Origin of the sequence: Corynebacterium sp. ACRPF (assembly GCF_022347395.1) — a bacterium.
Classification (GTDB): domain Bacteria; phylum Actinomycetota; class Actinomycetes; order Mycobacteriales; family Mycobacteriaceae; genus Corynebacterium; species Corynebacterium tuberculostearicum_D.
The window spans coordinates 1-56,130 of sequence record NZ_JAKRNB010000009.1 but is presented as its reverse complement, the minus strand read 5'-3'; the positions used below and the strand labels follow the sequence as shown (position 1 = coordinate 56,130).

54 protein-coding genes and 2 pseudogenes (1 of these 56 only partly in view) are annotated in these 56,130 nt (G+C 60.7%); 31 read left to right on the top strand and 25 right to left on the bottom strand.

Annotation, left to right across the window (positions count from 1 at the left end; genetic code table 11):
* Positions 1-909, bottom strand: partial view of an MFS transporter gene (locus MHX61_RS05670; RefSeq protein WP_239193495.1) — the 5' portion only. Its footprint begins 459 nt before the window's first position; 909 of the gene's 1,368 nt are visible here — the first part of the coding sequence; it begins with the start codon at positions 907-909; its stop codon lies off the left edge, out of view.
* A 1,965-nt stretch (positions 910-2,874) separates the two neighbouring features.
* Between MHX61_RS05670 and MHX61_RS05665 the strand changes: the two genes are divergently transcribed.
* From MHX61_RS05665 to MHX61_RS11375, 4 genes are all read left to right on the top strand, one after another.
* A complete protein-coding gene (locus tag MHX61_RS05665; RefSeq protein ID WP_239193442.1) occupies positions 2,875-4,425 on the top strand; it encodes an alkaline phosphatase in 1,551 nt (516 codons plus the stop codon).
* A gap of 21 nt (positions 4,426-4,446) precedes the next feature.
* The gene (locus tag MHX61_RS05660) at positions 4,447-5,352 is read left to right on the top strand and encodes a polysaccharide lyase family protein (protein WP_239193441.1); all 906 of its coding nucleotides are present in this window, start codon (positions 4,447-4,449) and stop codon (positions 5,350-5,352) included.
* Positions 5,353-5,487: 135 nt separating this feature from the next.
* Positions 5,488-6,603, top strand: coding sequence for an amidase family protein (locus MHX61_RS11380; RefSeq protein ID WP_370658406.1), 1,116 nt, complete (start codon positions 5,488-5,490; stop codon positions 6,601-6,603).
* Complete coding sequence (locus MHX61_RS11375; RefSeq protein WP_370658405.1) at positions 6,542-6,682, top strand: hypothetical protein; 141 nt, start codon at positions 6,542-6,544, stop codon at positions 6,680-6,682. Before MHX61_RS11380 ends, MHX61_RS11375 begins: the two co-directional genes overlap by 62 nt.
* Here the strand turns inward: MHX61_RS11375 and MHX61_RS05645 are convergent.
* The gene (locus tag MHX61_RS05645) at positions 6,674-7,189 is read right to left on the bottom strand and encodes a 2'-5' RNA ligase family protein (RefSeq protein WP_239193439.1); all 516 of its coding nucleotides are present in this window, start codon (positions 7,187-7,189) and stop codon (positions 6,674-6,676) included. The genes MHX61_RS11375 and MHX61_RS05645 overlap by 9 nt on opposite strands.
* Positions 7,190-7,315: 126 nt before the next feature.
* Here MHX61_RS05645 and MHX61_RS05640 point away from each other — a divergent pair, with 126 nt between their 5' ends.
* The 7 genes from MHX61_RS05640 to MHX61_RS05610 all read left to right on the top strand — a co-directional run bounded on the left by MHX61_RS05640 (position 7,316) and on the right by MHX61_RS05610 (position 16,926).
* On the top strand, positions 7,316-8,845 hold the full coding sequence (locus MHX61_RS05640; protein ID WP_239193437.1) for an ATP-binding protein: 1,530 nt from the start codon (positions 7,316-7,318) through the stop codon (positions 8,843-8,845).
* A 120-nt stretch (positions 8,846-8,965) separates the two neighbouring features.
* Positions 8,966-10,792, top strand: coding sequence for a fructose-specific PTS transporter subunit EIIC (locus tag MHX61_RS05635; RefSeq protein WP_239193493.1), 1,827 nt, complete (start codon positions 8,966-8,968; stop codon positions 10,790-10,792).
* 563 nt (positions 10,793-11,355) lie between these two features.
* The gene (locus tag MHX61_RS05630; protein WP_239193435.1) at positions 11,356-11,919 is read left to right on the top strand and encodes a CAP domain-containing protein; all 564 of its coding nucleotides are present in this window, start codon (positions 11,356-11,358) and stop codon (positions 11,917-11,919) included.
* A gap of 212 nt (positions 11,920-12,131) precedes the next feature.
* A complete protein-coding gene (locus MHX61_RS05625) occupies positions 12,132-12,893 on the top strand; it encodes a LamB/YcsF family protein (protein ID WP_239193433.1) in 762 nt (253 codons plus the stop codon).
* Positions 12,893-14,467: a 5-oxoprolinase/urea amidolyase family protein gene (locus MHX61_RS05620; RefSeq protein WP_239193431.1), complete on the top strand. Its 1,575-nt coding sequence runs from the start codon at positions 12,893-12,895 to the stop codon at positions 14,465-14,467. Before MHX61_RS05625 ends, MHX61_RS05620 begins: the two co-directional genes overlap by 1 nt.
* Entirely contained in the window at positions 14,457-16,238 is a 1,782-nt protein-coding gene (locus MHX61_RS05615) for a biotin carboxylase N-terminal domain-containing protein (RefSeq protein WP_239193429.1), read from the top strand. The genes MHX61_RS05620 and MHX61_RS05615 overlap by 11 nt, the downstream gene beginning before the upstream one ends.
* A 67-nt stretch (positions 16,239-16,305) precedes the next feature.
* Positions 16,306-16,926, top strand: a complete 621-nt coding sequence (locus tag MHX61_RS05610) for a GntR family transcriptional regulator (protein WP_239193427.1) — start codon at positions 16,306-16,308, stop codon at positions 16,924-16,926.
* On the opposite strand, the pseudogene MHX61_RS05605 reads toward MHX61_RS05610, so the two are convergent.
* The 3 genes and pseudogenes from MHX61_RS05605 to MHX61_RS05595 form a co-directional block, all read right to left on the bottom strand.
* Positions 16,923-17,692, bottom strand: a pseudogene (locus MHX61_RS05605) (putative hydro-lyase). The gene MHX61_RS05610 and the pseudogene MHX61_RS05605 overlap by 4 nt on opposite strands.
* Positions 17,692-18,855: an NRAMP family divalent metal transporter gene (locus tag MHX61_RS05600; protein WP_239193492.1), complete on the bottom strand. Its 1,164-nt coding sequence runs from the start codon at positions 18,853-18,855 to the stop codon at positions 17,692-17,694. Before MHX61_RS05600 ends, MHX61_RS05605 begins: the two are co-directional and overlap by 1 nt.
* A gap of 187 nt (positions 18,856-19,042) precedes the next feature.
* On the bottom strand, positions 19,043-19,411 hold the full coding sequence (locus MHX61_RS05595) for an endonuclease domain-containing protein (protein ID WP_239193425.1): 369 nt from the start codon (positions 19,409-19,411) through the stop codon (positions 19,043-19,045).
* A gap of 784 nt (positions 19,412-20,195) precedes the next feature.
* On the opposite strand from MHX61_RS05595, the gene MHX61_RS05590 reads away from it, so the two are divergent.
* Positions 20,196-21,239: an RNase H family protein gene (locus tag MHX61_RS05590; protein WP_239193417.1), complete on the top strand. Its 1,044-nt coding sequence runs from the start codon at positions 20,196-20,198 to the stop codon at positions 21,237-21,239.
* Positions 21,240-21,378: 139 nt separating this feature from the next.
* Here the strand turns inward: MHX61_RS05590 and galK are convergent, their stop codons facing one another.
* From galK to MHX61_RS05560, 6 genes are all read right to left on the bottom strand, one after another.
* Positions 21,379-22,578: a galactokinase gene (galK, locus tag MHX61_RS05585; protein ID WP_239193415.1), complete on the bottom strand. Its 1,200-nt coding sequence runs from the start codon at positions 22,576-22,578 to the stop codon at positions 21,379-21,381.
* The gene (gene galT / locus MHX61_RS05580) at positions 22,571-23,665 is read right to left on the bottom strand and encodes a galactose-1-phosphate uridylyltransferase (protein WP_239193413.1); all 1,095 of its coding nucleotides are present in this window, start codon (positions 23,663-23,665) and stop codon (positions 22,571-22,573) included. Before galT ends, galK begins: the two co-directional genes overlap by 8 nt.
* A complete protein-coding gene (locus MHX61_RS05575; protein WP_005322508.1) occupies positions 23,665-23,907 on the bottom strand; it encodes a hypothetical protein in 243 nt (80 codons plus the stop codon). The genes galT and MHX61_RS05575 overlap by 1 nt, the downstream gene beginning before the upstream one ends.
* A gap of 10 nt (positions 23,908-23,917) precedes the next feature.
* Positions 23,918-25,567, bottom strand: coding sequence for a sodium:solute symporter family protein (locus MHX61_RS05570; RefSeq protein ID WP_239193411.1), 1,650 nt, complete (start codon positions 25,565-25,567; stop codon positions 23,918-23,920).
* 15 nt (positions 25,568-25,582) lie between these two features.
* Positions 25,583-26,479 carry an aldose epimerase gene (locus tag MHX61_RS05565; RefSeq protein WP_239193409.1) on the bottom strand — a complete coding sequence of 299 codons (897 nt, stop codon included), beginning with the start codon at positions 26,477-26,479 and terminating at the stop codon, positions 25,583-25,585.
* A 196-nt stretch (positions 26,480-26,675) separates the two neighbouring features.
* The gene (locus MHX61_RS05560) at positions 26,676-27,119 is read right to left on the bottom strand and encodes a YdcF family protein (RefSeq protein ID WP_239193407.1); all 444 of its coding nucleotides are present in this window, start codon (positions 27,117-27,119) and stop codon (positions 26,676-26,678) included.
* 130 nt (positions 27,120-27,249) lie between these two features.
* Between MHX61_RS05560 and MHX61_RS05555 the strand changes: the two genes are divergently transcribed.
* Genes MHX61_RS05555 through rbsD form a run of 6 tightly spaced genes read left to right on the top strand, consistent with a single transcriptional unit; the run spans position 27,250 to position 32,917 of the window.
* Complete coding sequence (locus tag MHX61_RS05555) at positions 27,250-28,239, top strand: LacI family DNA-binding transcriptional regulator (RefSeq protein ID WP_239193405.1); 990 nt, start codon at positions 27,250-27,252, stop codon at positions 28,237-28,239.
* Positions 28,236-29,780 carry a sugar ABC transporter ATP-binding protein gene (locus MHX61_RS05550; protein ID WP_239193403.1) on the top strand — a complete coding sequence of 515 codons (1,545 nt, stop codon included), beginning with the start codon at positions 28,236-28,238 and terminating at the stop codon, positions 29,778-29,780. Before MHX61_RS05555 ends, MHX61_RS05550 begins: the two co-directional genes overlap by 4 nt.
* Positions 29,777-30,718: an ABC transporter permease gene (locus MHX61_RS05545; RefSeq protein WP_150851164.1), complete on the top strand. Its 942-nt coding sequence runs from the start codon at positions 29,777-29,779 to the stop codon at positions 30,716-30,718. The genes MHX61_RS05550 and MHX61_RS05545 overlap by 4 nt, the downstream gene beginning before the upstream one ends.
* Before the next feature lie 12 nt (positions 30,719-30,730).
* Entirely contained in the window at positions 30,731-31,645 is a 915-nt protein-coding gene (locus MHX61_RS05540; RefSeq protein WP_239193401.1) for a substrate-binding domain-containing protein, read from the top strand.
* The gene (locus tag MHX61_RS05535) at positions 31,642-32,550 is read left to right on the top strand and encodes a ribokinase (protein ID WP_239193399.1); all 909 of its coding nucleotides are present in this window, start codon (positions 31,642-31,644) and stop codon (positions 32,548-32,550) included. Before MHX61_RS05540 ends, MHX61_RS05535 begins: the two co-directional genes overlap by 4 nt.
* Positions 32,543-32,917, top strand: coding sequence for a D-ribose pyranase (gene rbsD / locus MHX61_RS05530; RefSeq protein ID WP_204610011.1), 375 nt, complete (start codon positions 32,543-32,545; stop codon positions 32,915-32,917). Before MHX61_RS05535 ends, rbsD begins: the two co-directional genes overlap by 8 nt.
* Here rbsD and MHX61_RS05525 read toward each other — a convergent pair.
* Positions 32,914-33,180, bottom strand: a complete 267-nt coding sequence (locus MHX61_RS05525; protein ID WP_239193397.1) for a type II toxin-antitoxin system RelE/ParE family toxin — start codon at positions 33,178-33,180, stop codon at positions 32,914-32,916. The two genes, rbsD and MHX61_RS05525, sit on opposite strands and share 4 nt — an antisense overlap.
* A gap of 69 nt (positions 33,181-33,249) precedes the next feature.
* On the opposite strand from MHX61_RS05525, the gene MHX61_RS05520 reads away from it, so the two are divergent.
* Positions 33,250-33,501, top strand: a complete 252-nt coding sequence (locus MHX61_RS05520) for a type II toxin-antitoxin system Phd/YefM family antitoxin (RefSeq protein WP_239193395.1) — start codon at positions 33,250-33,252, stop codon at positions 33,499-33,501.
* Here MHX61_RS05520 and MHX61_RS05515 read toward each other — a convergent pair.
* The 3 genes from MHX61_RS05515 to MHX61_RS05505 form a co-directional block, all read right to left on the bottom strand.
* A complete protein-coding gene (locus tag MHX61_RS05515; RefSeq protein ID WP_239193393.1) occupies positions 33,498-33,779 on the bottom strand; it encodes a type IV toxin-antitoxin system AbiEi family antitoxin domain-containing protein in 282 nt (93 codons plus the stop codon). The two genes, MHX61_RS05520 and MHX61_RS05515, sit on opposite strands and share 4 nt — an antisense overlap.
* Positions 33,780-34,037: 258 nt before the next feature.
* On the bottom strand, positions 34,038-34,538 hold the full coding sequence (gene purE / locus MHX61_RS05510; protein WP_005322524.1) for a 5-(carboxyamino)imidazole ribonucleotide mutase: 501 nt from the start codon (positions 34,536-34,538) through the stop codon (positions 34,038-34,040).
* A gap of 24 nt (positions 34,539-34,562) precedes the next feature.
* The gene (locus MHX61_RS05505) at positions 34,563-35,678 is read right to left on the bottom strand and encodes a 5-(carboxyamino)imidazole ribonucleotide synthase (RefSeq protein ID WP_239193490.1); all 1,116 of its coding nucleotides are present in this window, start codon (positions 35,676-35,678) and stop codon (positions 34,563-34,565) included.
* A gap of 79 nt (positions 35,679-35,757) precedes the next feature.
* On the opposite strand from MHX61_RS05505, the gene budA reads away from it, so the two are divergent.
* Positions 35,758-36,489 carry an acetolactate decarboxylase gene (gene budA, locus MHX61_RS05500; protein ID WP_239193391.1) on the top strand — a complete coding sequence of 244 codons (732 nt, stop codon included), beginning with the start codon at positions 35,758-35,760 and terminating at the stop codon, positions 36,487-36,489.
* On the opposite strand, the gene MHX61_RS05495 is transcribed toward budA, so the two are convergent.
* Both MHX61_RS05495 and MHX61_RS05490 read right to left on the bottom strand, forming a co-directional pair.
* Entirely contained in the window at positions 36,467-36,907 is a 441-nt protein-coding gene (locus tag MHX61_RS05495) for a hypothetical protein (RefSeq protein ID WP_239193389.1), read from the bottom strand. The genes budA and MHX61_RS05495 overlap by 23 nt on opposite strands.
* A gap of 37 nt (positions 36,908-36,944) precedes the next feature.
* On the bottom strand, positions 36,945-37,814 hold the full coding sequence (locus tag MHX61_RS05490; RefSeq protein WP_239193387.1) for a biotin--[acetyl-CoA-carboxylase] ligase: 870 nt from the start codon (positions 37,812-37,814) through the stop codon (positions 36,945-36,947).
* A gap of 44 nt (positions 37,815-37,858) precedes the next feature.
* Between MHX61_RS05490 and MHX61_RS05485 the strand changes: the two genes are divergently transcribed.
* Entirely contained in the window at positions 37,859-38,851 is a 993-nt protein-coding gene (locus tag MHX61_RS05485; RefSeq protein WP_239193385.1) for an ABC transporter ATP-binding protein, read from the top strand.
* A gap of 5 nt (positions 38,852-38,856) precedes the next feature.
* On the opposite strand, the pseudogene MHX61_RS05480 reads toward MHX61_RS05485, so the two are convergent.
* The 3 genes and pseudogenes from MHX61_RS05480 to MHX61_RS05470 all read right to left on the bottom strand — a co-directional run bounded on the left by MHX61_RS05480 (position 38,857) and on the right by MHX61_RS05470 (position 42,216).
* Positions 38,857-39,323: pseudogene (locus MHX61_RS05480) on the bottom strand (integrase core domain-containing protein).
* Positions 39,323-40,567, bottom strand: coding sequence for an MFS transporter (locus MHX61_RS05475; protein WP_239193383.1), 1,245 nt, complete (start codon positions 40,565-40,567; stop codon positions 39,323-39,325). Before MHX61_RS05475 ends, MHX61_RS05480 begins: the two are co-directional and overlap by 1 nt.
* On the bottom strand, positions 40,564-42,216 hold the full coding sequence (locus tag MHX61_RS05470) for an ATP-binding cassette domain-containing protein (RefSeq protein ID WP_239193382.1): 1,653 nt from the start codon (positions 42,214-42,216) through the stop codon (positions 40,564-40,566). The genes MHX61_RS05475 and MHX61_RS05470 overlap by 4 nt, the downstream gene beginning before the upstream one ends.
* A 401-nt stretch (positions 42,217-42,617) precedes the next feature.
* On the opposite strand from MHX61_RS05470, the gene MHX61_RS05465 reads away from it, so the two are divergent.
* The 5 genes from MHX61_RS05465 (at position 42,618) to MHX61_RS05445 (ending at position 47,491) form a co-directional block, all read left to right on the top strand.
* A complete protein-coding gene (locus MHX61_RS05465; protein ID WP_239193380.1) occupies positions 42,618-43,871 on the top strand; it encodes an ABC transporter substrate-binding protein in 1,254 nt (417 codons plus the stop codon).
* A gap of 122 nt (positions 43,872-43,993) precedes the next feature.
* Positions 43,994-44,998, top strand: coding sequence for a carbohydrate ABC transporter permease (locus tag MHX61_RS05460; RefSeq protein WP_370658404.1), 1,005 nt, complete (start codon positions 43,994-43,996; stop codon positions 44,996-44,998).
* The gene (locus MHX61_RS05455; RefSeq protein ID WP_239193378.1) at positions 44,998-45,819 is read left to right on the top strand and encodes a carbohydrate ABC transporter permease; all 822 of its coding nucleotides are present in this window, start codon (positions 44,998-45,000) and stop codon (positions 45,817-45,819) included. Before MHX61_RS05460 ends, MHX61_RS05455 begins: the two co-directional genes overlap by 1 nt.
* Positions 45,819-46,004, top strand: a complete 186-nt coding sequence (locus MHX61_RS05450) for a hypothetical protein (protein WP_236587053.1) — start codon at positions 45,819-45,821, stop codon at positions 46,002-46,004. The genes MHX61_RS05455 and MHX61_RS05450 overlap by 1 nt, the downstream gene beginning before the upstream one ends.
* Positions 46,001-47,491: an alpha-amylase family protein gene (locus MHX61_RS05445; protein WP_239193376.1), complete on the top strand. Its 1,491-nt coding sequence runs from the start codon at positions 46,001-46,003 to the stop codon at positions 47,489-47,491. Before MHX61_RS05450 ends, MHX61_RS05445 begins: the two co-directional genes overlap by 4 nt.
* A 112-nt stretch (positions 47,492-47,603) precedes the next feature.
* Here MHX61_RS05445 and MHX61_RS05440 read toward each other — a convergent pair whose 3' ends face one another.
* From MHX61_RS05440 to MHX61_RS05430, 3 genes are read right to left on the bottom strand one after another with little or no spacing between them, the layout of a single operon-like run.
* A complete protein-coding gene (locus tag MHX61_RS05440) occupies positions 47,604-48,182 on the bottom strand; it encodes a hypothetical protein (RefSeq protein WP_005326721.1) in 579 nt (192 codons plus the stop codon).
* Between the two features lie 2 nt (positions 48,183-48,184).
* A complete protein-coding gene (locus MHX61_RS05435) occupies positions 48,185-48,757 on the bottom strand; it encodes a hypothetical protein (RefSeq protein ID WP_198492602.1) in 573 nt (190 codons plus the stop codon).
* 33 nt (positions 48,758-48,790) lie between these two features.
* Positions 48,791-50,059: a hypothetical protein gene (locus MHX61_RS05430; RefSeq protein WP_239193374.1), complete on the bottom strand. Its 1,269-nt coding sequence runs from the start codon at positions 50,057-50,059 to the stop codon at positions 48,791-48,793.
* Between the two features lie 350 nt (positions 50,060-50,409).
* Here MHX61_RS05430 and MHX61_RS05425 point away from each other — a divergent pair, with 350 nt between their 5' ends.
* Genes MHX61_RS05425 through MHX61_RS05405 form a run of 5 tightly spaced genes read left to right on the top strand, consistent with a single transcriptional unit; the run spans position 50,410 to position 53,879 of the window.
* Positions 50,410-51,870, top strand: coding sequence for an acyl-CoA carboxylase subunit beta (locus MHX61_RS05425; RefSeq protein ID WP_239193372.1), 1,461 nt, complete (start codon positions 50,410-50,412; stop codon positions 51,868-51,870).
* Between the two features lie 8 nt (positions 51,871-51,878).
* Positions 51,879-52,088, top strand: coding sequence for an acyl-CoA carboxylase subunit epsilon (locus MHX61_RS05420; protein ID WP_239193361.1), 210 nt, complete (start codon positions 51,879-51,881; stop codon positions 52,086-52,088).
* A complete protein-coding gene (locus MHX61_RS05415; protein WP_239193359.1) occupies positions 52,088-52,675 on the top strand; it encodes a nucleoside triphosphate pyrophosphatase in 588 nt (195 codons plus the stop codon). Before MHX61_RS05420 ends, MHX61_RS05415 begins: the two co-directional genes overlap by 1 nt.
* Positions 52,676-52,706: 31 nt before the next feature.
* On the top strand, positions 52,707-53,123 hold the full coding sequence (locus MHX61_RS05410) for a DUF3151 domain-containing protein (RefSeq protein ID WP_239193357.1): 417 nt from the start codon (positions 52,707-52,709) through the stop codon (positions 53,121-53,123).
* A gap of 15 nt (positions 53,124-53,138) precedes the next feature.
* On the top strand, positions 53,139-53,879 hold the full coding sequence (locus MHX61_RS05405) for a hypothetical protein (protein ID WP_239193355.1): 741 nt from the start codon (positions 53,139-53,141) through the stop codon (positions 53,877-53,879).
* Positions 53,880-53,990: 111 nt separating this feature from the next.
* Here the strand turns inward: MHX61_RS05405 and MHX61_RS05400 are convergent, their stop codons facing one another.
* The gene (locus MHX61_RS05400; RefSeq protein ID WP_239193353.1) at positions 53,991-54,884 is read right to left on the bottom strand and encodes a DUF4282 domain-containing protein; all 894 of its coding nucleotides are present in this window, start codon (positions 54,882-54,884) and stop codon (positions 53,991-53,993) included.
* An 88-nt stretch (positions 54,885-54,972) separates the two neighbouring features.
* On the bottom strand, positions 54,973-56,034 hold the full coding sequence (locus MHX61_RS05395; protein ID WP_239193351.1) for a Cj0069 family protein: 1,062 nt from the start codon (positions 56,032-56,034) through the stop codon (positions 54,973-54,975).
* Positions 56,035-56,130: the final 96 nt, after the last annotated feature.

The window sequence follows — 56,130 nt, the reverse complement described above, 5'->3', positions numbered from 1 at the left end:
GGCGTACGGGGTAAGGGTGACCCAGGAAATGGTGCTGGCGGAAATGCCGGCACCGGCATCCGTGTCCTGGCCGAGGTTCGGAATAAGGCCATTCATTACGGCAAAGACGCCGGTCATGGTGAGCAGCGTGGTAGAAAGCAGTGCCCACGTGCGGCGCTGCTTGAGGTAAGCCACCGGCACGAGCGGGTCGGCGACCTTCTTCTCCACATTCCAGAAGGCCCAAAAGCCGGCGGCACCGATGAGAAGAAGGATAATGACGAGGAACCAATTGGCCTCGGCAAGTTTGCCGGCCTCGTTGAATGCGGTGAGAACGCAACCCAGCGCCACGGCCAGGGGCAGCACGCCCGCCCAGTCCATGCGCGGAGTCTCGGTGGCCGTGGATTCCTTGGTAAATGCCTGGACTGCTACTACCGCGATGGCACAGAGTACTGCCATGGTCCAAAAGACCGAGCGGTAGCCAAAGTTGCCCGCCAGCCAGCCGCCGGCCAGGGCATCCACGCCCGCAATACCACCATTTACCGAGGTCACAATGCCCAGCAGCAGTGCGTATTGCTTCTCATTGAGCACCTGCTGGCGCAGCATAATGAGACATAGAGGGACGGTCGGCCCGGCCACGCCCTGGATGATGCGGCCGATGAGCAATACAGCGACGTTCGGTGCGACGGCCGAGGCCACGCAGCCCAGCGCAGCAACCGCCATCATGCCAACGAGAACCTTCCTGCGACCGATAAGGTCGCCCCAGCGCGGTAGGAAGAGCGAGAACAATGCCGCGGCCGTAAAGAACGCAGTCTGTGTTAGGCCAATCTGTGCGGTGGTGGCACTCAGATCATCTTCCATCGTCGCCAAGGCAGGCGAGAGCATCGACACATTGAGCTGGAAGGCAAACACTGCCGTCAGCAGTGCGAACATCAATGGAATATAGGAGCTGGGCTGGAGCTTTGGCGGCTCGGAGGTGGTGGTGGAAAAATTTGAACGTCTAGAAGAGCTCTTCATGCAACGGAATTTTACAAGGAACGCAAATTTTTAAAATCAAACATACGACCCGATTCTTGGCTCAGGCAAAAGATCCTTCCCGATGCTGAAATTCTCGATCTAAATCGGTAAAAATGATCGTAACTTGATAGTGACTCAGGACTTTCTTTGATACTGAACACACTGTTTTCGACAGAACCTCCACCCCTGGAACTTCATGACAACATCAGCCGATTGCAAGCCCCAACCCCAAACCTTGTGGAACCAAACAATTGTCTGGGGCCCACGAACCCCAATCAAGAAAGTTTTCCCACTCGCCGAGCCCAAATTGGAACTATACTGGCGCTTAGGAGTATCGGGCCTATCGGTAGTACTAGTGGGCTATATTTTTGCCCACCTCCTGTCACTTTCCCCCTCGAAAATCGATTCTTCTTCCGAAAACCCACTCAGCCTGTCTACGGTCATAACTTCTACCACAGTTTTAGCCGGTATTTACCTCTATTTGGAAAGACCGGAGGCAGAAAAGCACTATCGTCGTAGGCACCGCGAATTAGTAGGAGTAGGCTCGTTCCTTTTACTGTTCATCATGTTCGCCTTAAGCGCTGCCTATACACTACTCCCAGCGATTAATGGCAGTCATTGTACAGAAGAGACCACCTTCCTCTTTCACTGCTTTATAGTAGGAGAATTTTGGATAGAGCTAACTTCCGCAACGACACTCATCCATCTAATCGTGTTGTCCGTTTTATTTTTCGGCGGCGTTCTTCTACAACTACTTCGAATCCCAAGAGGTTTGGCAAGGAGGGACCGGATAACGGAAAACGCTCACCTCATACAAGAATCACTTGTAAGAATCGCGGCACTGCAATCTTCAAACGCAATCGACGCTCTAGATGAAGCATCCCTCTGGTCTGCGCCCAATCCTCGCAAACAAAAGTTGAAGCTGTACGGATTCGAAGCATTAATATGCCTTCTGCACTGGATAATACTAACCACAACAAAAGTAATCCCCATTTGCATACTGCGCTTCTTTAACCAACTGCCATCTTGGCCACCAGAGTTAACTTGGTGCCATTTTTTAATCGTGACTTCGTTTTCAAGCTTCATGACGATATGCGCGTTTTACTCTTTCCACTCGGTCAGGGCGGAATACCAAAAGCTGAGTGCAAAGGTTCCCTCCTACCTCTTTTTCATCGTGTCTGCCTATTTTTCGTTGTCCATTGATTTGATTTTAACTATTAAGCTCACTTCACCCTGGCCCCTGATCACTTCCCTAGCCTTCAGCGGAACCTATGCATGCTTCTGGCACCGTGCGACGAAAGAGGTTCTTCCAACCCCAGACAAAAAAGCTAGGAACAACCCCAGTAGATTCTGCGACGATAGTCACCCACTAAGCACTACTGAGATTCAAAAGAATCTGGACCATCAAAAAAAGGGGCTACTTTAAAAAATTTTTGACGTCATTTTCAATAGCAAGCAAATTTGATCGCCGCCTACACTTTTCCGAAGCTACTTGTTATCTTCTGCCCGAATCGCCGGAAGGCTCATCATCCTGGACGATCCAGCCGTCGAAGAGTGAAGGACTCAGAAGATACAGCTGCAGAGCGATAATTTCTACACATTTAACCATAAATTCTTTTAACGCACGAATGGGTCTACTTCAGCTTATCGAGTATGGCCTTGAGTTACGCTCCAACCAGGAAGATTATAATGCAGCCATCCAAGGGGAAATTGTAGCTATTGATAAGACAATAGTCCCTTCCGCTAATACCAGATCGTATTCAACATCCAAGACTCTATTCAATTTCAACGACCACTGGAGTTAAGTCTGATTTAACCAGCGATTCACTGCGGCTATTTAGGCTGGAAAAGTTCCTTATAGGCCTTTTAACGGAGCTTTGTATGTCTGATTCAAATAGTCGTCCTTCTTTTAATCGTCGTAATTTCCTGCAGATTGCTGGTGTTTCGGCCGCGGCGGTGGCTGCTGGAATTAATGCACCGGCCAAGGCGGGTGCACAGTCGAGTCTGAGTTCATGGGGTTCTTCGCAAGGCGGTGAACTGCCGCAGGATTCGGAGCTTTTTGGCCTAGGTGTAGCGGCGGGCACGCCGCGGCACGATTCGATGATCTTGTGGACGCGCCTGGCCCCTGAACCGCTGGCCGAGGATGGCCATGGCGGCATGACCGGCGGCGATGTTCGCGTGGGTTGGGAAGTTGCGAAGGATGAGGGGTTTGGGGACGTCGTCAAGCAAGGCGAAGCACTAGCCCAACGCGAGCTGGCGCACTCGGTGCACCCGCAGGTGACTGGGCTGGAGCCTGCAACTGAGTATTTTTATCGCTTCCGTGTGGATGGCAAGGTGAGCCCAGTAGGTCGGTTTAAGACTCTGCCCGCGCCCGACGCAAAGGTGGATAATCTCACCTTCACCGTAGCTTCCTGCCAGGCGTGGTACCACGGCTATTTCACCCCATGGAAGCACATTGCGCAGGAACCGGACCTGGATATGACGATTTTCGTGGGCGACTACATCTACGAGTACGGCATTGTGGAAGGCGATAATCTCTGGCGCCAAGGCGCAAGCGTGCCTGATGTTTTCAAGGCCAAGGTGGAGACTCTGGAGCAGTACCGCCTGCGCTACTCGCTCTTTAAGTCCGATGAGAACCTGCAGGCCGCTCACGCGCGCGCCGCGATGGCGATTGTGTGGGATGACCACGAAGTAGAAAATAACTACGCCGGTAATTGGTCCGAGATTGGCACCAAAGCCGAGCACTTCCTCTACCAGCGTGCGGCTGCTTACCGTGCCTTTTACGAGAATCTGCCGGTTGCCCCGCCTGCGCTTCCCGAGGGCCCCAATAACCGCATCTATGATTCCTTCGACGTGGGCACGCTTATGCGTTTCAATCTGGTCGATACCCGCCAATACCGCGAAGAATCTGCAGAAGATGCCAGCATCTTGGGCGCGGAACAGGAACAGTGGCTCAACGATAAGCTCGCCACCTCCCCGGCACAGTGGAACGTGGTGGTCAACAGCGTGGTCGTCGTGCCGATCGCCGATAGCACCGATCAATGGGACGGCTTCCCCGCAGCGCGTCGCCGGCTTATCGAATCCCTTTCCAAGGTCAGTGACCCTATTGTCTTCACCGGCGATATTCATCAGCACTGCGCTGCCGAAATCCAATCTGAATCCGGCCAACCTGTAGGAGTGGAATTGGTTGCTACTTCCATTGCTTCCGATGGCGATGGCTTCGCCGGCTCCAAGAGCACCGAGTGGCTGGAAAAGCCATATGTGAAGGCCATGGATAAACGCCGCGGCTACATCAAGGTGCGCGCTACCCATGAGCACCTCGACTCCGAATTCGTCGTGGTGCCTTGGATTGAGCGCGATGATACTGCCCCGCGTGAGACTGCTTTCTCCTTCCGCACCAATGCCGGCGAGCACACGCTGCGCTCCCTCTAAACCCCGAAAGGACAATTCATCATGGGACTTTTTAGCTCGCTTTCCTCTTCTTCCTCTCGCCGCGGTTCTTCCCGCAAGAACTCTTCTGACCAGGATTCCTCTACCCCAGCTCCTGGTACGGTTGCTGCTCCGCCAGCCGCAACCGGTGTTCAGGCGGAACCGCAGCTCATGGAAAATTACGTCACCTGGGAGCCTGCCTCCTGGGACGTCGTTTTGGATCACTACCGCGTCATCGGCACTGATCCCAATGGTGTAGACGTGCTGCTGGGCAAGACCATCTTTCCCTTCTTCCGCCACTCCCGGCGCGATGTTGCCGGTGAAAAGTGGACTTATTATGTCAAGGTGGTGGATGCTGCCGGTGCTGAGTCCACTCCTTCTGGCAAGGCGACGTCTACCTCCCTACCTTCGGTCACTGCTGGCACAGCGCTAGCTACGATTGGTTCCTTTGACCGAAAGGGCACGGAGTTTCAGTATTCCCCAAAGGATTACAAGAAGATCGTCACCGCGCACCCAGACCAGACAATCACTGTTGGACCGGATGCTAAGCCTGCCGACGTCCCCTATCTCCTCCCCGGCCCCGGCGATAAGTGGGCTGGCAGCAAGGCCTATACGCTGAAGTGGACGGTGAAATTGGATAAGCCCACCGCGAAGGCGGCACTGGCGCTATGGCTCATTGACACTACCAAGCTCGGCGGCATTCTCGACGTCACTGTTAATGACTTTCATAAACAAGTAGAGCTCCCACAGGGCGCAACGCAAGGTTCGCGCCAGGGCGATGCCAGCGGGGAGCCGACCTCGCTTCGCCCCGCAGCAATCGAATTTGCGCTCCCAGAGAACACCTTGCAAGAAGGTGAAAACGAGCTGGTCTTCACCCTCCGAGAAGGCGGCTGGCTAGCTTGGGATGCGCTGGGGATTTTTGCTAGATAACACTTTAAAATCAGCGCTTTGCCCAGAAACGGGAAATTGTTCACCAAATCCTGATGTACGGTGGTGCTATCTGCCCCCTTCTATTACATCGTCGGCATCAAACGACGCCGACGTTGAAAGGACTTAGCTCCCGATATGCCTACTGTTTCTGATCGCCTGCACCGCGCGCAGCAGGACTTTAATGCGGTGATTGCCGTCATCCCGTTTGATGAGCACGCGGTGGATGAATCGCCCACGCTTAAGGGGCAGCCGGTGGCATTCAAGGACATCGTGGATGCCGCTGGGGTGTCTACCACCTGCGGCACCGAGGTGAATGTGGGCCGCACTCCGGTCAAGGATGCACCAGTGGTGCAGCGCTTGACGGCGAAGGGTGCCCTGCCGGTGGCGAAGGCGAACCTGCAGGAGTTTTCCTATGGCATTTTGGGCGATGCCTCGGCTTATGGTCGCGTGATCAATCCACGTGATCCGGAGGTGTGCGGCGGCGGATCGAGCTCCGGTTCGGCGGCGTTGGTAGCTTGCGGGGCGCTGCAGCTTACGGTGGGCTCCGATAGCGCCGGCTCGGTGCGCGTGCCGGCCGCATGCCAAGGCGTGCTGGGGTTCAAGCCCACCTTTGGGGTGATTCCGGTCGAAGGTGTCTTCCCCTTTGCCCCGAGCTTTGATTGCATTGGTTTCTTTGCCAGCTCGATTGACCTGATTGAGCAGGCTTTTATTGCCACTGCGGAGGAGGAGCCGGCCGCGGCGCAGGACGTTTCTGCTGTTGATGTCACGGCCCTTAAGGCCAAGGGCGAGCGCTTCGCTAATCTTCTGGCCACGCTGGAGCGATCGGACTTTGAGCTCACCGAGGGCGCGGACTTGGAAGACACCATCGCCGCTACGGCCAAGCTCTATGAGCCGATGCGCCTGAAGGAAGTCTATGACGTCCACCGGCCGTTGCTGGATCAGCGCGATAAGTACCAAGACGTTATCTTGCAGCGCGTTCTGGGTGGAGAAGATATCAGCCAGGAAGACTACGACGCGGCCGCACGGGGCGTAGAGAAGCTGCGCGAAGACGCCCTTGCCCTGCTTGCCGACGCCCCCCATTATCCTCACCCCCACCCTCGATTCCGGCCCCCTCAAGTGGTCCGATATCACCCCGGACAATACCGCGGAGTCGGCCGCGAGCCTGCGGCGGTGGACCGAGCCATTCAATGTGCTCGGCTGGCCGGCCATTACGGTGCCGCTGCGCGGCGAAGAGGAAGAAGGAGTGGGTGATGCGGTGCAGGTCGTCGGCAAGCCGGGCGAAGACCTGACCGTCCTGCGCGTTGCCCGCGCCCTGCAGGCCCTACTCTAAGCCCCCTGCTAGAAGGGTCTTTTCCTGTGTGCGCGGCCGCCAATAGGCGGCCTCGACGGCGGTAAGTTCCTTGAAGTGCGCTGAGGTGAGCTCGTCCATCGCTTGGATATAGCCGGGGACCTCTTCGCGCGGCAGGCGCAAGCCCATGGTCAGGTGCGGGGTCCAGCGCGGCCCGCGCCCGTCCGGGTTTGCGGCGCTGATTTTTCGCGCGGCGATTTCTAACTCGTCGGCAGTCTCCAGCAGCCAGGCCACCGTCTGTTTACGCTTGGTGCCAAAAATAACGTTTCCTACCCGCCGGAAATCCGCGGGGATAACGGCCGGCAGCAGCTGGGCCGCCAAATCCACCACTTCCGGCTGCATGTGCGGCGAAAAGGTGACCGTAATGTGCGGGCGTTGATGCTGGACGGGAAAGCCGCGCTCAGCTAGGCCGGCAAAGATGTCGCGCACCTGATCTTCCTGCTTTTGCGGCAGGTAGAGCAAGATATTGTCCGGCGATGCTTTACTCACGGGCGAGCGTTCCCCTTTCTGTTGCGAAGTGCCTCCAGCGTACCGACCATCACAATAAGTGAGAACCCCCTTCCCCTTCATTAAAAAATCATTGCCATTTTACAATGAGGGTTTTATAATGACGCCATGGGTTGGGATGCAGTTAATCTCCGTGAGGCACTTGAGCAGCTGCGGCTCTTTGGCGATGACCGCACGATGCTGGAATGCAAGCGCTCCTTCCTTCGCGCACCGCATGATTTGGCTCGCACCATATGTGCTTTTGCAAACATGCCAATGGGCGGTGACATCCTTTTGGGCGTCGATCAGAGCCTCAACTTTGCCGCCACCGGCGTCGCGCACCCTGCACAGGTAGAAAAGGCGGTGGCGGACCAAGCAAGAACGCTTATAGAACCTGCGCCCCAGCTCTCTTTTACCCACATCAGCATCGATGAAGCGGTAGTAATCGCAGTGACGGTAGCGCCCCTTTCACCCATACTTAAACCGGCCCGCATCAAAGGAGAGGCCTACCTACGGCAAGCGGATGGCAATTATGTGATGGGCCCGAACGATTTGCGCATCCTCGAGGTGGCGGCACTCCACGAATCTGAGCAAGAATTTTATGACCAGCAGACAGTGCCTGGCAGCGGCCTGCGGGACATGGATGAAAACATTACGGCAGAGGCGCTACGCACGGCCCGCTCACGCAGTAGGCGCCTATCCACCATTACAGACGACAAGCGCCTCCTCGAGGTACTTGGCGCAACCGTAAACGGGCAACTGACCGTAGCCGGAAATTATGCTCTCGGCTTCTTACCGCAGGGAAAAATACCTGCCCTCGGGGTAACCGCGGCGGTGCAGCTTCCGCGGGAGCACGCCGCGCGCACGCGAAATCTCACCCATTTCGACGGACCTCTACCCGCTCTCCTCGATGATGTGGTGGATTGGCTGCGTGCCAATCTGCAGGCCGACCTGCGCTATGCGGAAAGCGGTCATGTGGAAGAGATCCCGGAAATTCCGCCGGCCGCCCTTCGGGAGGCTGTAGCAAACGCGTTAGTGCACCGCGATTTAGGACCACACACGCGAGGTGTGGGAAAAAGAATTGAGGTTCGCATCACCCGGCAGGCCGTGATCATTACTAGCCCTGGTGGGCTGCGAGGGGTCTCGGTCTCCCAATTGACCAGCACCACCCTATCCAAAGCTGCAGTAAATCAACGCCTTTATGAGCTTGCCAAACTAGTTCGCACCAGCGAAGGACACCCGGTCATTGAAGGCGAGGGCGGAGGCATCCGAGAGATGATTCGTGCCTGTTTAGATGCAGGCCTAGCTGCGCCGCGCCTTATAGATACTGGCACCGAGTTTCGTGTCATCTTCCCCCGGACCAGGCCGGATAGCCCGCATCGAGTTTCTGCCCGTCCCGCGATGAGAGCAGTGGAAGCCAACGTAGAGGACGAGCTTCGTCAGCTAGGTAAGAACGTTCCGCAAGTTTTTCACAGTATGCAGCTCGGCGCGGAGGCGGACTATGCTCCCGCCTTAAGCCTTCACGAGATCGCGGAACGCACCCAACTCAGTACCGGGCAAGCGCGCTACGCGCTCAAGGCCTTGGAGAGGAAGGGCTGGATTGTCATGCGGGGCCAGCGTGGCTCGCAACGCACGACTTACCAGATCCGCAGAGAATAGACGCGCCGGCTCTTGTGCCAACGCAAACGATTGCCGTTTAATGAGAGTCATGAGCACTACAGAGTCATCGCCCTCATCCTCGCCATCACGGCGTGTCCGACGGGCATCGCGCACACCTATATGGCGGCCGAGAACCTCGAGGCCGCAGCCCAAGAGCTGGGCTACCGCATCAAAATTGAAACTCATGGTTCCATCGGCGTCGAGGGAGCCTTTAGCAAGCAAGACATCGAGGAAGCCGACGCCATTGTCATTGGTGCCGATACGGTCATTTCCAAGGACCGCTTCCACGGCAAGCGTCTCGAAGCCACCGGTGTGGACGAGGCCATCAAGCACCCGAAGGAACTGCTCAGCAGGTCCTTGAGCGCTTCGCGCTGGGAGGGCTCTTCCGAAAGGACGGAAGAAGAGGCGCCTGGTAAAAATAGCGTTGGCCAAACCTTGTACAAGGCGCTGATGAACGGCGTCTCGCACATGATCCCGTTCGTGGTGACCGGTGGTCTGCTCATTGCGGTCGCCCTCTCCATCGGCGGCACGCCCACGCCTGAGGGCATGGCGATTCCGGAAGATAGCTTCTGGAACACGGTCAATGAGCTCGGCGCCCTGGCGTTCTCGCTGATGGTCCCAGTCCTCTCCGGCTACATTGCGGTGGGCATCGCGGATCGCCCAGGCCTTGCCCCTGGCCTTATTACGGGCCTCATCGCCACCACCGGCTCGCTTTACGGTTCTGAGGCGGGCGCCGGATTCTTGGGCGGCATTGTCACCGGTATTTTGTCCGGTTATGTGGCTCTTGCCATTAAGAAGATTCCGGTGCACAAATTCATCGCACCGATTTGGCCTATCATCGTCATCCCGATTTTCACCACGCTCATCGTGGGCCTCATCTTCATTTTGCTCATTGGCGCACCGGTCTCGGCCGCGTTCGAGGCAATGACCAACTATCTCGCTGGAATGCAGGGCTCCTCCGTCATCGTGCTGGGCCTAATCCTGGGCGCCATGATCGCCTTCGATATGGGTGGTCCCTTCAATAAAACGGCTTTCCTCTTCGGCGGCGGCATGATCGCGGCCGGCAATGCTGCACCAATGGGCATGGCGGCATGTGCGATTGCAGTACCTCCCCTCGCCGTGGGCGTAGCGACGCTGCTGCGCCGCCGCTGGTTTACCAAGGCCGAAAATGATGCGGGCATCGCCGCGTTGTTCATGGGATTCTTCGGCATTACCGAGGGCGCCATTCCGCTCGCGGCCGCACGCCCGCTACAGGTCATCCCCGCCAATGTTGCCGGTGGTGCCGTAGCCGGTGCGCTCGCCGGTCTTTTCGGTGCACAAGACCACGTCATGCACGGCGGCCCGATCGTCGCGGTGCTCGGCGCGGTAGATAACGTCGTTGGCTTCTTTATCGCCATGCTTGCCGGCATCGTGGTTTGCGCTGGCCTTATTCTCCTGCTGGTGGGATTGACGCAGCGCAAGGATAAGCCACTTGTTGCAGTCGATACGATTAGCCTCGATAAAGATCTGGGTTCTTCTAGCGAAGAGGTCATTCGCTCCATGGTGAAGCTCACCTCCGCGCGCATGTCTGATGCCGAGGCGGTCGCTAGCGCCGCATTGAAGCGCGAATCTACCCGTTCCACTGGTGTGGGTCACGGTGTGGCCATTCCGCACGCTCGGTCTGCCGGGGTGAAGGTACCAACTCTCGCCTTCGCCCGCCTGCCCCAGGGCATCACGTGGGCAGAGGGCGAAGACCCGACTACCTTGGCCTTCCTCATTGCTGTTCCGGATAACGCTGGAAAGCAGCACCTCAAGCTGCTGTCCAAGCTGGCGCGCAACATCATGAAGGAGGACTTCCGCGCCCAGCTCCACGGTGCGAAGACGCGCAAGGAAGCCGCCGACATCATTTCCTCGGTACTCTCCCCTGTACCATCGACGGACAAGGCAACCGCGACCACCCCAGCCTAAATTGTCTTGTAACTGAAAGCGCTCAGCAATTGTCCCCGCTGGGCGCTTTTCTTATGCCCACACAACGTAGGGATGCGGCGGAAGGGCGGTTTCGCGGGAGGAACAGCAGTAGTGAGGCGATCTCAAGCGAGACCAGGCATCGTCATGGCGCTCTCTTACGTTCCTTAGACGGGCAGAGAATCACAAGGTTCCCTATAGGGTTTGCCAAGAATCGCGCCGGTTTTGCCAGCAACAACCTTAAAACAAGGGCCATATACCTTAAAACAATCTCATTTCTCTAGGAACCTGAGATATTTGTTGAAATCTACCCCCGTGGGGGTGGGGAGCCGAGCGCCATCACTGAGGGAATTTAGGGGTTCCCTAACTCAAATCGAGAAGTACCTAAGAGGTAATTAGCTTTACGCGACATCAACTTCAAGAATCCTAATATTTGCTGGTCAGCTGGCTTTTACCCGGGCAGAATTGGTTAACTTTTAAGCGAAAGGGAACGGAGGTTAGCCGTTAACACTCCTAGATCCCCACCTTATAGATTCCTCCTAGGTCCCAGTAGAAAGGTACCGCCCATGTTTACCCCCAAAGTTCACTTCTCCGCTAAGAAGTTCGTCGCTCCGGCACTGGCAGCAGCCGTCGCCCTCGGTGTTGGCGTAGCTCCTGCAGAGGCGTCCAGCTCCTTCGGCAAATTCGGCCGCGTGAACCTTCCAGTACCATCCGTCAACCCGCCTGCCGCTCCGGCTGCCGCTGCAAAGCCGGTTGCTCCGGCCTCCAACCGCGTACAGAACATCATCAATCACACCAACGCTTACCGCCAGGCACACGGCCTGCGCCCGGTTCGCGCCAACGCCGCACTCAATGGACTGGCTCAGGATTGGGCAAACCAGCTGGTTCGCGCCAATAAGCTCAGCCACCGCCCACAGCACTGGAACTACTACCCTTCGAATATCCCGGCCGGCGGCGAGAACGTACTGCAGGCATGGAGCGACTACTCCGATGCACAGCTGGTAAAGCTCTGGTACGAATCCCCGAGCCACCGCAAGATCATGCTCGACCCGCGCGCCAAGACCATCGGAGTCGGCGTTGCCATTAACTCTGAAGGCAAGCTTTACGCTGTCCAAAACTACGGCCGCTAAAGATTTCACAAGCTAGAACCTTCGGACCCTTGGGCTCTAGCAGGCCATGCCGCCTCCTCCCGGACCTCTTACCCGGGACGGGGCGGTTTTCTCGCGCCTAGGTGGGGGTGCGCACGCGGGTAAACGAAACGTAACCGTCTTCACAAATGACAGTGGCGAGGGTTACACTTAATGACATTCGAATTGTTCAACAATCTTAAGGACGGTGTTGAATGTCCTCGCTCCATATCGATCTCAATGCGGATTTGGGAGAAACCACTGCGGGCAATCCGGTCGCAGATGACGCGGCAATGCTGGAGATGGTGTCCTCCGCAAACGTGGCCACCGGCTTCCATGCGGGCGACCCACACTCGATTGCCGGCACGCTCAAGGCGGCAGCAGAAGCAGGCGTGACCGTAGGCGCACACGTAGGTTATAACGACGCCGCAGGTTTCGGCCGCCGTTTTATCGATTACAACCCGGACGAGCTAGCAGACGAGGTGACCTACCAAATTGGCGCGCTCGACGCTTTGGCCCGCGCCAATGGCACCAAGGTCTCCTATGTAAAGCCGCACGGGGCGATGTATAACACAATCGTGAAAGATGAGGCGCAGGCAGAAGCCGTCATCAAGGGCATTAAGGCCTTTGGAGACTTGCCGGTGATGTTGCTGCCAGGGGGTGTAGCGGTGGACGTCGCCAAGCGCAGCGGGCTTAACGTCATCCGTGAGGCCTTTGCGGACCGCAACTACAACCCCGATGGCACGCTGGTCTCGCGCAAGGAAGCCAATGCGGTGCTCGGCAGCGCCGATGAGGTGGTGCAGCGAGTGCTTGAGGTGGCGCAGACCGGGTCGATTACAGCCGTGGATGGCACGAAGCTCGAGGTGGATGCGCAATCCGTATGCACCCACGGTGATTCGCCCGGCGCGGTGAAGCTGCTGCGCGGCGTGGTGGAGCGCCTGCGGGAAGAAGGCATCGAGATTCGGAGCTTTATCTAATGCACATTAATTTTGTGGGCACACGCGCGTTGCTCATTGACCTGGATGGATTAAACCAGGTCATGGACTGGCACGCGGCGCTTTCTGCCAAGCCGTTGAAGAATCAGGTGGACTGCATCGCGGCCGCCACCACCCTGCTGCTGACGTTTGAAGCGCCGGATTCGGCGCGCGATGCGGCCGAATTCCTGCAGGACTTCTCCCCTGCCGCCGCGACGGCCGCGGAGGCCCGCATGGTAGAAATCGATGTGCTCTATGACGGCGAGGATGTGGACGAGGCCGCAGACCTGCTGGGGCTTTCGCGCGAGGCGCTCATTGACTGGCATACCTCTACCGAGTGGACCGCGGCATTCGGTGGCTTTGCCCCGGGCTTTACCTACTGCGCTCCGTCGGATCCCTCCCAGGCGCGTGCTGTGCCACGCCGCTCCAGTCCCCGCACCGCCGTGCCGGCCGGTGCCGTAGGCATTGCGGGCGAATTTTCCGCGGTGTACCCGCGCGTTTCCCCGGGCGGCTGGCAGCTTTTGGGTACCACCAATACGCCGATGTGGGATTCCAATGCCAACCCGCCGGCGCTGGTACAGCCGGGCGACCGCGTGCGCTATCGCAGCGTGGATAAGCTGCCGGAGCTTGTTGATCACTCTGCCCGCTCGAAGCGCGCCCCTGCCCGCTTGCCGCGCATGGAGGTTATCGATGCCGGCCTGCTCACCCTCTACCAGGACTTGGGACGCCCCGGTGTGGGCGATCTCGGCGTGACCCCCTCCGGGGCCGCCGACCGCGCCGCCGCCGCGACCGCCAACGTGGCCGTGGGCAACCCGCGCGGGGCAACAGTGCTGGAGAATATCGGCGGCATTAAGCTCCACGCGCTCACCGATACCGTCATTTGCGTCACCGGCGCGACCGCGCGTGTGCGCCTCGGCGAGATGCCGGTTCACCTTGCTCGCCCCGTGCTGGTCACGGCCGGGCAAACCGTCACGGTAGACCCTGCGACGGTAGGCATGCGCAATTACGTTGCCATCCGCGGCGGCATCATCGCCGAATCCGAGCTCGGCTCGGCGGCCACCGACGTCCTTTCTGGCCTTGGCCCGGACCCGGTCACCACCGGCGATGTCATCGGCGTGCTGCCGCGCTCTACCGGCATGACCGACGCCCAGCTGGTTAACCCACTGCGCGTGCGTGAAAGCTCCGATGGAAAAACCCGCGCCACCCTGCGCTGCGTACTCGGACCGCGCGATGACTGGTTTGGTGATAATGTTTCCGCCTTCCTGGATACCGAGTGGACCGTCACCTCGGATTCCAACCGCGTGGGCCTGCGCCTCGATGGCGAAGAACCAATTGAACGCGTTAAAGACGGCGAGCTCCCCTCCGAGGGCATGGTCGCCGGCTCCATCCAAATTCCGCCCAATGGCAAGCCCGTGGTCTTCCTGCGCGATCATGCCGTGACCGGCGGTTACCCGGTCATCGCCACCGTATTGGAAGAAGATATTGATATCGCCGCGCAGCTGCCACCCGGCGCGCGCGTGAACTTTGAACTCGTAGCACCCCAAGCCTTGAACACTGGAGATAAGAATGCAGATTAAGACCGTCCTCATTGCTAACCGCGGCGAGATTGCCGTGCGTATCGCCCGCGTCGCCCGCGACCTGGGCATTAAGTCCATCGCCATTTACTCCGAAGCAGACGCAGGTGCCCTGCATACCCAGGTAGCGGATGAAGCTTATGCGCTGCCGGGCAATACCGCGGCCGATACCTACATGAACGTGCCCGCGCTGCTCGATATCGCGGTGCGTGCCGGCGCCGATGCCATCCACCCGGGCTACGGCTTCTTGTCCGAGAACGCCGACTTTGCCCGCACAGTTACCGAGGCCGGCATGATCTGGATTGGCCCTTCCCCGGAGTCCATCGAGTTGCTCGGTGACAAGATCGCTGCGCGCCGCGTGGCCGAGGAGGTCGGCGCGCCGCTGGCACCGGGTACCTCCGATCCCATCGATGACTGGCAGGAGGCCCGCGCCTTTGCCGAAGAGCACGGCCTGCCCATTGCCATCAAGGCTGCTTATGGCGGCGGCGGACGCGGCTTGAAGGTCGTGGACAATATGGAAGAAATTGAGGGCGCATTCAACTCCGCCGGCCGCGAGGCCATGGAGGCTTTCGGCCGCGCCGAGTGCTACGTGGAGAAGTTCCTCACCCACCCGCGCCACGTCGAGGCCCAGGTGCTGGCCGATGCGCACGGCAATGTGCGCGTGCTCGGCACCCGCGATTGCTCCACCCAGCGCCGCTTCCAGAAGCTCATTGAGGAGGCTCCGGCGCCCGCGCTTTCCGACGCCCAACGCAACGGCATCATCGAAGGCGCGCGCTCCATTTGCTCCAAGGTGGGCTACACCGGTGCCGGCACCGTGGAATACATTGTCTCCGAGGACGGCACCATTTCCTTCCTCGAGGTCAATACCCGTGTGCAGGTCGAACACCCAGTTACCGAGGTAGTCACCGGCACCGATATCATCGCCGAGCAATTCCGCATCGCGGCCGGCGAGCCGCTGTCCTTCGATGAGGATCCGCAGTCCCACGGCCATGCTTTTGAGTTCCGTATCAATGCCGAGGACATCCTCAATGGCTTTGCGCCGTGCCCCGGCACCATCGTCTCCTTCGAGCCACCGACCGGCCCGGGCATCCGCGTGGATTCCGCGGTGCGCTCTGGCTCTATCATCCCGCCGTACTATGACTCCCTGATTGCCAAGCTGGTGGTGTGGGGACCGACCCGCGAGATCGCCCTGGCCCGCGCCCGCTTTGCCCTGCGCGAGTTCACCGTTACCGGCGTGCGCACCGTGCTGCCGTTCCACCGCGACATGATGGATGAGCCGGCACTCATCGGCACTGCCGCGCCGGCCGAGGATACCGCTGCCGCTGGTGCCTCCGAGATTGGCGTGTTTACGGACTGGGTGGATCACAACTACCGCCCGTCTGCCGCCAACCAGGTGGAAAAGGTCGAGGCTATCTACACCCAGCGCCGCACTGTGGCCGTAGAAATCGACGGCAAGCTGGTCAACGTCGGCGTGCCCGTGGACTTCCTCGCCGCGCCGGGCGCCGGCTCGGCCGGTGGTTCTGCCTCCACCGCGCCATCTTCGGCCGGCGCGCAGTCCACCGATGACAATGCGGTTACCTCCCCGTTCGAGGCCAACCTCGTGGCCTGGAACGTTGCGGACGGCGATACCGTGGCCGAGGGCGATGCCATCGCCACCGTCGAGGCCATGAAGATGGAATCGGCCATCAAGGCTCCGCGCGGCGGCACCATCAAGCTCCTGGCCGCAGAAGGTGACCGTCTGGATTCCTCCAAGGTCATCGCGACCATCGATTAGCGCTCACGCCACCCTTATGCACCTCATTTCAATGTGAGGTGCATAACTTTTTAGTACAGTTGTGGTCATGCTTTCCCAGTCTGTCGCCTCCGAGTTGCGCGAGGCCATCTCCGCCGGCGAATTTCAGCCGGGCGAGCAGCTCAGCGAGGTCAAGGCAGCCGAACGCTTTAACTGCTCGCGCAATACCCTCCGCGAGTCTTTCACTAGGCTTGCCGCAGAGCGCATTGTCGAGCGCATCCCTAATCGCGGCGTCTTCCTCGCGACGCCGGATGCAGACTATATCCGTGACCTCTTTGCCGCCCGCGCGGCCATCGAGCCTGCCGCAGTGCGGTGGGGCGCTTTTGCCGACGCCCCCTCGCTCGTCACCCTCACCTCCTCCGCCTTCGACTACGCGGCACGCGGCGAGCACCAGGAAGTCTCCGCCATCAACCAGCGCTTCCACCGCACGCTGGTCGCCGCGCTGGGCTCGCCTACGCTCAATGAGCAGATGGATAATCTTCTCGCCCGCATGCGGCTTACCTTCCTGCTGGCCATCCCGCGCTACCCGCAGCTACATGCGGACCACATTCAAGGAAATATCACCTTGGCCACGCTCATCGCGGATGGAAAACGCCGCGAGGCCGCCACGCTTGCGCATGACAGCCTCATGAATACCTGCGAGAAGATCCTCGCCGTGCTGGACGATTAGGGAATAAGGAAGTCTTGATCCCGGGCGTTGGTCACGAGCATCTGGCCCGGCGCGTGCGTAATGGCTAGGCGCGGCTTAGATTCCATCACGATGGCCTGCGGGGTCACACCACAGGCCCAAAAGACCGGCAGGCAGCCCTCCGGCACTTCGCCCGGATCACCAAAGTCGGGGCGGTTCAAGTCCGCAATGCCAATGGCTGCCGGGTCACCCACGTGGACCGGGCGCCGTGAACCGATGGGTAGCGGGAGGTAATCCGCACGGCATCGGATACCTGCGCGGCCGGAATCGGACGCATGGAGACCACCATGGGGCCGGAAAAGACACCGGCCGGGGTGGTGGGAATCGTGGTTTTAAACATCGGCACGTTGCGCTGCTGAGCAATGTGCGCGACCTCAATGCCGTTATCCTGCAGCGCAGTCTCGAAGGTAAAAGAGCAACCGATAAGGAAGCTGACCATGTCTGGGGTGTAGTACGAGGTGGCGTCGGCAAGCGTGGCTGTATACTCGCCGTTTTCAAAGACGCGGTAGGCCGGAATATCGGTGCGGATGTCCCCACCCGGCAACAGCTCGGAGGTGTACTGACCGGCTTCCAGCACGCCCACAATCGGGCATGGCTTAGGGTTACGCTGAGCGAAGAGCAAGAAATCAAACGCGTATTCCTGCGGCACGGCCAGCAGGTTAGCCTGCATGAAGCCGCGGGCATGCCCGGCGGTGGTGGCCATGTCATGGCTGCGTGCATACTCGCGCACCTGCTCCGGGGTCTGCATTATGCCCACAGCTCGGTGATGCCGGAGAAAGCCTTGAAGCCGATGAAGATGGTGAGTACCCACGCCAGGGCGCCAATGATGAGCAACCACTTAGGATACTTATAGCCCTGCAGGAGGTCGCGGCGGCGCCAGGCCACCCACATCACGAGGGCGAAACCGATGGGCAGGATCAGGCCGTTGATGGCGCCGGCAAAGATGAGCAACTTCTGTGGCGCGGAGTTGATGGCCACGAAGACTACCGTGCACACCGCAATGAAGATAATGGTGAGGATATTGCGGGTGCGCGTCGAGGTGTCCTGGGAGGTCACGAAGGATACCGAGGTATAGGCGGCACCGATAACCGAGGACAAACCGGCCGCGAAGAGGACCACGCCGAAGGCACGCAGGCCAAACTCGCCGGCGGCATTGTAGAAGGCATCGGCCGCGGTGTTGTCGTCCGAAAGCGTCACGCCGGTGGCCACCACACCGAGGACCGCCAAGAAGAGGAGCATGCGCATGATGCCAGTGACCACAATGCCGCTTACCGAGGTATAGGTAATGTTCTTGACGTTTTCCACGCCGGTGTGGCCGGAATCGATGAGGCGGTGCGCGCCGGCAAAGGTGATATAACCACCCACGGTGCCACCGATGATGGTGGTGATGACGAAGAAATCGATTTCGCCCGGCGCGACGGCATTCTTGAGCGCCTCGCCCACCGGTGGCTGGCTGACCACAGCAACGTAGAGCATCAGCAGGATCATGACCGCGCCCAGGACCGCGACGAGGCGGTCAAGCGCCATGCCTGCCTTCTTGGAGAGGAAGATAAAGATCGCGATGGCCGCGGCAATGACGCCGCCGATGCGCGAATCGATGCCCAGCATCGCGTTAATGCCCAGGCCAGATCCGGCGATATTGCCGATATTAAAGACCGCGCCGCCGATAAACACGAATACGGCAAGCACCCAGCCCAGGCCGGGGAGCACGGTATTGCCCAAGGTATTGGCGCGCATGCCGGTCACGCAGAGAACTCGCCACACATTGAGCTGGATGGCGATGTCCACGAGGATGGACAGCATAATCGCAAACGCGAAGGATGCCCCCATCTGCACGGTAAAGACCGAGGTCTGGGTCAAAAATCCCGGACCGATGGCGGAGGTGGCCATAAGGAACATGGCACCGGCCATGGCGCCGAGGCCTTTGGGCGGGGTCTTGTCCCCCGCCTGCGCCGGAGTGGCGTGTGATGTCTCAGCACTCACTAGATTTCACCTTTCGTGATGCAGGTCGCATTAGTTTGTGATGCGCATCATCTTAAAGGTTGCTATGCCTTTTGTTCAACAACTTTTATGTACTGCGGGGTGGTGCGGGGGTGATCTAGGCTACTTTCCTGCCGCGTTTTCCCAAGTGGCTAGCGATTATCCGCAATGCCTCGTCCGACGCTTTCACCTCGCTGGAACCATAGCGCAGCACCACGTATCCGCGGTTTTCTAGCGCTCGCTGCCTCTTTATCTGCTGCTTTACCACGTGGGAGGGCGCCTCGCCATAGGTACCGTCATACTTGGCATCGCCATCGACCTCGACCACCAGCCAGCCATCGAGACAAAGATCCGCCCGATATTTCCCGAGCAGCGGTTTCTGCGGCTCAATTTTCACCTGTGGGAAACGCTCAATAATAAGTGCTCGCAGATAGGACTCATAGGGCGATTCCGATCCACCATACGCGTGCTCGATAGCCTTACGCATGACCGCTTGTCCCCTCGTGCGCTGCATTTTTCCAGTTCTTCGCGCAAGTCATATGTGGTGACGTCGTGTCGGCCGAGGGCAGAATCGGTAGCTACCAGGCCATCTGGGAAGCCGTGTAGCCGGGCGATTTCGAGGCAGGTGCGGGCAGGATTCGTGGCGCGCACACCCGCTATCGACACCGTGGATTCTTGGAGGGACTTTACCCGGCGGTACCGGTAGCCTTTCGCGGTGAGCCTGCGTGGGGGAACGCTTCCCGAAGGCACCGCTAACTCAACCTCCTCCCCTTCCCTGGAAATTACCCACATTCCCCACAGCCGCGCGGCCGATTTGCTGATGAGGACGGCGCGGTGGGTGCTCCACCCGGCAGCGACTACTTTGGCGAATTGTTGTTTATGGCGCATCCATTGCCTCCAGGTGGCCGTGGGAACGGCGACCCAGGGCGCTATCTGGGTGAGCTCACCGCGCTGGAGGGCTAAATGGTGCGGACTTTCGGCTCCGGCGTAACGAAGGTTGATGAAGTGATCTGTAATCATGGGTTCATCTTCGCGGTTGGCGGGGCGGGGCGCGCTTCATGAGGCTCAAGAAGGTGAATTTCCGAGGACCTTGAGTGAGAGGCGGAACGTTAGGTCCAAGGTGATCGGGCCGAATTGAGGGCGTTGAGGCTGAATTGAGGGTGGGTTGTGCTCAGATCAGCTCGATCACATTCGACCTAACGGGAAGTAGTTCAAAGCGGCGGTGTGGGGGATAATCCAGCAGCGCGGTTAACCGTGCTTTACTAGAGATAATGGAACCCATCGAGCTCTCAGAACTAACCGGTACGCAATCGCGCACCTACGGCACCCGCAAGATCACCTCGGACATGGTCTCGGCGCCAATCCATGTTGCGGTCGCGCTCTGGGACGAGCGTTGGGATTCCGCCCCCAATGGCACCATCGAAGGCTGGGTCATCGCGGTCAATACTAAGCAGACGCGTTTTGTGCGCCGCGGCCAAACGAAGAAGGGCGATATCGTCGATATCGCCGTGCGCGAGGTCAAACGCGCACTCAAGGGACTCGACGGACGAGTGTGGATTGTCACTGGTCGCAGGCAGAATGCGTTGCGAGCGGCACTCACGGCCGACGGTTTCACGGTGACGGGAAGCTTTGCGGGAGAAAATAGGGCTTCGAAAAGCGCGAGCTCCGTGCGCAGAAAACAAGCCGGCCTGACCGCTCGCAAGGCGCGCAAGATGGGTGAGGCGCCGAAAAAGAAGCAAGCGGCACAAGTAGAGACGCCGAAAGCGCACTGGTGGCCGAACTTCTCGCGCGCCTCCTCGTGGGCCGAGGGCGACGTGGTGCGCATAGCCACCGATGCTTCCTCGGATACCGTATTCAAGGGGTCGATGTGCTTCGTTGCTGGCAACGGCGACTACCGGTTACGGACTCGAGAAACCAAGGCGAGCACCGATGAGCTCGAACTCGAAGCACTGACGCTCGCGCTGAAATACCTGCTCAAGGTGGGTGCGCGCAAGGCGGTTATTGAGTCCGATTCCGTAGCCGCTGTGGAGGCGGTCGAGCAGATTGTGCATAAGCGCGGCTCTAAAGCATCGCGGCCGGGGCGCACGTGGCGAGGGGTGTCTTCGAGTGCGCGGTCCCGATTCCAGCAAGCTTGGGGCGATATCCAAGGCCAATGCGAGGTTGACATTCGCCGTGTGCTCGGGCATGCGGGAGATCCGCTGAATCGGGCGGCCGACCAAATTGCGTACATGGGGTTGCGCGCGATTGCGCATCCGATGAAGCAGTCTCGCGAGACGCTGCGCGAGGGGATTCAGAAAGCTCTCTCGGCGTTGTGAGCCGAACGCTTTGGGCTTAGGGCTGATCTGATCAGGCCGAATTGAGGGAGCTAGGGCCGATCTGAGGCGGCCCAGCCTTCAGATCAGCCTGATCAGTATAGACCTAACGACAAGAGGCGCGTTGGGAAGGAGGCGGAGCTTAAGCCAAGCGGCGGGCGCCGTCTCCCGGGCGGGCCACCAAGAAGGTGGGCTCTGGGAAGCCGCGGGATGCTGCGGCGTCGTAAATGGCCTGGGCGGTAGACTCGACGTCCGAGCGCGGGATGAGCGCGATGACGGCGCCGCCAAAGCCGCCACCAGTCATGCGGGCGCCGAGTTCGCCTGCTGCTGAGAAGGCGGAGTCGAGTTCCGGAGTGGTGACTTCGTAAAGGTCGCGCAGGGAAATGTGGCTTTCGCGCATGAGGCGGCGGAACTCTGCCGGGTCGGACGAGTTGAGCGCGGTGGCGGCGGCCAGGGTGCGGTCGGTTTCGTCCACCACGTGGCGCACGCGACGGCGGTAGAGTTCAGCCTCCTGGGGGTTGACGGTCGCGGCGAAGGCGACGGCATCTGGGATTTCGCGGATGGAGCGGCCGGCGGCAGCCTGGACGGCGTCGATGATGCCGCGGCGGGAGGCATATTGGCCGTCGGAAAGCGTGTGCGGCGCATTGGTGTCCGCGATGAGCAGCACCATGTCCTGGGCCTCGATATTAAACGGCACGCGCTCGACGGCGCCGGTGGAAAAGTCCAGGAATAGCGCCTTGCCGCGCTGGCCGAACAGGCTGGCATTCTGATCCAAGCCGCCGGTAGAGGCGCCAACCACTTCGTTCTCGGCGCGGATGCACGCCTGGGCCAGCTGCGCGCGGGCGGCATCATCGGGAGCGTTGCCGTGGCAGAGCTCGTAGGCGGCCACGGCCACGGAGCATTCGAGGGCGGCGGAGCTGGACAGGCCAGAGCCGACGGGGACATCAGAGACGATGGCAATATCGAGGCCGGTGCAGGTCAGGACATCCGCCGCAGTGGCGGCCCAGATGGTGCCGACAACGTAGCCGGACCAGTCGGAAGGGTGGCCGGGGCGGACTTCGGAGAGTGGGAGGCTGGCCTGGGCAACGCTGCCGTCGTATTCGGAGGCTATCCGGAGAAGGCCATCGGTGCGGGGCGCGACGGCGACGGCGGTGCTTTGTTCCAGCGCAAAGGGGATGGAGGCGCCGCCGGCGTAATCGATGTGCTCGCCGATGAGGTTGACGCGGCCGGGGGCGGCCCACACGCCGGCCGGCTCGGGCGTGTCCGGAAACGCAGCGGCGAAGAGGTCGCGGGCTGCGGCGGCAAGCTCCGCATCGCTGCGGGTGTCAATCCAGTTAAGCATCCCAGATCTCCTTAAAGCGGGCGGCGATGCGCTCCGGGGTGGTGTCATTGATCCACACGGCCTGCGAGGACTCGGAACCGGCGAGGTACTTCATGCGGCCGGGCGAGCGCATGAGCGAAAAGAGCTGCAGGTGCATGCGGATGCCGGGGCGCAGTGCCTCGTCCACCGGCGCTTGGGTCCAGCCGGCGATATACGGGGTCTTGTCCACGCCATCGAAGAAGCGGTCCACGGCGGAGTACAGCTTCTTGAGGAGGGGCGCGAGGCCGGCGCGTTGGGCGTCGGTAAGCGCGGCGAAATCGGGTACTTCCTCGTTGGGCAGGACCATGGCTTCCAGCGGCCATTTGGCGGCGGCGGGAACGAAGACGGTGAAGTGCTCGGTCTCGGCGATGATGCGGGTGCCGGCGGCGCGCTCGCGATCGAGGAGATCCTGGAAGAGGTCGCCGTCATAGGCGCGGGCGGAATCCACGATGGAACGCAGGCGCGGCGAGAGGAAGGGATAGGAGTAGATCTGGCCGTGCGGATGCTGGAGGGTCACGCCGATTTCCTCGCCGCGGTTTTCAAAGGGGAATACCTGCTGCACGCCGTCGATCTGGGATAGCGCGGCGGTGCGGTGCGCCCAGGCCTCGATGACGGTCCGAATGCGCGATTCCGGCAGGTCCTTGAAGGATAGGGCGGGGTCCTCGGTAAAGCACACCACCTCGCAGCGGGCGTGGGCCGGAAGGCGCGGCACCATGCCGAGCAGGTTGTCTTCCTCGGGATGCTCGATGTCTGCGGTGGTGGCAAAAGACGGGAAGCGGTTTTCAAAGACCACCACGTCATAGCTGGGGCTGGGGATCTCCGTGGGCAGCTGGCCTTCGCGCGTTGGCGCCAGCGGGTTCTCGTTGGCCGGTGGCAAGAAGGTGCGGTTCATGCGGTGGGCGGCAAAGGCCACCCAATCCCCCGTTAGGGGATCCCGGCGCATTTCGGAAGCGGGGGCGACGGTGGGGATGTCGCGGGCGTCGACAAGCACGCGGTCGGGGTGGGGCTGGTCGTCGAAGTAGAGGATCTCGCGGCCGTCGGCAAGCGTGGCAGAGGTAATCTCAACCATTAGTTTTCTCCTGGGATGGTGATGGGCTTCAGGCGTGCCCACAGCACAAAGGCGGCGGCCACGGCCAGCAAAGCAAGGCTTGCCCATAGGTTATCGCTGGCGTTCTTTGCCTGCCCGGTATCCGGGTTGATGCCTGGGTCAAGGAAGAAATAGCAGCCGAGCAAAATCAGGCCGTAGAGGCCGAGGAGTGCGGCGATGACATTGCGCAGGTCGAATGCACCCGCGCGCTTTTTCTCAGACATGTTGGGCTCCTTAGGCGAAGATGACGTTGAGGGCTACGGCCATCACCAGGCAAATGATGCCCAGCGGGACGGTCTGCTGGTACCACGGCAAGGACTTTTCGGTGTAGTCCTCAAAGTGGTCCTTGGGGGTCACGGAAGAGACGAAGCCAACCAGCTCGCTATCCGGCTTGGGCTGGGTGAACAGGGTGACCACAATGGATACCAGGATATCCACCACGAAGGCCACACCGGCCGCGACGAAAGCGGTGCCTTGGCCGGGCAGGTTGATCATGTCCGTGAAGGATGCGACGTACCAGAAGGCAATGGCGGAACCGGTACCGGCTACGAGTCCGGACCAACCGGCGTGCGGGGTCATGCGCTTCCAGAACATGCCCAGAATGAAGGTGGCAAACAGCGGCGCATTGAAGAAGCCAAACAGGGTCTGCAGGTAGTCCATGATATTGCCAAAGTTTTGCGCGAGCAGCGCGGTGAAAATGGCAATAGCGGTGGCGATAATCGTGGCGATGCGGCCGAACTTCAGGTAGTAGTCATCCTCGCGGTCCTTGGCCACGTAGGTCTGCCAGATGTCATAGGAAATGACGGTATTAAAGGCGGAGATATTCGCGGCCATGCCGGCCATGAAGGAAGCGAGCAGGCCGGCGATCGCCACGCCCAGCAGGCCATTGGGCAAAAGGTCGCGCATGAGCAGCAGGATGGCGTCGTTGGGCTCCGCGCGCTCCTCCATCAAATCGGCCACGGAAACGGAGGCGACCATGCCCGGAATGACCACGAGGAAGGGCACGAACATCTTGGGGAAGGCGCCGATAATCGGGGTCTTGCGGGCGGCCGAAATGGAATCGGAGGCCATGGCGCGCTGCACCTCGACGAAGTTGGTGGTCCAGTAACCGAAGGAAAGCACGAAGCCGAGGCCCAGCACGATGCCGATGACGGACCACACTGGGTTCTCAAAACCGGAGATGTCCGTGCCCGGCCACGTGTGGAAGTGCGAATCTTGGGCCACCGCGTCCTTCAGCCCACTCCAACCACCAACACGGTTCAAACCAATGATGGTCAGCGGAGCGAGGGCGGCGATGATGACGAAGAACTGGAGAACCTCGTTATAGATGGCGGCCGAAAGGCCACCCAGGGTGATATAGGACAGCACGATGAGGCCGGCCACGAGGAGCGATACCCACATCTGCCAGCCCAGCAGGGCCTCCACGATGGTGGCCAGCAAGTACAGGTTCACGCCGGCAATAAGCAGCTGGGCCACAGCGAAGGAAATCGCATTGACCAGGTGCGCGGCATTGCCAAAGCGCTTGCGCATGAACTCCGGCACCGAGCGCACCTTGGAGCCGTAGTAGAACGGCATCATCACAATGCCCAAAAAGACCATTGCCGGGATGGCGCCGATCCAGAAGTAGTGCATTGTTTGGAAGCCGTACTCCACGCCATTGGCGGACATACCGATGATTTCCACCGCGCCCAGGTTGGCCGAGACGAAAGCCAGTCCGGTCACCCAGGCGGGCAATCCGCGGCCGGAGAGGAAGAAGTCGATGGAGCTAGACACTCGGGCCTTGGCGGCCCAGCCGATGCCTAGTACGAAGAGGAAGTAGATGGCTACCAAGAAGTAGTCCACCCAGGAGGCATCGAGCCTCAATACGGATTCAGCAGTCTCCATGGCTGACCTTTCTAGTTATTGGTTCTCTGCTGCAAGGCGCAGCGTGAATCTCTGCGGGTTCTGAGCGCTCAGGCGCACGAGGTCTTCCCCGCTGCGCAGCGCATTTGGCGGCGCGCTCATGGGCTCCACGGCCAATGCCTTGCCGGGGCCGCCCGCCCGCGGGAAATCGGCCGGGGTAAACATCTGCACCCAGTTCAGGCCTTCGCCCATCTCCAGGCGCACACCCTTTCCGCCGGCCGAATACACGGCCGTCAGTGGGCCTTCGCCGTGGAAGCAATCGTCCCAGTCCACCTCGGCGATGGGCTGATTAACAATGCGCACCTGCTCCGTCTTTCCCGTAGGCAGGTTGCGGGCGCCTAGCAAGTAGCGCTTGCCGACGTCCACACTGAGCACCGCTTCCTCCGCCTCAGCTCCCTGTGGGGAGAGGTAGAGGTGCAGCCCATAGGCGAAGGGAACCTCGCCGGGCTCCGCGGTGCGTGCGGTCAGCCGGTGATGCAACCCTTGCTCATCGAGGGCGTAGGTAGCCTCTAGCTGAATCGCCCACGGCCAGCCCTGGCGCGGCTCAATATCAAAGGCAAGGGCCGCCCGGTTGTCCGAGCGTTCCTTGATGCGCCACCAATCCACCGCGAATCCATGGATGGCGTTATTGCGCTCCGGCTCTGTGATGCCTAACTGGTGGGCTGTCCCCTGCCATTCAAACCAGCCATCTTCGGTGCGATTTGGCCACGGCGCCAGCACCACTCCGGCCATCAGCGGCGGCTTGCCTTCGTAGCTTTCTACCAAGGGCGCGCCGCGATAGGTCAGCGCTTTGAGTGCACCGCCAAATAGACCAATCTCGGCCGCATAATCGCCGTGGGCAAGTGCGACGCTGGGGTAGTCAGCGTCAGGGCCAGCCGCTCCTCCACTGGTCATAACAAAGACCTTTCTGGCTATAACTTTCGTTGGACTTAGCCTAGGAGTACGGCAAAGCACAGGTCAATCGTTTGCATAACTACCCGCGAATACCTTCTATTTCAGCTGCTCACCGCAGTAGAGTTAACCGCTTGTTAACCTCTTTCGGGGCTGGAGGCATCTATGGGCCGCGGGCCGCCACACCGAGGCAGGAGCGCTATCCCTGCATTCGTCGCCACACTATGCGCGCCGCGGAGTGAGGAGTGGCTAGGACTTCGCGCAGGTAATTGCGCGGCATCAACCGCCACGGGGTGCGCGCGGGATGCAGGCGCACGGCAATGCCGAGGTGCCAGGCCCACAACGCGGTGCGCAGGATATGAAAATCATTGGTCACCACGTGCAATACGGCATCTGGGGCCAAGCGATGGGCATTTTCTAGATTTTCATTGGTACTCGTGGCTTCCGGTTCCACCACTACGCGCTCGGCCGGCACACCGCGTTCGATGAGGTAGGTAGCCATGGGCCCCGCCTCACCACGGCCGGAGACAATAATCTGCTGACCGCTATAGAGCGCCAACGCCTTGTCTAGGCGCGAGCGCAGCATGGCGCCGGGGTAGCCGTGAGTTACGCGGGAGCCCAAAACAAGGAGCGGGTCAGACATGGATACCAGCATAGACTCGCCCACCCTTGACAGAAAGACGGAAATAGCCGTACCTTTAACTCAAATATGCAATCGATTGCACCCAGGAGGGCCAGAAGCCGGCCCACACGCCTAAACCAAGGAGGACAGCATGGCCGGAACCACCCTCAAGGACGTGGCCGCTGCTGCTGGAGTATCCATTTCCACCGCGTCCCGTTCGCTCTCGGGCAACCCAGCCATCTCGGAGCACACGCGCCAACGCGTCAAGGACACGGCCATCAAGCTCAACTATAGGCCCAATGCCCAAGCCCGAGCATTGCGCAGCTCCCGATCTAACGCCATCGGCTTGGTCATCCCCAGCCTAGATAATGCCTACTTCGCCGCAATGGCCGCAGCCATTGAAGAGGCCGCCGATAAGCAGGGACTCGCCACGATGATTACCAGTTGCGGCGAGGATCCGCAGCGGCTAGTCAAGTCCCTCGATGCCCTGATGGAACGCCAGGTAGACGGCATTATCGCGGTACCGCTCGAAGGCGCCGAAGAAGCGCTGGAGCAGGCGCGCGCTTACCGCCCGCTCGTGCTCATTGACCGCACCCTGGGCCAGATTCCAGCAGTGTTATCGGACCCCCACACGGGCATAAAACAAGCCGTGGAACAGCTCAAAGAGAAGGGGCACACGCACATCGGCTACCTTTCCGGGCCGCAGGAAACCTCCACCGGCCGCCAGCGCCTCCAAGCCTTCAAGACCGCCACCCGCGGCATGCCTACCCATATCCACCACGGCAGCTACCGCCACCGCGAGGGCTATAAAGGAGCCCTCGCACTCCTGCAAGAAGGCGTCACCGCGCTCATTGCCGGCGATTCCATGATGACGGCCGGCGCGCTGGAGGCCTGCCATAATGCGGGCAAGCGCATCGGAGAAGAAATCGCGCTCGTCGGCTTCGATGACTTCATCTACCTGCGCTTCCAACCTTCCCCTATCTCGGTGGTGGACCAAGGTGTGGCCAGAATGGGCGAGACCGCCACGGCCAAGCTCATCGCGGCCATCAATGAAAAGCACCAACCGGAAGGCGAGGTGCTAGAAACCCGCTACATCCCGCGCATGTCCACCGCCCACCAACTCGATGGAGCCACGCCATGAGTGACTGCGTTTTGCGCCTGGATAATGTCACCAAATCCTTTGGCCCGGTGGAGGTCATTAAGGGTGTAGACCTCACCGTCCGCCGCGGCCAGGTGCAGGCCTTGCTGGGTGAAAATGGCGCGGGAAAATCCACCCTCATCAAAATGATTGCCGGCGTGCACGAACCAGATTCCGGCCGCATCCTGGTAGATGGCACAGAGGTGAAAATCCCAAATACCAAGGCCTCTGAGGCGCTGGGCATCGCCACCATTCACCAAGAGCTCAACCTTGTGCCCACTATGTCGGTGGCCGAGAACATCATGCTCGGGCGCACCCCACGCCGCTTTGGGTTGGTCAATCGCAAACACCTCAAGGCACAAGCCCAAGCGGCACTGCACCTTATCGGCTTGGACGTGGACCTAGACATGCCGGTGGGTGAGCTGGGTGTGGCCAAGCAACAGCTCGTGGAAATCGCCAAGGCGCTGTCCATGAACGCGCGCATTCTCATCTTGGACGAGCCCACTGCCGCGCTCACCGGCAAGGAGGTTGATGCACTCTTTGCCGTGCTCGAGGAACTCAAGGCCAAGGGCGTGGCCATGGTCTTTATCAGCCACCACCTGGAGGAGCTGGCGCGCATTGCAGAGAGCATCAGCGTGCTGCGCGATGGCTCTTTCATCGCCGAGGTCCCAGCCAATACGGACGAAGACGAGCTGGTGCGCCTCATTGTCGGCCGCGAGATTGAAAACCAGTACCCGCGCGAGGTTCCTCCTGAGCACGGCGAGGCCCTGCTGGAGGTCTCCGAGCTGACTGCCGACGGCGCCTTTCACGACGTCACCTTCACCGTCCATGCCGGCGAAGTCGTCGGCCTTGCCGGGCTCGTGGGAGCCGGCCGCACCGAAATCATTCGCGCCATCGCGGGCGCTGACCCGTACGATTCCGGCACCATCCGCGTCGGCGGCACGCAGCTGCGCGGCGGCGATATTCGTGCCGCCATCCGCGCCGGCGTGGGCCATATCCCCGAAGACCGTAAGTCCCAAGCGCTAGTTCTCGATGCCTCCGTGGGCGATAACCTCGGATTCGCCACCCTCTACCCCACCGCTAAGGTGGGGCTGGCCGACCGCAGCGGTCAACGCCGCCGCGCCGGTGACGTAGCGGAGAAGCTGCGCATTCGCATGGCCGATCTCTCCCAGCCCATCCGGAACCTATCCGGCGGCAACCAACAAAAGGCGGTCTTTGGCCGCTGGGTACTGGCCGGTTCCAAAGTCCTCCTCCTCGATGAGCCCACCCGCGGCGTCGACGTCGGCGCCAAGGTGGAGATTTATAACATCATCAATGAGGTCACCGCTGCCGGCGGCGCTGTGCTCATGGCCTCCTCCGATCTGCCTGAGGTGCTCGGCATGTCCGACCGCATCCTCGTCATGTCCGGCGGCCAACTCGCCGGCCAGCTACCCAAGGACTCCACCCAAGACGAGGTCATGGCCTTTGCCGTATCCAATGTGACCTCTTCTACCTCTGCCTCTGCTGCCGCGCCCGCCGGCACTAACCCCAAGGATGAAGCATGACCAAGAATCGAGTAGTTAACTGGGCGATGAATAATGGCGCGCTCGTCGGCCTCATTGCCCTGTGCATCGCGCTGTTTATCGCTACGCCGTACTTCCTCACCGTGGCGAACCTGCTCAATATCGGCATCCAAGCCGCCACGGTGGCCATCTTGGCCTTCGGCATGACCTTTGTCATCGTCACCGCAGGCATCGACCTCTCAGTGGGCTCGGTCGCCGCGCTCGGCGCCATGGTCTCTGCCTACATGTTCTCCACCGCGGGACTGCCTGGCTGGCTCACCCTGCTCCTCGGCCTGATCGTCGGCGCGCTGGCCGGCGCCATCTGCGGCATGGCCACCGCGTGGGGCAAGATCCCCTCCTTCATCGCGACACTGGCCATGATGTCCATCGCCCGCGGCCTCACCCTGGTCATTTCCCAGGGCTCGCCGATTGAAACCGCCCCGTCCGTCAACGCCTTTGGCGGCGATATCGCCGGCTTCCCCGTGCCCATCATCATGATGGTCATCGCCGGGCTCATCTGTTGGTTCATCTTGGAGCGCACGGTGCTCGGCCGTTCCATGTACGCCATCGGCGGCAACCTGGAGGCCGCCCGCCTCTCGGGCCTGCCGGTCAAGCGCATCCAGATCGCCGTCTTTGCACTCTCCGGTTTCTTTGCCGCCTGGGCCGGCATGGTCATGGCCGGCCGCCTCGAATCCGCACAGCCGCAGGCCGGCACCGGCTATGAGCTCGATGCCATCGCGGCCGTCGTCATCGGCGGCGCCTCGCTCTCCGGTGGCCAAGGCAAGGCCACCGGCACCCTGGTCGGCGCGATTCTCTTGGCCGTCATCCGCAATGGTTTGAACCTGCTCAACGTCTCCTCCTTCTGGCAGCAGATCGTCATCGGCCTGGTCATCGCGCTGGCCGTCGGCTTCGACGTCATCCGCAATAAGACGGCCAACTAAGGAGCACCCGCCATGAAAAAGCTCATCGCCACCCTCCTCGTACCGGCCCTCGCGTTAGGCCTTGCCTCCTGCAACCGCTCGGAAGAAGACCGCAACCGCATTACGCTAGCGCTCTCCACGCAAACCAACCCCTTCTTCGTCGAACTGCGCCACGGCGCACAAGATAAGGCCAAGGAGCTCGGCGTTCCGCTAGATATCCAAGACGCTTCCGATGACCCCGCCCAGCAGGTCAATCAGTTGGGCAATGCCACCTCCATGGGCGCCAAGGTCGTCGTGGTCAACCCCACTGATTCCGATGCCGTTGCCTCGGCCGTGCGCGGCATCAAAAATGACGGCGTGCCCGTTATCGGCGTGGATCGCGATGTCAACGGCGTAGAGCTGGATTCCATGGTGGCCTCCGATAACATCGCCGGCGGCGCGCAGGCAGCGGATAAGCTTGCCGAAGCCATCGGGGAAAAGGGCGATATCCTCATCCTGCAGGGCACCGCTGGTACCTCCGCCTCGCGCGAGCGCGGCAAGGGCTTTGAAGAGCAGATTGCGAAGTACGGGGACATTCGGGTCGTCGGCAAGCAATCGGCGAATTTCGACCGCACGGAAGGACTCAACGTCGCCACCAACTTGCTGCAGGCCAACCCGGATATCAAGGCCATCTTTGCAGAGAACGATGAAATGGCGCTCGGCGCGGTCGAAGCTTTGGGCTCGCGCGCCGGATCTGAGGTCAAGGTGGTGGCATTTGATGGCACCTTCGATGGCCTCAAGGCGGTCAAAGATGGCAAGCTGGAAGCTACCATCGCCCAGCAGCCCGCAGAGCTCGGTGCCCGCGCCATCGAACAAGCCGCAGCGCTCCTGCACGGTGGCGCGGCGGAGAAGAACGTCCCCGTCGAGGTCATCACCGTCACCCGCGACAATGTGGAGGATTTCCAATGAGCAAGCTAACCGTCGTCGGTTCCATCAATGCCGATCTCATCGTGCACGCCGAGCGCCACCCACAGCCCGGCGAGACCCTGCTGGGCTCTGGCGGCGACATCTTGGCCGGGGGCAAGGGCGCTAACCAGGCAGTCGCGGCCGCGCAGCTCGGCGCCACCGTGGCCTTCGTGGGCGCGGTCGGCTCCGATCCCTATGCCGAGCCCGCCATGCACTACATGCGCACCTCCGGCATCGATCTGGGCACCGTGGAGCAGGCCGATACTAACACCGGCCTGGCCGTCATTACCGTCTCGGCCGATGGCGAGAACACCATCGTCATCTCCCCCGGTGCCAACGCGCTTGTCGACGCCCCCTTTGTCTCCTCCCGCGCCTCCACCATCGCCGATGCCGACGTGGTCCTCCTCCAGGGTGAAATCCCTGCTTCCGGTTTCCAGGCCGCGGTCGAGGCGGCCCAGGGCCGAGTGGTGGTCAACCTCGCGCCCGTGGTCGAGGTCGACCGCGACTCGCTCCTGCAAGCCAATCCTTTGCTGGCCAATGAACACGAAGCAGGGCTCATCCTGGACCAGCTCGGACTACCTGCGGAGGGCGCCCCGCGCGAGCTCGCCCACCGCTTGGTAGAGGCCGGTTTCCGCTCCGTCGTGCTCACCCTTGGCGCCCACGGCGCCTACGTGGCTACCCCGGAAGGCGGCACGGATATCCCCACCCCGCGCGTGACCGCCGTGGATACCACCGGCGCCGGCGATGCCTTCGCGGGTGCCTTCTGCGCCCAGCTGCTCACCGGTGCCTCGCTTGTCGATGCCGCCACCTTCGCCGCCCGCGTCGGCGCCTTCGCCGCCACCGGCAACGGCGCACAGCCTTCCTACCCCACCACCGAATCCGCCCTGCCGGAGGTCACCGATGCGTAAATCCGGCCTGCTCAATCCCGCGCTCACCAGCGCTGTCGCGCGCTTGGGCCACACCGATACCTTCGTTATCGCCGATTGCGGCCTGCCCATCCCCCGCGAAGTGCCTGTCATCGACCTCACGCTAACCTTTGGCATCCCCACCTTTGCCGATACCCTGGCGGCCCTCCTCGATGAGGTCGTGGTCGAAGCCGCCACCATCGCCGATACCACCCCGCCTGAGGTGCGCTCCCTGCTTCCCGCAGTACCGCTTACCGAGGTCTCCCACGACGACCTCAAGCGCGAGGTCGCCCGCGCCTCCTTTGTCGTGCGCACCGGTTCCACCACGCCGTTTGCCAATGTCATCCTGCGCTCCGGCGTGCCCTTCTAGCGCTTATAGACGTTTCCGCGTGCCCCTACGGTAAACACTTCCACCAGCACTTCTTGCTCCTCAACGGAGTACAGCACTCGGTAATTTCCCACCCTTATTCTTCGGCCACTCCTGCCGGACAAAGCGATAGATCCCGGTGGATATGGGTCTTGGGCCAGTCCACCGATCGCGCGCTTAATCCGTTGATATTGCTTTCGGTTTCCCTGATGGATTTGTTGTAACTCTCGCTTGGCCTGCCGCGTAAACGCGATGTTGTAGTCCATGACCTCTTAAAAAGTTGTACTCTTTGCTAACTTGGTACTAGTAGTACTTTGATGTTTTGGGAGCTTTCATTGTCTTTGCCACTTTCCGAACTCCGCACCCGCTTAGGCCAGGTCATTGACCAAGCCCACTACGCAGGAACCCGCACCGTTGTCACCCGCAACGGTAAGGAAGCCGCAATTATCATTTCGCCTCAAGAACTAGCTTTCCTTGACCGCCTCGAAGCCGCCGCAGATGCTGAAGCCCTCCGCCAAGCCCGCGCAGCCGATACCGGCGAACGCTTCTCTTTTGAGCAGGTCACGGAAGAAATTGAAGGGCGCTAGCCGTAAATTGCCTCGGCTTCAAACCACTGCGAACCACTCACGACATGCCTGTAGGCAAATTTCAGAGGAAAGGTCATCTCCTTCTTGGAGTACAGCTGCACCGCAGAGCTGCCTGAAAGCATGATTCCAGGCCACCGCTTGTGCAGGATGCGAGCTACCTCCATGGGAGTCGGTTCCCGCCACGTATAAATCCCGCGGCCGATTCGGATTATCTTTCCATTCGCTACATGAGTATTAAGCTCTCCCCTGCTTAGGCCTGAAACCAGTACTTCTTCCATGCTTCCCCCTTTGAGCATTATTCCCCTGCCCGAAAGCTTAAAGCACGCTTCCTCACGCCGCAGGCTACAACGATGCAAAGCAAGCACGTTTTATCCTTTTCCTCCGCAAATTTTGCCCGATCGTGCTTGTTTTGCATGTTGGCGAAGAGCGACGAGAACTTCGCTAGAGAATAGGAGACAAAAACAAGCACGTTCTGCCGAAAAACTACGTAGTTTTGGCTAAAACGTGCTTGTTTTGTTTGGCCTTAGACCGGAGAGCTACTCTCCTAGCAGCTTGTCGCGCAGGTTCTTATCCTTCTGCTCGACTTCCTCGGCCATCTGCTTTTGGTAGTCCACCATCTTGTCTTGGATGGCGGGGTCGCCAGCGCCGAGGATGCGGGCGGCGAGCAGGCCGGCGTTCTTCGCACCGCCGATGGAGACGGTGGCTACCGGCACGCCGCTAGGCATCTGCACGATGGACAGGAGGGAATCAAGGCCATCGAGATCCTTCAGTGCGCGGGGGATACCGATGACCGGCAGCGGCGTAGCCGCGGCGACCATGCCGGGAAGGTGCGCGGCACCGCCGGCGCAAGCGATAATCGCCTTCAACCCGCGGGTATGGGCTTCCTTGGCATAGGCCAGCATCTTTTCCGGGGTGCGGTGGGCGCTGACCACGCCGACCTCGAAGGGGATGCCGAAGTCCGCGAGGACCTGAGCGGCGGGTTCAACGGTGGGCCAATCGGAATCGGAGCCCATGATGATGCCTACGTGCGGTTGCATAGTGTCCTTTCTACAGGCAGGAATTTAAGCCCATTCGGCGTGCACGAGGAAGTGCGCGGCCTGGCGGGCAATGGAAAGGGTTTCCTCGGTGGAGTCGCCGGTGACGTTGACGTGGCCAATCTTGCGGCCAGGGCGGTGGTCCTTGCCGTAAAGGTGAATCTTGGCCTGCGGGTAGCGCTGCATGACCTCGCGGACGCGCCCCGGCATAGGCATGGCGGGATCTTCGTCGGCGCCCAAGACATTGGCCATCACGGTAACGGGTGCAAGCGCGTCGACTGCGCCCAAGGGGAGGTCGAGCACGGCGCGCAGGTGCTGCTCAAATTGAGAGGTCACGCAGCCATCCTGGGTCCAGTGGCCGGTGTTATGCGGGCGCATAGCCAGTTCGTTGACGGAGATATCCTCGCCTTCGGGGCCGTCGAAGGCAAAGAGCTCGACGGCCAGCACGCCGGTCACGCCGAGGGACTCGGCGATGGTCAGACCCAACTCGGAAGCGCGCTGGGAAAGTTCCGGTGTAAGGCCGGGGGCGGGGGCAATGGCCTCGGCGCAGATGCCGTTTTCCTGGCGGGACTGGGTAATCGGCCACACCTTGGCCTCGCCGGAAGGACGGCGGGCGACCAAGATGGAAAGCTCGCGGGTAAGTTCCACCTTTTCCTCTGCCATCAGCGGGGTTCCGGCCTCAAGCAGCTCGGAGACCAGCTCAAAGCAATTATCGGCGGTGGGGAACCATACGCCCTTGCCGTCATAACCACCGCGGCGGGCCTTGAGGCACACGCGGCCATCGACGGCGTCGAAAAAGGCGCGGGCATCGGCCACCGAGTCGATGGCGGCAAAGCGCGGCACGGGAGCGCCCAGCGCGGCGAGCTTTTCGCGCATCTTGAGCTTGTCCTGCGCATAGATGAGGGCGGTGGGCTGGGGCTGGACGTTAAATCCGGCGTCGATAAGCGCGGCGGAGTGCTCGTTGGGCACATGCTCATGCTCGAAGGTAATGGCATCCGCGCCATCTGCTACGCCGCGCAGCTCCTCCAAGGAGGTGTAATCCCCCAGCACCACGTCCGGGGTGACCTGCGCGGCGGAGGAATCCGGCTTGCTAGCCAGAATCCGCAGGTGAACATCGAGTTCCGCGGCGGCCGGCTGCATCATGCGAGCCAGCTGGCCGTCGCCACAAACAGTTACAATAGGCTTTAAGTCACTCACGTCCCCCAATACTAGCCTGGATACTATGTTCACTCGTCATACCATCTTCCAAAATTCCCTCATGACCGCTTTGCTGGACGGCATTTATGACGGCGAAATGACCATTTCGGAACTGCTTGGTAAGGGCAATTTTGGCCTCGGCACCTTTGATGGCCTCGACGGAGAGATGATCATTTTGGACGGCACCTGCTACCAGCTGCGCGGCGATGGCTCCGCGCAGATTGCAGACCTAGACCAGCGCACCCCCTACGCGGTGGCCACGAACTTTGTCCCGCGCATTACTGCCGACGCCCCCGCGAGCCTGCGCCGCGATCAGCTCTCCGCGTTCATCGATAAACTCGAGCCTTCCGCCAACTATATGTACGCGGTGCGCATCGTGGGCACGTTCAAGGAGGTGACCACCCGCACGGTGGTCAAACAAGAAAAGCCCTACCCGCCAATGTCCGAGGCCGTTGGCGGCGATAAGGAGCTGCATTTTAAGGACGTCGAGGGCGTTATCGGCGGCTTCCGCACCCCCGTCTACGAAAAGGGAATCTCGGTACCGGGCTGCCACGTGCACTTTATCGACGCCGCCCGCACCTCCGGTGGCCACGTGCTGGACTACGTAGTGGATAAGGCAAAGGTTGAGCTCTGCCCCGCCTCCGATCTAGAGCTGCGCCTGCCGCTGACGCAAGAATTCAGCCGGGCCAACCTCTCTCCCGAGGATCTGGATAGCCAGCTGCACACCACCGAGGTTAAAACCAAGGGCGATCATTAATAATCTCAGCCACGCGCTTGGGCCTGGCCACGTTGGGAAAATACATGGCTCGGTCCCAGCCGTGAATCGCTAGGGATACCCCGCCCCGGCGCTTGCGGGCGCCGCGGATATCCTGCAGCGGAATCGAATCAATATTACGACCCTCGCGCGCGATGACGCGTCTATTAGTCACGATGAAGCGCTTCCGGCGGGCCTTATAAAGAGGAATGAGAAAGCGCCAGATTCCCAGCAGCGCCCACACCACAACGAGGCCATTGCGCAGCATCGGATCTACTGCTTGGACATCGCACCAGCCAATGGCAATCCACAGCAGGCCGGTGATGAGGATGAGCTCGAGGAAGGGGAAAATCAGCGCGCGAAACGGCGCGGAGACATCCGCGCGCTTGACCTCACCTTGGCCCATCTTCATTAGTCCCATAGCTATGGATGCTACCTCGCGTGTCTACTGTGGTGGTTTACTGCTGTGGGCGCAGGTGCGTGACATCACCCGCGGAGTAGTACTCACCGGCGACCATGATGCGGCCGTCCTCGCCAATTTCATCGACGTGGCCGGTGACATCGCCGGACGGGGTTTCTAGGCGCACCTCCTGGCCGAGCGAGGAGCAGACCGCACGGTAGTCACGCAAGAGCTGCGGATCTTGGTTCTCCCACTGCACGATGCGACGGCGCAGGTTCTTCAGCACGGTAATGGCCAGCTCGGTGCGGTCGGTATCGCGGCCTTCGAGTGCGAGCGAGGTGGCCTTTTCAATAGGTAGGTCCTCACGCGTCAGGGTGACGTTGATGCCCATGCCCACGACGACGCGCGCGGATGGCGCGGCACCGCCCACGGCTTTATTGAGCTCCGCCTTGTTGACTTCAGCTTTATTAACCTCCGCCTTGTTGACCTCGGCCTTGCCTACCTCCACCTTGGTGAGCTCGGTCTTTGGCGCGGCCTTGAAGGCTTGGCCCACGGGACCGGCCTCGGCGAGGATGCCGCACAGCTTATTGCCGTCGATATGCACATCATTCGGCCACTTCAGCACGGTGCCCTCAATGGAATCGGTCACCGCGAGGCCCGCTGCCAGAGGTAGGGTGCCGAGGCGATCGAGAGATTCCGGCAGCAAGAGCACGGAGAGAATAACCTGGGAGCCGGCCGGTGCGGTCCACGAGCGGCCGAGGCGGCCCTTGCCGGAAAGTTGTTCGTCGGCAAGCAGCACAGTGCCATCCGCAACATTGTTGGCCTGCATCAAATCGGTATTAGTGGAGCCGGTCTTTTCCACGAAATCGATGGTGGTGAAATCGTCTGCCAGCGCGGTACGGATGCGTTCCAAATCAAGTGCAGTCATAAGCTTTAAGGATACCGGCCACCGATGGTGCTAGTGTGTTGCGCATGGCAAAGGTCACTTTTGAAAAGGTCAACATCACCTACCCCGGCGCGAGCGCTCCCACGGTTAAGGACTTGGATCTCGATATCGCGGACGGCGAGTTTTTGGTCCTCGTTGGCCCTTCAGGTTGCGGCAAGTCCACGACGCTGCGTGCGCTGGCGGGGCTGGAACCTACCTCCAGCGGCCGCATCACTATTGATGGCAAGGACGTGACCAACCTGGAACCAGGCGATCGCGATATCGCCATGGTCTTCCAGAATTATGCGCTTTACCCGCACCTGACAGTTGAAGAAAATATGGGCTTTGCTTTGAAGCTGGCGAAGTTGCCCAAGACCGAAATCAAGGCCAAGGTGCACGAAGCCGCGGAAACACTCGGACTGACCGAGTATCTCAAGCGCAAGCCCAAGGATCTATCCGGCGGCCAACGCCAGCGCGTGGCCATGGGCCGTGCCATCGTGCGCGAACCGAAGGCCTTCCTCATGGATGAGCCGCTCTCCAACTTGGATGCCAAGCTGCGCGTGCAGACCCGCGCCGAGCTGGCCAGCCTGCAGCAGCGCCTGGGTACGACGACGGTTTACGTTACCCATGACCAAGTTGAGGCTATGACCATGGGTGACCGCGTGGCAGTGCTCAAGGACGGCGAGCTGCAGCAAGTTGCCCCGCCACGCGAGCTTTATGATGCCCCCGCAAACGAATTCGTCGCCGGCTTCATCGGTTCGCCGGCGATGAACATCTTTGACTACAACGGTTCCCGCGTGGGCGTGCGCCCGGAAAAAATGTTTATCAATAAAGGTCCGGTAGGCTTCCAGGGCGTGGTGGACATTGTGGAAGAGCTGGGCGCAGAGTCTTATGTCTATGTCACCGTGGGCGAGAATAGGTTGGTCGCCCGCGCCGAAGGTACCCCACCGCAGCGCGGTGAAGAGGTGGTACTGACCTTCAACCCACGCGAGGCGCACCGCTTCGATCCAGAAACGGGCCGTCGCATCGCCCAGGACTAGCTGAACTAACCGGAGCCGTAAGTCAAACGTGAAAACGGCGGCTGGTCTCCACACGCAGTGTGGGGACGATGCCGGTTGTAGTAATGCAGCCAGGCGTCGAGCTCACCGCGGCGTTCGGCTTCGGAAGTATACCGGTGGGCGTTGAATCACTCGCCAACCCCACCAGGACCGCGGTGGCGGTGATTGCGGTTTCGCCATCGTGAATCTCGGCGTAGACGCGGCAGAAGTAGTCGTCGATGACGACGTGGACGTAGACCGTGCCTATCCACGGGTCGTAGGGCTTGCTCCGGGGTGGTCATGCTCGTAGCGCGGCCGACGCGAGTCAGCCGGTTGAAATGGCAGGACGAGAGGATACGGTCGGCCATGAGACCTGGAAGCGGGCAGCGACCTCGCTAATCGGCCATCCGTCGTCGACGAGGAGTTGGGCGACCTCCGGGCGGTGGCGAGGTGTGAGGATGGCGTTGGCATGCATTAATCCTCTCCTGCCTCGACGAGCGTCTTCTGCGGCATCTTGAGTTGTCCCAGGGATGCAAGGAGTGCTCCCGTGGCCAGTGGCACTAGGCCGGCGGCGATAAACAGAGTTCTGATGTCGATGTGGCGGCTGAGGAGTCCGGTGAGAGCGATGGACAGAGGCATGAAGGCGATGGATATAAAGAAGTCGAGGCTGGCGACCCGGCCGAGCATCTCCAAGGGGACTTGTTCTTGGAGTACTGCTCCCCAGATGACCATTCCGATCCCGATCAGCGCCCCGTAGAACGCGAGGCCTGCGCCGATGGCCCACGAATTGCTGGTGAGCGCCGGGATGGACAGGGGCAGGCATCCGATCACCCAGGCACCGACCATGGCCGGCAGGAAGCGTTCCGGTGTGCGCCACGACCCAGCTAGCAGAGAACCCACCACCCCGCCCGCGCCGAGGGCAGCCAGGACGGTGCCGTAGAGTGCAGGTCCGTTTTCATGCGATGAGCGCATGAGGGCAGGTAGGAGGACTTCGAGTGGTCCAGTCACTACCAGTCCCATTACGGCCGCGAACAGGACACTGGAGCGGACCCAACGGGTGCGGGAAACGTAGCGGAAGCCGTCGAGCAGGTCGGTGATCAGTGAGTCTTCCGCACCGTCGGCCTCGGACTCGGCGCGGGTGGGGGCGGGAAGCTGCAGAGCCGCAAGCAGGGCAAGTCCGAGTGCTGCTGCGATGAGGTATCCGCCAGCGGCGGGCATGCTGGCACCGATGACCGCTCCGACGGCGGCGGGCGCAATTGCCTGTCCGACCAACGGGCGGGCGGCGCCTTCGAGGCCGTTGACGGCCATTAAGTCGTCGCCGTCCACCAGGACTGGCACCAGCGCCGTGTAGGCGGGGAAGAAGAATGCGGTTGAAGTGCCAATGATGAACGCGGAGACCGCGAGCATCCAGAAGGTGACAATGTCGAGGATTGCTGCCGTGGACGTCGCGGTCGCGATGGTGAGGTTCAGGGTGAGCACGCTCACGATGACGGACTTATTGGGGAACCGGTCTGCGATTACGCCAGCTGGGAGGGATCCTGCAAGCAGGCCAATGCCGCTCCAGACTACGACACCCGACAGGGCGGCTGGCGTGGCGCCCAGGTCGAGGGTCTGCATGGCAAGGTAGAGGGCCCAGGCACCCTGGGCGAAGATGGTCAGCACCATCGCTGCGAACAGCTGACGGTACGTGGGGATGGTCAAGGGGTGAAGCGGGTTCATGGCATGTCCTTCAGGTCAAGGTTCAGGTAGGGCCAGTCGGCCAGGTCGTGGAGCATCTGCCGGTCATGCGTGGCAACGATCACCGCGCAGGAGGTCTGCAGCAGCTCGGTGGTGATGTCATCAACGAGGATCGAGGACAGATGATTGGTGGGCTCGTCCAGGAGCAGCAGGTCTGGATCCTGGGCCAGACACATGGCCAGGTGGAGACGGCGTTGCTGTCCTTGCGACAAGCGCCCCACCGGCGTGCCGGTTGCGGAGGCTTCGAGCAGCCCGAGCGAGCCGAGGGACGGCGCCTGAGCTCGACGGCCTAGCTTCGCCAGGTAGGCCTCATAGACCTCGTGTGCGGGGCTGGAGCGGTCCCAGTCGGGGACCTCTTGGGACAGCAGAGCGATGCGCGCTCTCGGATTAACTCGCACATGTCCCGTGGTGGGGGCCAGCCGCCCTGCGAGAAGTGCCAACAGCGTGGATTTTCCCGCGCCGTTCGGTCCGGTGACCACCAACCGGTCACCGCCGTTCACGTCGACCGAAACCGGAGCGTCCAATCGGTCCTTCACAGTAACCTGGGTGGCGTTCATGATGCTCTGTCCGGCACGGGTTGCCGAGGCGGGCCACGCAAGACGCAGTGGCGGCGCCGGGACGCCGATTTCATGACTTTTCAGGTCTTCGATACGTCGGTTGAAGGCTTGGACCACTCCAGCAGCGCGTGTGGCGCGTTGGTGCTTGCCTGTGCCCTTTTCAGGTCTCCATCCACCCTGGGACAGGCGGGAGCGCGCCTCGGCTGAAGCGCGTGTCAGTTCCTCGTGTCGGGCAACCTGGGCGGCGTGATCCTGTTCCCACTTGAGGCGTTCTCGTCGGCGGCCTTCAATCCAGCCTTTGTAGCCGCCCGAGTAGGTTCGCGGGACACCATCTCGGGTCGGGTCGAGATCCAGGAAGGTCGTCGCCACATCATGCAACAGCGCACGGTCGTGACTGACCAGAGCCAGGCCACCAGGGTGGTCACGCAGTTGCTCGGTTAGAAAAGACAGTCCTTCAGCATCCAGGTGGTTGGTGGGCTCATCCAACAGGAGCAGGTCGGGGGTCGATCCAAGTGCGACGGCGAGCCGGACCCGGTAACGTTGTCCGACCGACAAGGTCGACAGGATGCGAGCGCGGTCGCTGCAGGCGTCGAGGCCTGCCAGTGCGATGTCCACCCGCCTTTCTGCGTCCCAGGCGTCCAGTAGCGTGGCGGTCTCGAGCGCTGCGGAATAGGCATCGGCCGCGTCGTCACCCGCGGCGAGTGCAGCGCTCGCGACGTCAAGGGCCTCGAGCGCAGACCTAGAGGGAGCAGTCGCTTCGGCGATGAGGTCGCCGACGGTGCGGTTACCCTCGGCAGACATGTCCTGCTTAACCAAGACGCGGGAACCCATCTGGGTCACTACTCCCGAGTCAGGGGTCAGGAGCCCGGCCAAAATGTGAAGCAAGGTGGTCTTGCCACGACCGTTGTCCCCGACGATCGCCAGACGTGAGCCGGCGGAGACGGTGACGTCCAGCCCGTTCAGGAGGTGCCTGTCCCCCAAGGTGATGTGGATTGATTCAGCGCGGATGTGTGCGGCGAGCCCTTGGGGCGTTCCACTCCACACACATGACCGCAAGGTTGGTGTGTTTGGCATTGCATACTCTCAGCTCGTCATGGAGCCGGGCAGCACAAGATGGCCGCCCGGCAGATGGCCAAGACGGCAGACGAAAGATCAGAAGGGGTCCCGCCGCCGTCAGCGGGCGGAACGCAGCTTCATGGAAGCGATGCCTGAGTACATGCGGCAGAGTCTACCCAGCGGGGCGGATCTCGGCAAACCAATTAATATCTAAGGTCAATACAACTAGCACCCACGATTCCCCACGGAGGAGACTTAGCCACGAAGGCAGCTAGGCCGTCGTAGAACAGGTACACGGCCGCGCCAGCCGCATCCCCCTTACTACCCCCCATTTAGAGTTAAATAGGCCAAAATTATCCACCTTTTGGTTTCCGTATTTTAAGTTTAAAGAAACGAAAGTTTTCCGAAAGGTGAATTCCATGAAGAAATTCCTGCTTCGCACCACCGTTGCGACAACCGCAGTTTTGGCACTGGCCGGCTGCTCTTCTTCCTCCTCCTCCGATTCCGCGGCGGGCGGTTCCTCCGAGGGCGGCGCGGATGCGCGCGGCCCCATCACCTTTGCCATGGGCAAAAATGACACGGACAAGGTGACCCCCATCATCGAGAAATGGAACGAGCAGCACCCAGACGAGAAGGTCACCCTCAAGGAGCTGGCCGGCGAGGCCGACGCCCAGCGCGAAACCCTGGTGCAGTCCCTGCAGGCGGGCAGCGATGATTACGATGTCATGGCTCTCGACGTGGTGTGGACCGCAGAGTTCGCCGCCAACCAGTGGCTCCAACCGCTCAATGGTGACTTTGAAACCAATACGGATGAGCTTCTGCCGGCCACCGTAGAGTCTGCCACTTATAACGATGTGCTCTATGCCCTGCCGCAAAACACCAACGGACAGCTGCTTTTCCGCAATACCGAGCTCGCGGATAAGGCGCCGGAGAAGTTCGCGGACCTTAAGTCCGCGTGCAAGGCACTGGACAAGGACAAGGACTGCCTGACCACCCAGCTCAAGCAGTACGAGGGCCTGGCACTCAACACCGCCGACTTTATGGAAGGCTGGGGCGGCTCCGTCCTGGATAAGGACGGCAACGTCACCGTGGACTCCAAGGAGGCCAAGGACGGCCTGCAAGCCATGGTGGATGCCTACAAGGAGGAGACCATTTCCAAGGACTCCACCGCCGCCACCGAGGAAGAAACCAATATGGCCTTTACCGAGGGCAAGACCGCCTTCGCCATGAACTGGCCCTATATGTACTCCAACGCGGTGGATGCCGGCGTCGACGTCGAGGTTCAGGCCCCGCTGGGCAAGGACGGCGTAGGCGTGTCCACGCTGGGCGGCTATAACAACGGCATCAATATCAATTCCAAGAATAAGGGCACCGCGCTCGACTTCATGAAGTTCATCATCAACGAGGACAACCAGAAGTCCTTCGCGGAGCAGTCCTTCCCGCCGGTCTTGGCTTCCATCTACGATGACCCGCAGCTGCAGCAGGAATTCCCGTATCTGCCGGCACTCAAGGAGTCTCTGGAGAACGCAGCACCACGCCCAGTTTCCCCGTTCTACTCGGCAATTTCCAAGGCCATCCAAGACAATGCCTACGCTGCATTGACGGATGGCAAGTCGGTAGATGATGCCACCGCCGATATGAAGGCGGCCATCGAATCGGCTTCCCAGGGCTAAACGCCCAATCCGGGTGAGGTAGGCGGACACCCCGCCGCCTCACCCTTTGTGGTTTTCACTCCCCTAATGGGGATAGAATCTAGCCAATACTTAGCATTTCTTGAACAGAAAGGCGGTCCAGCGTGGCTATAGCTTCGCCGACTGCGTCCAAGGGGGCGCCGAAGGGGGCGTCGGCAAGCGTGCCGAAGCCCCAGCGCAAGAATTATGGGCGTGTGGCCGGGCTGATTGCTCCGGCGCTCATCGTGCTCGCCGTCATCATCGGCTACCCCATCATCCGCGCCATTTTTCTGTCCTTCCAAGGCAATAGGCAGCTCAACCCGCAAACGGGGCTTTTTGAGGAAGGCGGCTTTGCCGGGCTGGAAAATTATCTGTACTGGATTAATAACCGGTGTGTTTCCGGCACTGGTCAGATTTCTACCTGCCCGCCGGGCGTTATCGCCACGGACTTTTGGCCGGCGGTTAAGATCACGCTCTTTTTCACCATCGTTACCGTGCTGCTGGAGACCATCCTGGGCATGCTGATGGCGCTCATTATGAATGGTGAGTACCGCGGCCGCGGGCTGGTGCGCGCTGCGGTGCTTATCCCCTGGGCCATTCCTACGGCCGTTACGGCCAAGCTATGGCAGTTCATGTTCGCCCCGGAGGGCATCGTTAACTCGCTGCTTGGTGCGAACATTGCTTGGACCACGGACCCGTTTTACGCTCGCCTGGCTGTCATCATCGCGGACGTATGGAAGACCGCACCGTTCATGGCGCTGCTCATCCTGGCCGGCCTGCAGATGATTCCCAAGGACGTTTACGATGCCGCCCGCGTGGACGGCGCCAACCGTATTCAGACCTTCTTCCGCATCACGCTCCCGCTGGTGCGCCCGGCGCTCATGGTGGCCGTGCTCTTTCGCACCCTGGATGCGCTGCGCATGTATGACCTACCGGTCATCATGATTTCTAGCTCCTCCAACTCCCCCACCGCGACTATCTCGCAGCTGGTGGTAGAGGATATGCGCCAAGGCAACTTCAACTCCGCCTCCGCGCTTTCCACCCTTATTTTCCTTCTCATCTTCGTCGTCGCCTTTATCCTCATCCGCTTCCTTGGCGCGGATGTCTCCGGCAGGAAGGCAGCTAAATAATGCGTAAATTCGGACACTACGCCGGCATCATTTTCATCATGTTCTGGGGCCTGGCGCCCTTTTACTGGATGCTGGTGACGGCGCTGCGGGATCAGCGTTTCACCTTCGATACCACCCCGTGGCCCACCCACGTCACGCTGGATAATTTCCGCGATGCCTTGGCTACCGATAAGGGAAATGACTTCCTAGCCGCGCTCGGTAACTCGCTGCTTATCTCCCTGGTTACCACCGCTGTGGCCGTGCTCATCGGCGTCTTTACCGCCTATGCGCTCTCCCGGTATGACTTCCCGGGGAAGGGAATCGTGACCGGCATTATCCTGGCCGCCTCTATGTTCCCGGCCATTGCCTTGGTCACCCCGCTCTTCCAGCTCTTTGGCAACCTGGAATGGATTGGTACCTACCGCGCGATGATCATCCCCAATATTTCCTTCGCGCTTCCGCTGACGGTGTATACGCTGCTGAGCTTCTTCCGCCAGCTGCCTTGGGAACTGGAAGAAGCGGCCCGGGTGGATGGTGCCTCGCGCTCCCAGGCCTTCCGCCTAGTGCTTCTGCCGCTTGCGGCGCCGGCGCTCTTTACCACCGCGATCATCGCCTTTATCACCACGTGGAATGAATTCATGCTGGCCAAGCAGCTGTCCACCACCGATACCGAGCCGGTGACCGTAGCCATCGCGCGCTTTTCCGGCCCGTCCGCTTTCGAGTACCCCTATGCCGCCACCATGGCCGCCGGCGCGTTGGTGACCATCCCATTGGTCATCATGGTGCTCATCTTCCAGCACCGCATCGTCGCCGGTCTCACCGCGGGCGGTGTCAAGGCCTAATGCGCCGGGCCATGCTGTGGGATACCGCCTTAGGCTTCCTCGGATTCTTTAGCGTCCTCGCGGTTATCCAAGCTGTACTCAATCTCTTCCACGACTCCCCCGCCCTCTGGCCCGGCCTCTTGGCCGGCGCCCTGTGCCTCCTTACCTACCTGACCTGGCGGGCGAAAAGAAAGGACCTTTCATGAGCTGGTACCACAATGCCGTCTTCTACCAGGCCCTCGTCGGCTCCTTTAAGGCCGATGGCGATAAGGAGGTAGGCACGCTGCGCGGGGTCATCGATAAGCTGGATTACCTGCAGTGGCTAGGCGTGGACTGCCTGTGGCTCTCGCCGTTTTATGCCAGCCCCTTGCGCGATGATGGCTACGATATCGCGGACTACTACTCCATCCATCCGGATTACGGCACGATGGAGGACTTTGAAGAGCTCATTGCGCAGCTGCACCGCCGCGGCATGCGCATTATGACGGATTTGGCGCTCAACCACACCAGCTCCGACCACCCGTGGTTCCAGGCCTCCCGCACGGATCCCACCGGCCCCTATGGCGATTTCTATGTGTGGGGCGATGACCCGGAGCGCTACCCCGAAATCCGTGTCATTTTCACCGACGTGGAGACCTCCAATTGGACTTGGGATGATAAGCGCGGCCAGTACTACTTCCACCGCTTCTACTCCCACCAGCCGGATTTGAACTACGATAACCCGGCCGTGCAGGAGGAAGTGTTCAAGATCTTGTCCTTCTGGATGGACAAGGGATTGGACGGCCTGCGCCTTGATGCCATTGCTTACCTCTTTGAACGCGACGGTGCAGGCGGCGAGTCCCTGCCGGAGACCATCGAGTTTGTGGAGAAGATTCGCTCCTTCATGGACACCCACTACCCAGATGCGGTGCTCATCGCGGAGGCCAACCAGCCTCCGGCCGAGACCATGCAGTTTTATGGCAACGGCGAGCGCTTCCACATGGTCTTCAACTTCCCGGTTATGCCACGGTTGTACCAAGCATTGGCGCTTGCCGACGCCACCCCGGTCTACTCCATCCTCGACGAGCTGCCCGACCTGCCGGATGGCTGCCAATGGGGTACCTTCCTGCGCAACCACGATGAGCTCACCCTGGAGATGGTGGACGATGACGTGCGCGAGCTGATGTATGAGGCTTTCCTCCCCGATGATGAAATGCGCGCCCATGTGGGCATTGCCCGCCGGCTGATGCCGCTGATGAACGGCGATCGCCGCAAGGTGGAGCTCATGTTCTCGCTGCTGATGACCCTGCCGGGCGCACCGTTTATCTACTACGGCGATGAGATTGGCATGCTCGATGACACCACGCTGCCGGACCGCTATGCGGTGCGCACCCCGATGCAGTGGGACGATTCCGAGCATTCTGGTTTCAGCACCAAAGCACCTTCCCGCCTTCCGGTTGTGGGAGGTACCTCCGTGGCCGCCCAGCTTGATGACGCCACCTCGTTGCTCAACACCGTCCGCTCCATGATTGCCGAGCGCCACGCCCATCCGGATCTCGGCACCGCTCCGTGCGAGCCGGTCGAGACGGGCGAGGAAGCCGTCCTTGGCTACCAGCGCGGCGATCTGCTGTGCTTGCACAACTTCAGCGATCGCTCCATCGACTTGGGACCAGTAGAGCTCGGTCCGTACGGCTACGCCTGGCTGCCGGCCTAAGCCTTAGCGCGCGGCTGCAGCCTCCTCTCCTACTGGCGCACCGCGCAACCCACAGAGAAAAGCGCCCTGTCGGCCCTTATGGGCCGAGAGGGCGCTTAATAGTTAAGGTGGCCTAGTTCCACTCAGGGGCGTCTTCGAGGCGCAGCTCGGAGTAGCGCGCTTCTGGCACAGAAGCCGAGTACGGCTTGCCCTGGGCTTCCCACTGCTGGTCAGAGTTGCAGCGCACATCCTGACCGTCAGTGTCGAGCATGGTAAAGCCCCACACCAGCTTGCCCTGCGAGTTCGCAGGCAGGGTGTACGGGCCAACCACCTGGTTTAGCTTCCAGTGCTGCTCGCTGACGTAGTTGAAACCATAGGTCTTGGTCAGCACCTTGGCTAGCTCACCGGTGCCCTCAACGGACCCGGAGACCTCGATGGTCTGCGTGCGAGCCTGGGTAACGGTGTGCTTGACCGGTACTTCCTCGGCGTTGCGGTTTGCCACGCTGGTGGCGTCGGTCTGCTTGAACCAGCGGCGCTTTGCGGTGACGTAGGTGCCGTTTTCACCAGGCGTCGAGCAATGCGTGCCTGGCTTGTAGTCGTCGTTCCAGCGCTGGGGCAGCTCAAAGTCCCCACCGAAATCAGCGGCGTGGGCAACAGGAGCGGCCACCAGGCTCAGCGCCGCGAGGGCGCTAGCGATGGACGTCTTGCTCACGTTTAGCCCCAATCGTTGTTATCGCGGGTGGAGACCTCGATGTGGCGCTCCTTCGGCAGGGTGGCGGTGAAGGTGCCGCCGTTGGCCTGCCACTTGTGGTCGGAGCCGCACACGGTCTTCTGGCCCTCAAAGTCAGAGACAACCCAGCCGGCGCGCAGGACGGCGGTCTTGCCCGGAGCAATGTTGTACGGGCCAACCTGCTCGCCTACCTCGTAGGACTGGCTATCGGTGTAGCTGGAGGAGAAGGTGAAGTTGATGAGGTCCATCAGCTTGAAGTCAATACCTGCGGACACATTCCAGGTCTTGGTCTTGGTCTCGGTGATGGAACGGGTTACCGGCAACGGCTCATCGTTGTAGTTGGACACGGTCCAGGAACCGGCAGAGCCATCAAAGTAGGTGCGCTTGATGTCAACGGTCTGGCCGGTGTCGCCCGGGTTGGAGCAACGCTCGCCAATGGTGGTCGGGTTAGCCGGGCCGAGGTCGCGCTGCGGCAGGGCGTTAGCGGCCGGAGCGAAGATGAGGCCGGAAGCAACGGCAAGAGCCGCAGTGGTAGAAGCAATCTTGGACTTGAACATGAAACTTTCTCCTTGCGTAGATGCGGGTGGTGTTTAGTAGATGGTCTGGGTAGGAACCGGCAGGTCGCGGAATTCGTCCGGAGTGACGTCCTCGGTGCGGGTATTGCCGTCCTTATCGGTGATCTTGGCCTCGGCCCAAAAACCGCTTGGGGCGGAGGTCTGCTTGTAGTTAGAGGTGAGGTCGTAGTTTCCGCTCTTGCCGCAGTGAATCTCGCGGTAGTTGATGCGGGTCATGGTGGTGCCATACTCCACACGCACGCGCTCGCCCGGCTTGAGGTCGACGTGCTTGAGCTCGGTGCCGACCGGCATGTAGGCACGCTTTACGGCACCAACGGACTCCAGCCAACCCTTCGGAATATCGCCGCGGTTGCCCTGCCAATTGGTGTACGGGGCGTGCTCGGCGCCAACGACGAAGTCAGTTACCGGTGCAAACTCGTAGTCACCCTTGGACCAGTTGAGGAAGTCCGTGGAGTAACCAGCCTTCCGGTAGGTCGGCTTTACCGCGGTGATGTCCAGCGGGTACCAGGAGCTATCGCCGGCTTCACACTTATCGCCTTCCTTAGGCCAGGAGGGATCGCGCTGCAGATCTGCAGAAGGCTGCATGATCTCGTCCTTCTTCGGATCGGCGATCTTCTCTAGGCTCGGGCCGGATACGGAGGTGTAGTTGCCCTCGATCGGCTTGGAGTTTGCACCCGGGGAACGGGATGGAATTTCCATGGCCAGATCGGACACGGAGCCGTCCGCCTTGATGATGTAGGCGAAGGCGTAGCGCTCGGCCGGGCCCTTACCGCGGATGACATTAGAGCCTGGGATATTTTCCAAGCGGTCATCGTTGCAGCCTACGAACATGGAGATGAAGTCCTTTTCAATGACGCCGTATTCGACGCGGAAGGACTCACCTGGCTTCAGCTTCACAGGGCCGAAGGTTTCTTTATCGCGCCAGCCGTTGGTCATCTTCAGACCAATATCGGACTTAGCGGTGGTGTCCCAACCGGAAGGCAGCTTGGCCTTGGAATTGGCTTCAATCTCGTGATTGGTACCAGTTTCTACCTCGGCGGTGTAGGGCACTTCTTGGTTGGTGGTGTTTTTAAACTGCAGGGTGCCGTCGCTCATGTAGCGGCGGCCGGTTTCTGCAAAGCGCCATTCGCGCTCTGCATTATCGCCGGCGGCACTGCAGCTCTTGTAGAGGTTGGAAATGGGATATGCCTGCGGCATCGGGGGAACATCTCCCGCGTGTGCCACTGGCGTGAAGAGAGCCGCTACGGCGAGCGGTGCGAGCAAACGCAGTCCCTTTTTAATCACCAGAAGACCGTCCTTAATAGATCGTTAAAAATCAGGGGAAACATTCATGAAGACTCAGGCAATCATAAGGGCTTACAGGGCTCACATCAATAGTTGAATGAAATTCTTTCTAATGTTTTTACCTACCTTGAGGTGCAATAATGGGCGCTCACCTGCCGAGCACCGCTAAATGTTTACAGCAGACCCTACCCCCAGATTAGGGCCCTTCGGCCTAGCGCCACTCAAGAACTTCCCAGGTTTTATGCACCGCCCACGTTCCAGTGGCATTTACCACACAATCGTTTTCCACTCCACGTCCCCGCAGCGTTCCATTCCGCATTGTGAGGGGTGCGCTAGTAGTGTGGGGGCCTATGACTGACCTGAAAACCACCGCCGGCAAGATCGAGGACCTGGACGCCAAGCTCGCCGAGTCCCGCGCGCCGCTGGGAGAAGGCGAGCCGGCCGCCCGCACCCGCGTGACGCAGCTGCTCGATGAGGGCTCCTTCGTGGAAACGGACGCGCTAGCCCGCCACCGCTCTACCGACTTCGGTCGCGAGCATGACCGCCCCTATACTGATGGCGTAGTGACCGGCTACGGCACTATCGACGGCCGCCGCGTCTGCGTCTTTAGCCAGGACGGCGAAATCTTCGACGGCACGATGGGTGAGGTTTATGCCGAAAAGCTCACCAAGGTATATGACCTCGCCATCAAGACCGGCGTGCCCATCATCGGCATCTATGAATCCACCGGCCCGCGTGTGCAAGAGGGCATCGTCACCATGGCCGGATACGCCCGCCTCCTGGCGCGTGTCTCCCAGGCTTCGGGCCTTATCCCGCAGATTTCCGTTGTCGCGGGCAATACCAGCGGCATTGCGGCGTTCGCGCCGACGTTTGCCGATGTCCTCGTAGTTACCCAAGGCACCGCCCTCCACCAGGCCGCCAGCCACGTGGCCGGCGCTGAACCAGAGACCTTCGGCGGCGCCGCAGCCCACGCAGAGTCTGGCACCGCTCACCTGGTGGCCAGCGACGACAAGCAGGCTTTGTCCCTCGTGCGCGATGTTTTGGCCTACTTCCCCGCCAATAACCGCGCCGAGGCGCCGCGCGTGGAGGCCGGTAGCGTCGCGGACTTTGATCTCAATAGCGTCATCCCCGATACCGCCGCGCAGGCCTATGACATGTGCGAGGTCATCAAGGCTGTCGTCGATGAAGGCTCCTTCTTCGAGCTTTCTGCCGAGGCGGCACAAAACATCGTTACCGGCTTTGCCTACATCGATGGCCGCGCCGTCGGCATCGTAGCCAACCAGCCGCTGGCACTGGCCGGCGCCCTGGACTCCGCCGCAGCCGAAAAGGCCGCACGCTTCGTGCGTACCTGCGATGCCTTCAATACTCCCATCGTGGAATTCGTGGACTCCCCAGGCTTTGTGCCTACCCCGGAAGAGGAAAAGGCCGGACTGCTGCGCAGGGCGTCGAAGTTTGCCTATGCGCAGGCTGAAGCGAGCGTCGGCAAGCTCACTGTGATCACCCGCAAGGCCATTGGCCCGGCCTACGCATTTATGGGCGCCAAGGACCTCGGCGCGGACCTGGTCTACGCATGGCCCACCGCGGAAATTGCCGTCACCCAGGCCTCCCAAGCTTCCCTGGCCATTTATGGCTCGGAGGACAAGGAAGAGGAGATGGACGACCTCTTCTTGCACCCGTATGCCGCAGCAGAGCGCGGGCTGGCCGATAATGTTATCGAGCCAACGGCAACCCGCCACTACCTGGTAGAAGGCCTGCGCCTGCTCGAGCGCAAGGCCGTGGCCCAGGTACCGAAGAAGCACGGAACCGTTTAGGAGGGGAAATGTCTACGCCGGAAATCAAGGTAGTCAAGGGCAATCCCACCGAGGATGAGCTCGCGGCCCTGCGCACCGTATTGGCGCAGATGAGCGCCAAGCACTCGGGCGCTACCGGAGAACGCAATGAATGGGGTAACCCAGCCGAGCGCTTCGAGCGCTTTGGCGCGCAGCGCGTCTACAACCCCTCCGCCTTCCATACCGTCCGGTACTTCTAATGCGACTTATCCTCGCCTCCCAATCACCCTCGCGCGCGTCTATTCTGCGCGGCGCGGGCGTGGAGCCCGTATTGGAGCCGGCCGATATTGACGAGCGCTCCCTCGAAGCCTCGCTCGCGGGCCACCCGCCGGCCGATATCGTGGCGGCCCTCGCCACCGCCAAGGCTGAAAAGGTGGCCGGGCGCTACCCCACCGAGCCCGTTATCGGCGGCGATTCCATGCTGCTGCTCGACGGCGAGCTACAAGGCAAGCCCCATACCGAGGAAGCCACCATTGAGCGCTGGCACCAGCAAGCCGGCCGCACAGCCGAGCTGCTGACCGGCCACTGCCTCATCTTTGGCGATAAGCGCCATGTGGAAACGTCCACCACCACGGTGCACTTTGCCCAGGCCAGCGATGCCGATATCGCAGCCTATGCCCACTCCGGCGAGCCTCTGCACTGCGCCGGTGCCTTCACCTTGGAGGCCATGGGCGGCTGGTTCATTGACCGCATCGAAGGCGATCCTTCCTCCGTTATCGGGCTCTCTCTGCCGGTGGTGCGCCGCGCGCTCTATGCCTTTGATCTGAACGTCTCTGATTTCTGGTAGCAGCGCGCGGGCGTCGCTACAGTGGGGTGACATGGAAATGAAAGACATGCTTGCCCCGAAACCCATTGAGCTGCCGGCCGATCCCGGCGCAGAGTCCACCTCGGATCTCGCCGCCGGCATTGTTGCCCACCCCGATTCCCCGCTGCTGTGGGCGCTCCTGGCGGAGCAGGAGCTCAAGGAGCAGGAAGGCTCTGAACCGTCCGCTTTCATCACCGCCTACGCCTACGCGCGCACGGGCTACCACCGCAGCCTCGACCGCCTGCGTGGCAATGGTTGGAAGGGTTGGGGCCCTGTCCCCTTCTCCCATGAACCGAACCAGGGAGTCCTACGCGCCATCGCCGCGCTCGGCCACGCCGCCAAGGCCATCGGCGAGGACGACGAATACGACCGCATTCGCCAGATGCTTTCCGACGCCGACCCAGACTCCGTCGCCACCCTCCTCGACTAATCCTGGAGTTCCCGCATGCCTGCCGTGACACCGCGCTGCCTACGCCGTTTCTCCGCTGCCGCACTGCTCACCGCTTCCGCGCCGTTCGCGCTGAGCGCCTGCGCTGCTCAGGAGGATTCTTCTTCCTCCCCAGCGCCGGTCTTTTCCAGCCAAGCACCTGCCGAGGACGAGTCCTCCAGCGGGGAGAATGCGGATTCCGCAGCAGCACCCTCCCCATCTGAGTCCACCGACGGGGACGAGGAGGAAACCACGCAGCAGCAGGAGAAGGGCAAGGACAGCGAGTGCACGGAGCTGCCCAACGACCCACGCAAGGTCTACGCCTCTGGCACGGCCCCCGGGCGCATGCCCGCCGATGACGGCAGCGATTTCAATTACTGGATCGCCGATATCGACAACTCCTATGACCCGTGCGCCACGATTAGCTGGATCATCTTCCGCGGCTCAATGGGCGATTTGAACGGTCCGGCGGGCACCGGCGCCTCTATTGCTGATGGCATAGCTTTCTACATCAATGGCGCTCCGGCCAAGGACATGTCCATCTTCCACAAGGTAGAGAGCATCACCCCGGTCTCAGACAACGAGGTCGATTTCACGTGGGGAGAGCGCAGCCGCACCACCGCAGAGGGCATTACCGCCCACCACACTGTGCGCTTGCGGGCACAGGGCGATTCCCTCGAACCGGTATCCGGTGAAGTCGCGGAATTCAACAAGATGTGGGTTGACCTTCCCAGCTACCAGCTTGGCACCTACGACTAACTTTTAGGCCGGCACTTAAACGTCTCTGCCTGTAACAAAGCGCGCCCCAGCGGAATCCCGCCGGGGCGCTCGCCTTTGCTCGCTTAATTGCGCAAGCAGCTCATTACAGCGCTAGTCCATCTTGTCCAGGATATCGCCGGTGTTTTGGGCGATGCGCACGTTAGCCACCATGGCTTCCAGGAATAGCCTGATGGCGACCATGATTGCGTAGTAAATGACAGTGCTCAGTACCGCCAGGAAGATGAACGCAAAGATGCTTCCGAAGATGGCGGACGCGGAATCTTCCTGAATGCCATAAATCCCCATGCCGGTGGCGAACAAGAAGGCACCGAGGAGGTGAAGGATCCACATGATGCCACCAAGGATCATGGCAACCTTGTAGATTTCCTTCACGTGGGTGAGTGTCAGGAAGTGCTTGAACTCGAACTCAAAGAGTCCGCCCAATAGGCCGTCTTTCTTGCCCAAGCCCTTGAGGGCGTCACTCATCTGGTTCTTCTTATTACCGAGAGTCTGGCCGGAATCGGCAGTGGCATCGCCTGCTTGCGGGAACTGTCCGAATCCCTGGCTCGTGCCCTGCTGCTGGGTATAGCCGCCGAAAACCGGCCGATCGTTAGCGGACTGGGCGGAGCCGAATTGATCGCCGTTCGCAGCAGCGTCCGACGATGCCGAATCCGTAAATGGATTATGCGCACGGGAGGCAGCGCCCCCGCTTGGGGTGGAGGACTTCGAGGAGGCCCAGAAGTCAGAGGAGTTGCCCTCCGCGCTCGGCTTCGGGGAGGAAAGGTCACTCGAATTTCCAGGCTCACCAGGCTTATCGGTGTGGCCGAAAGACTTCGTCTCCTTGGCATCGGTAGAGCCGAATTCCTTAGTCTCATTCACCTCGGAGGCACCGGCGCCTTCGGCGCTTTTCGCAGCGTCCTCGGCGCGGTGACGCGGGGTTTCAGAAAAATCGCGCGGAGAAAAATCCTTCGGAAACCCGTCGGAGTTGAAATCATTATCAGCCATAATCTGGTCCTTAGAAAATGCTTTAGGGGGATGGTAGGAAAATGCCCCACGGTCACCCGTGGGGCCACTTGGCAGAATACAGCGTGCGCTAGGCGTTCGCGTCCTGAACGCGACGAATTGCCTCGGCGGCAACCTTTTCTTGGATGCCCATGTCTAGCTCGGAAGTGAAGCCAACACAGGAGCAGTTGATCTCGCCGAGGACATAGGTGTCGGTGCCATCGGGGGCATCGTCAAGCATGAAGTCCGCGGTCCAAATCAGCGGAACGTCCTTGGTATCGCCGAGCTTCTCTGCGATAACGGGGCGAGCCTTCTCGAACATCTCGAGCAACTCCGGCCAAGATTCCGGCTTATCGTAGGTGTACTTTGCGCCGGAGAAGAGCGTGGCAGAGAAGTTGTCGCCGCCTTCCGCTGGCTTCTTGTGCACGATGAATACCGGCTCGTCACCCACGAGGAGAATGCGGATTTCGCCCTCCACAATGCGCGGCATAAAGCGCATGTCCACCAGCATGCCGTTATCGCCCTCAATGTACTGGTCACAGAAGTCCATGAAGGCGCCCAGCTTGTAATCGTGGGTCTGGTTATCTACTGCTTCGGTGCACTTCAGGGCGGTATCGAGCGGGAGCGCGGTGCCCGGTTCCACGGCCTGGGCAAGCTCCTGGTCCGCGAGGCGCACGCGCCAGATGCCCTCACCGGTGGAACCGCGGTTTTGCTTGAGCACCCGCTCACCATAAGACAGCGAGGTGGGGAAAGTATTGTGCAGCTCTTCTACCTCGTAGTACGCGGCGGTATCGTCCGGCACCAGCGGGGTGTCATTGAGCTTGACCAGTGCATCTTTGGCGCCGTAGGCCATCATGTCCGCCGGAGTGGACATGCCTACCAGGCCGGCGTCTGCCAGCTTGGTGAGCAATTCGAAGTAGCCCTTCTCGCCGCCGGGGATATTGCCTGGGTTCACACGAGAGATATACGCATCAAAGTTTTCAGAAACCTGGGCGTAGATTTCCTCCGCCTTGTCTGGGTGGAAGTAGATAACCTCCGCATTCCAGCCTTGTTCCTTGATCGCGTCGACGATCGGCATGGTGTCCTTACGGTGACCATCTGCGCCTTTATCGGAGCCGCCCTCTACCTCAAATACAACGATTGCATTGTGCACTAGCAATTCCCTTCTTAGGTGGTGTTCATAGCACGTTGTCGCACCATATCCGTAGTTTATCCCAGCTTTTCCTCCCCCGCCCGGCCAACTGCCCCC

Excerpts from the sequence above, each read along its gene's own strand:
- MHX61_RS05665 (WP_239193442.1), top strand. The coding sequence starts at position 2,875 with ATGTCTGATTCAAATAGTCGTCCTTCTTTTAATCGTCGTAATTTCCTG.
- MHX61_RS05660 (WP_239193441.1), top strand. The coding sequence starts at position 4,447 with ATGGGACTTTTTAGCTCGCTTTCCTCTTCTTCCTCTCGCCGCGGTTCT.
- MHX61_RS11380 (WP_370658406.1), top strand. The coding sequence starts at position 5,488 with ATGCCTACTGTTTCTGATCGCCTGCACCGCGCGCAGCAGGACTTTAAT.
- MHX61_RS05640 (WP_239193437.1), top strand. The coding sequence starts at position 7,316 with ATGGGTTGGGATGCAGTTAATCTCCGTGAGGCACTTGAGCAGCTGCGG.
- MHX61_RS05635 (WP_239193493.1), top strand. The coding sequence starts at position 8,966 with ATGGCGGCCGAGAACCTCGAGGCCGCAGCCCAAGAGCTGGGCTACCGC.
- MHX61_RS05630 (WP_239193435.1), top strand. The coding sequence starts at position 11,356 with ATGTTTACCCCCAAAGTTCACTTCTCCGCTAAGAAGTTCGTCGCTCCG.
- MHX61_RS05625 (WP_239193433.1), top strand. The coding sequence starts at position 12,132 with ATGTCCTCGCTCCATATCGATCTCAATGCGGATTTGGGAGAAACCACT.
- MHX61_RS05620 (WP_239193431.1), top strand. The coding sequence starts at position 12,893 with ATGCACATTAATTTTGTGGGCACACGCGCGTTGCTCATTGACCTGGAT.
- MHX61_RS05615 (WP_239193429.1), top strand. The coding sequence starts at position 14,457 with ATGCAGATTAAGACCGTCCTCATTGCTAACCGCGGCGAGATTGCCGTG.
- MHX61_RS05610 (WP_239193427.1), top strand. The coding sequence starts at position 16,306 with ATGCTTTCCCAGTCTGTCGCCTCCGAGTTGCGCGAGGCCATCTCCGCC.
- MHX61_RS05600 (WP_239193492.1), bottom strand. The coding sequence starts at position 18,855 with ATGGCCGGTGCCATGTTCCTTATGGCCACCTCCGCCATCGGTCCGGGA.
- MHX61_RS05595 (WP_239193425.1), bottom strand. The coding sequence starts at position 19,411 with ATGCGTAAGGCTATCGAGCACGCGTATGGTGGATCGGAATCGCCCTAT.
- MHX61_RS05590 (WP_239193417.1), top strand. The coding sequence starts at position 20,196 with ATGGAACCCATCGAGCTCTCAGAACTAACCGGTACGCAATCGCGCACC.
- galK (WP_239193415.1), bottom strand. The coding sequence starts at position 22,578 with ATGCTTAACTGGATTGACACCCGCAGCGATGCGGAGCTTGCCGCCGCA.
- galT (WP_239193413.1), bottom strand. The coding sequence starts at position 23,665 with ATGGTTGAGATTACCTCTGCCACGCTTGCCGACGGCCGCGAGATCCTC.
- MHX61_RS05575 (WP_005322508.1), bottom strand. The coding sequence starts at position 23,907 with ATGTCTGAGAAAAAGCGCGCGGGTGCATTCGACCTGCGCAATGTCATC.
- MHX61_RS05570 (WP_239193411.1), bottom strand. The coding sequence starts at position 25,567 with ATGGAGACTGCTGAATCCGTATTGAGGCTCGATGCCTCCTGGGTGGAC.
- MHX61_RS05565 (WP_239193409.1), bottom strand. The coding sequence starts at position 26,479 with ATGACCAGTGGAGGAGCGGCTGGCCCTGACGCTGACTACCCCAGCGTC.
- MHX61_RS05560 (WP_239193407.1), bottom strand. The coding sequence starts at position 27,119 with ATGTCTGACCCGCTCCTTGTTTTGGGCTCCCGCGTAACTCACGGCTAC.
- MHX61_RS05555 (WP_239193405.1), top strand. The coding sequence starts at position 27,250 with ATGGCCGGAACCACCCTCAAGGACGTGGCCGCTGCTGCTGGAGTATCC.
- MHX61_RS05550 (WP_239193403.1), top strand. The coding sequence starts at position 28,236 with ATGAGTGACTGCGTTTTGCGCCTGGATAATGTCACCAAATCCTTTGGC.
- MHX61_RS05545 (WP_150851164.1), top strand. The coding sequence starts at position 29,777 with ATGACCAAGAATCGAGTAGTTAACTGGGCGATGAATAATGGCGCGCTC.
- MHX61_RS05540 (WP_239193401.1), top strand. The coding sequence starts at position 30,731 with ATGAAAAAGCTCATCGCCACCCTCCTCGTACCGGCCCTCGCGTTAGGC.
- MHX61_RS05535 (WP_239193399.1), top strand. The coding sequence starts at position 31,642 with ATGAGCAAGCTAACCGTCGTCGGTTCCATCAATGCCGATCTCATCGTG.
- rbsD (WP_204610011.1), top strand. The coding sequence starts at position 32,543 with ATGCGTAAATCCGGCCTGCTCAATCCCGCGCTCACCAGCGCTGTCGCG.
- MHX61_RS05525 (WP_239193397.1), bottom strand. The coding sequence starts at position 33,180 with ATGGACTACAACATCGCGTTTACGCGGCAGGCCAAGCGAGAGTTACAA.
- MHX61_RS05515 (WP_239193393.1), bottom strand. The coding sequence starts at position 33,779 with ATGGAAGAAGTACTGGTTTCAGGCCTAAGCAGGGGAGAGCTTAATACT.
- purE (WP_005322524.1), bottom strand. The coding sequence starts at position 34,538 with ATGCAACCGCACGTAGGCATCATCATGGGCTCCGATTCCGATTGGCCC.
- MHX61_RS05505 (WP_239193490.1), bottom strand. The coding sequence starts at position 35,678 with ATGATGCAGCCGGCCGCCGCGGAACTCGATGTTCACCTGCGGATTCTG.
- budA (WP_239193391.1), top strand. The coding sequence starts at position 35,758 with ATGTTCACTCGTCATACCATCTTCCAAAATTCCCTCATGACCGCTTTG.
- MHX61_RS05495 (WP_239193389.1), bottom strand. The coding sequence starts at position 36,907 with ATGGGACTAATGAAGATGGGCCAAGGTGAGGTCAAGCGCGCGGATGTC.
- MHX61_RS05490 (WP_239193387.1), bottom strand. The coding sequence starts at position 37,814 with ATGACTGCACTTGATTTGGAACGCATCCGTACCGCGCTGGCAGACGAT.
- MHX61_RS05485 (WP_239193385.1), top strand. The coding sequence starts at position 37,859 with ATGGCAAAGGTCACTTTTGAAAAGGTCAACATCACCTACCCCGGCGCG.
- MHX61_RS05475 (WP_239193383.1), bottom strand. The coding sequence starts at position 40,567 with ATGAACCCGCTTCACCCCTTGACCATCCCCACGTACCGTCAGCTGTTC.
- MHX61_RS05470 (WP_239193382.1), bottom strand. The coding sequence starts at position 42,216 with ATGCCAAACACACCAACCTTGCGGTCATGTGTGTGGAGTGGAACGCCC.
- MHX61_RS05465 (WP_239193380.1), top strand. The coding sequence starts at position 42,618 with ATGAAGAAATTCCTGCTTCGCACCACCGTTGCGACAACCGCAGTTTTG.
- MHX61_RS05455 (WP_239193378.1), top strand. The coding sequence starts at position 44,998 with ATGCGTAAATTCGGACACTACGCCGGCATCATTTTCATCATGTTCTGG.
- MHX61_RS05450 (WP_236587053.1), top strand. The coding sequence starts at position 45,819 with ATGCGCCGGGCCATGCTGTGGGATACCGCCTTAGGCTTCCTCGGATTC.
- MHX61_RS05445 (WP_239193376.1), top strand. The coding sequence starts at position 46,001 with ATGAGCTGGTACCACAATGCCGTCTTCTACCAGGCCCTCGTCGGCTCC.
- MHX61_RS05435 (WP_198492602.1), bottom strand. The coding sequence starts at position 48,757 with ATGTTCAAGTCCAAGATTGCTTCTACCACTGCGGCTCTTGCCGTTGCT.
- MHX61_RS05425 (WP_239193372.1), top strand. The coding sequence starts at position 50,410 with ATGACTGACCTGAAAACCACCGCCGGCAAGATCGAGGACCTGGACGCC.
- MHX61_RS05420 (WP_239193361.1), top strand. The coding sequence starts at position 51,879 with ATGTCTACGCCGGAAATCAAGGTAGTCAAGGGCAATCCCACCGAGGAT.
- MHX61_RS05415 (WP_239193359.1), top strand. The coding sequence starts at position 52,088 with ATGCGACTTATCCTCGCCTCCCAATCACCCTCGCGCGCGTCTATTCTG.
- MHX61_RS05410 (WP_239193357.1), top strand. The coding sequence starts at position 52,707 with ATGGAAATGAAAGACATGCTTGCCCCGAAACCCATTGAGCTGCCGGCC.
- MHX61_RS05405 (WP_239193355.1), top strand. The coding sequence starts at position 53,139 with ATGCCTGCCGTGACACCGCGCTGCCTACGCCGTTTCTCCGCTGCCGCA.
- MHX61_RS05400 (WP_239193353.1), bottom strand. The coding sequence starts at position 54,884 with ATGGCTGATAATGATTTCAACTCCGACGGGTTTCCGAAGGATTTTTCT.